This window comes from Streptomyces laurentii, from assembly GCF_040635425.1.
Taxonomy (GTDB): Bacteria; Actinomycetota; Actinomycetes; order Streptomycetales; family Streptomycetaceae; genus Streptomyces; species Streptomyces laurentii.
This window is the reverse complement of the sequence record NZ_JBEYHT010000005.1, coordinates 56694-111951: the sequence shown is the minus strand read 5'-3', so window position 1 is coordinate 111951 and position 55258 is coordinate 56694. Positions and strand designations below refer to the sequence as shown.

Annotated in this window: 55 protein-coding genes (2 of these 55 only partly in view); 26 read left to right on the top strand and 29 right to left on the bottom strand. The window is 72.7% G+C overall.

Going from position 1 to position 55258, the window contains the following annotated elements; all coding sequences use genetic code 11:
* Nucleotides 1-396 carry the 3' portion of a TetR/AcrR family transcriptional regulator gene (locus tag ABZ693_RS05070; protein WP_359873475.1) on the top strand. The gene continues 195 nt to the left of window position 1, outside the view, so only the last 396 of its 591 coding nucleotides appear in the window; its start codon lies beyond the left edge, outside the window; its stop codon occupies nucleotides 394-396.
* Between the two features lie 54 nt (nucleotides 397-450).
* Nucleotides 451-951, top strand: coding sequence for an SRPBCC family protein (locus ABZ693_RS05065; RefSeq protein WP_359873473.1), 501 nt, complete (start codon nucleotides 451-453; stop codon nucleotides 949-951).
* Nucleotides 952-980: 29 nt separating this feature from the next.
* On the opposite strand, the gene ABZ693_RS05060 is transcribed toward ABZ693_RS05065, so the two are convergent.
* Nucleotides 981-2654, bottom strand: coding sequence for an extracellular catalytic domain type 2 short-chain-length polyhydroxyalkanoate depolymerase (locus tag ABZ693_RS05060; RefSeq protein ID WP_359873470.1), 1674 nt, complete (start codon nucleotides 2652-2654; stop codon nucleotides 981-983).
* 183 nt (nucleotides 2655-2837) lie between these two features.
* Between ABZ693_RS05060 and ABZ693_RS05055 the strand changes: the two genes are divergently transcribed.
* A complete protein-coding gene (locus ABZ693_RS05055; RefSeq protein WP_359873468.1) occupies nucleotides 2838-3344 on the top strand; it encodes a tetratricopeptide repeat protein in 507 nt (168 codons plus the stop codon).
* Between the two features lie 62 nt (nucleotides 3345-3406).
* Here the strand turns inward: ABZ693_RS05055 and ABZ693_RS05050 are convergent, their stop codons facing one another.
* From ABZ693_RS05050 to ABZ693_RS05010, 9 genes are all read right to left on the bottom strand, one after another.
* Nucleotides 3407-3739 carry a cupin domain-containing protein gene (locus tag ABZ693_RS05050; RefSeq protein ID WP_359873466.1) on the bottom strand — a complete coding sequence of 111 codons (333 nt, stop codon included), beginning with the start codon at nucleotides 3737-3739 and terminating at the stop codon, nucleotides 3407-3409.
* 125 nt (nucleotides 3740-3864) lie between these two features.
* Entirely contained in the window at nucleotides 3865-5028 is a 1164-nt protein-coding gene (locus ABZ693_RS05045) for an oxygenase MpaB family protein (protein ID WP_359873464.1), read from the bottom strand.
* 108 nt (nucleotides 5029-5136) lie between these two features.
* Nucleotides 5137-6201 (bottom strand): polyprenyl synthetase family protein, encoded by a 1065-nt coding sequence (locus tag ABZ693_RS05040; protein ID WP_359873462.1) that lies wholly within the window; start codon nucleotides 6199-6201, stop codon nucleotides 5137-5139.
* Nucleotides 6194-6508, bottom strand: a complete 315-nt coding sequence (locus tag ABZ693_RS05035) for a polyprenyl synthetase (RefSeq protein ID WP_435842344.1) — start codon at nucleotides 6506-6508, stop codon at nucleotides 6194-6196. Before ABZ693_RS05035 ends, ABZ693_RS05040 begins: the two co-directional genes overlap by 8 nt.
* A 104-nt stretch (nucleotides 6509-6612) precedes the next feature.
* A complete protein-coding gene (locus ABZ693_RS05030) occupies nucleotides 6613-7914 on the bottom strand; it encodes an amidohydrolase (protein WP_359873460.1) in 1302 nt (433 codons plus the stop codon).
* Between the two features lie 264 nt (nucleotides 7915-8178).
* Entirely contained in the window at nucleotides 8179-9831 is a 1653-nt protein-coding gene (locus ABZ693_RS05025; protein ID WP_359873458.1) for an acyl-CoA dehydrogenase family protein, read from the bottom strand.
* Nucleotides 9815-10432 (bottom strand): TetR/AcrR family transcriptional regulator, encoded by a 618-nt coding sequence (locus ABZ693_RS05020; protein ID WP_359873456.1) that lies wholly within the window; start codon nucleotides 10430-10432, stop codon nucleotides 9815-9817. Before ABZ693_RS05020 ends, ABZ693_RS05025 begins: the two co-directional genes overlap by 17 nt.
* Nucleotides 10433-10452: 20 nt before the next feature.
* Nucleotides 10453-10884: a hypothetical protein gene (locus ABZ693_RS05015; protein ID WP_359873454.1), complete on the bottom strand. Its 432-nt coding sequence runs from the start codon at nucleotides 10882-10884 to the stop codon at nucleotides 10453-10455.
* A gap of 161 nt (nucleotides 10885-11045) precedes the next feature.
* On the bottom strand, nucleotides 11046-12053 hold the full coding sequence (locus ABZ693_RS05010; RefSeq protein ID WP_359873452.1) for a GlxA family transcriptional regulator: 1008 nt from the start codon (nucleotides 12051-12053) through the stop codon (nucleotides 11046-11048).
* Between the two features lie 236 nt (nucleotides 12054-12289).
* Between ABZ693_RS05010 and ABZ693_RS05005 the strand changes: the two genes are divergently transcribed.
* Nucleotides 12290-12874, top strand: coding sequence for a cysteine hydrolase family protein (locus ABZ693_RS05005; RefSeq protein WP_359873450.1), 585 nt, complete (start codon nucleotides 12290-12292; stop codon nucleotides 12872-12874).
* 103 nt (nucleotides 12875-12977) lie between these two features.
* On the opposite strand, the gene ABZ693_RS05000 is transcribed toward ABZ693_RS05005, so the two are convergent.
* Nucleotides 12978-13565: a TMEM165/GDT1 family protein gene (locus ABZ693_RS05000; protein ID WP_359873448.1), complete on the bottom strand. Its 588-nt coding sequence runs from the start codon at nucleotides 13563-13565 to the stop codon at nucleotides 12978-12980.
* A gap of 438 nt (nucleotides 13566-14003) precedes the next feature.
* Between ABZ693_RS05000 and ABZ693_RS04995 the strand changes: the two genes are divergently transcribed.
* The 3 genes from ABZ693_RS04995 to ABZ693_RS04985 are packed head-to-tail and all read left to right on the top strand — an operon-like array spanning nucleotide 14004 to nucleotide 17234.
* Nucleotides 14004-14555, top strand: coding sequence for a TetR/AcrR family transcriptional regulator (locus tag ABZ693_RS04995; protein WP_359873603.1), 552 nt, complete (start codon nucleotides 14004-14006; stop codon nucleotides 14553-14555).
* A gap of 37 nt (nucleotides 14556-14592) precedes the next feature.
* Nucleotides 14593-16044, top strand: coding sequence for an MFS transporter (locus tag ABZ693_RS04990; RefSeq protein WP_359873601.1), 1452 nt, complete (start codon nucleotides 14593-14595; stop codon nucleotides 16042-16044).
* A 38-nt stretch (nucleotides 16045-16082) separates the two neighbouring features.
* Nucleotides 16083-17234, top strand: coding sequence for a PP2C family protein-serine/threonine phosphatase (locus ABZ693_RS04985; protein WP_359873446.1), 1152 nt, complete (start codon nucleotides 16083-16085; stop codon nucleotides 17232-17234).
* An 82-nt stretch (nucleotides 17235-17316) separates the two neighbouring features.
* Here ABZ693_RS04985 and ABZ693_RS04980 read toward each other — a convergent pair whose 3' ends face one another.
* Nucleotides 17317-17562, bottom strand: coding sequence for a heavy-metal-associated domain-containing protein (locus ABZ693_RS04980; protein WP_359873599.1), 246 nt, complete (start codon nucleotides 17560-17562; stop codon nucleotides 17317-17319).
* A 153-nt stretch (nucleotides 17563-17715) separates the two neighbouring features.
* Here ABZ693_RS04980 and ABZ693_RS04975 point away from each other — a divergent pair, with 153 nt between their 5' ends.
* Nucleotides 17716-18126: a RidA family protein gene (locus ABZ693_RS04975; RefSeq protein ID WP_359873444.1), complete on the top strand. Its 411-nt coding sequence runs from the start codon at nucleotides 17716-17718 to the stop codon at nucleotides 18124-18126.
* Nucleotides 18127-18223: 97 nt separating this feature from the next.
* On the opposite strand, the gene ABZ693_RS04970 is transcribed toward ABZ693_RS04975, so the two are convergent.
* Nucleotides 18224-18808 (bottom strand): nucleosidase, encoded by a 585-nt coding sequence (locus ABZ693_RS04970; RefSeq protein ID WP_359873442.1) that lies wholly within the window; start codon nucleotides 18806-18808, stop codon nucleotides 18224-18226.
* Nucleotides 18809-19047: 239 nt separating this feature from the next.
* Between ABZ693_RS04970 and ABZ693_RS04965 the strand changes: the two genes are divergently transcribed.
* From ABZ693_RS04965 to ABZ693_RS04945, 5 genes are all read left to right on the top strand, one after another.
* Nucleotides 19048-19431, top strand: coding sequence for a luciferase domain-containing protein (locus tag ABZ693_RS04965; RefSeq protein ID WP_359873440.1), 384 nt, complete (start codon nucleotides 19048-19050; stop codon nucleotides 19429-19431).
* Between the two features lie 305 nt (nucleotides 19432-19736).
* Entirely contained in the window at nucleotides 19737-20537 is an 801-nt protein-coding gene (locus tag ABZ693_RS04960; RefSeq protein ID WP_359873597.1) for a YhjD/YihY/BrkB family envelope integrity protein, read from the top strand.
* A gap of 146 nt (nucleotides 20538-20683) precedes the next feature.
* The gene (locus ABZ693_RS04955; protein WP_359873438.1) at nucleotides 20684-21184 is read left to right on the top strand and encodes an NUDIX domain-containing protein; all 501 of its coding nucleotides are present in this window, start codon (nucleotides 20684-20686) and stop codon (nucleotides 21182-21184) included.
* Between the two features lie 71 nt (nucleotides 21185-21255).
* Nucleotides 21256-21477 carry a hypothetical protein gene (locus ABZ693_RS04950; RefSeq protein WP_359873436.1) on the top strand — a complete coding sequence of 74 codons (222 nt, stop codon included), beginning with the start codon at nucleotides 21256-21258 and terminating at the stop codon, nucleotides 21475-21477.
* Nucleotides 21478-21677: 200 nt separating this feature from the next.
* On the top strand, nucleotides 21678-22175 hold the full coding sequence (locus ABZ693_RS04945; RefSeq protein WP_359873434.1) for a peptidylprolyl isomerase: 498 nt from the start codon (nucleotides 21678-21680) through the stop codon (nucleotides 22173-22175).
* Nucleotides 22176-22303: 128 nt separating this feature from the next.
* On the opposite strand, the gene ABZ693_RS04940 is transcribed toward ABZ693_RS04945, so the two are convergent.
* Nucleotides 22304-22555 (bottom strand): type B 50S ribosomal protein L31, encoded by a 252-nt coding sequence (locus ABZ693_RS04940; protein ID WP_359873432.1) that lies wholly within the window; start codon nucleotides 22553-22555, stop codon nucleotides 22304-22306.
* Between the two features lie 219 nt (nucleotides 22556-22774).
* Between ABZ693_RS04940 and ABZ693_RS04935 the strand changes: the two genes are divergently transcribed.
* From ABZ693_RS04935 to ABZ693_RS04925, 3 genes are all read left to right on the top strand, one after another.
* On the top strand, nucleotides 22775-22996 hold the full coding sequence (locus ABZ693_RS04935) for a hypothetical protein (RefSeq protein WP_359873430.1): 222 nt from the start codon (nucleotides 22775-22777) through the stop codon (nucleotides 22994-22996).
* A gap of 172 nt (nucleotides 22997-23168) precedes the next feature.
* Nucleotides 23169-23933, top strand: a complete 765-nt coding sequence (locus ABZ693_RS04930; protein ID WP_359873595.1) for an alpha/beta fold hydrolase — start codon at nucleotides 23169-23171, stop codon at nucleotides 23931-23933.
* Nucleotides 23934-24329: 396 nt separating this feature from the next.
* Complete coding sequence (locus tag ABZ693_RS04925) at nucleotides 24330-26003, top strand: GMC oxidoreductase (protein ID WP_359873428.1); 1674 nt, start codon at nucleotides 24330-24332, stop codon at nucleotides 26001-26003.
* An 81-nt stretch (nucleotides 26004-26084) separates the two neighbouring features.
* Here ABZ693_RS04925 and ABZ693_RS04920 read toward each other — a convergent pair whose 3' ends face one another.
* Entirely contained in the window at nucleotides 26085-27836 is a 1752-nt protein-coding gene (locus ABZ693_RS04920; RefSeq protein WP_359873426.1) for an amino acid adenylation domain-containing protein, read from the bottom strand.
* A gap of 131 nt (nucleotides 27837-27967) precedes the next feature.
* Complete coding sequence (locus ABZ693_RS04915) at nucleotides 27968-28477, bottom strand: GNAT family N-acetyltransferase (RefSeq protein ID WP_359873424.1); 510 nt, start codon at nucleotides 28475-28477, stop codon at nucleotides 27968-27970.
* A 149-nt stretch (nucleotides 28478-28626) separates the two neighbouring features.
* Here ABZ693_RS04915 and ABZ693_RS04910 point away from each other — a divergent pair, with 149 nt between their 5' ends.
* Nucleotides 28627-29421 carry a L,D-transpeptidase family protein gene (locus ABZ693_RS04910; RefSeq protein ID WP_359873422.1) on the top strand — a complete coding sequence of 265 codons (795 nt, stop codon included), beginning with the start codon at nucleotides 28627-28629 and terminating at the stop codon, nucleotides 29419-29421.
* A gap of 22 nt (nucleotides 29422-29443) precedes the next feature.
* On the opposite strand, the gene ABZ693_RS04905 is transcribed toward ABZ693_RS04910, so the two are convergent.
* Together ABZ693_RS04905 and ABZ693_RS04900 are read right to left on the bottom strand one after the other, a co-directional pair.
* Nucleotides 29444-29899, bottom strand: coding sequence for a 2-thiouracil desulfurase family protein (locus tag ABZ693_RS04905; RefSeq protein ID WP_359873420.1), 456 nt, complete (start codon nucleotides 29897-29899; stop codon nucleotides 29444-29446).
* 9 nt (nucleotides 29900-29908) lie between these two features.
* Nucleotides 29909-30550 carry a CGNR zinc finger domain-containing protein gene (locus tag ABZ693_RS04900; protein WP_359873418.1) on the bottom strand — a complete coding sequence of 214 codons (642 nt, stop codon included), beginning with the start codon at nucleotides 30548-30550 and terminating at the stop codon, nucleotides 29909-29911.
* Between the two features lie 56 nt (nucleotides 30551-30606).
* Between ABZ693_RS04900 and ABZ693_RS04895 the strand changes: the two genes are divergently transcribed.
* Nucleotides 30607-31935, top strand: a complete 1329-nt coding sequence (locus tag ABZ693_RS04895) for an MFS transporter (protein ID WP_359873416.1) — start codon at nucleotides 30607-30609, stop codon at nucleotides 31933-31935.
* Here the strand turns inward: ABZ693_RS04895 and ABZ693_RS04890 are convergent.
* On the bottom strand, nucleotides 31877-33247 hold the full coding sequence (locus ABZ693_RS04890) for an NAD(P)/FAD-dependent oxidoreductase (RefSeq protein ID WP_359873414.1): 1371 nt from the start codon (nucleotides 33245-33247) through the stop codon (nucleotides 31877-31879). The genes ABZ693_RS04895 and ABZ693_RS04890 overlap by 59 nt on opposite strands.
* A 634-nt stretch (nucleotides 33248-33881) precedes the next feature.
* Between ABZ693_RS04890 and ABZ693_RS04885 the strand changes: the two genes are divergently transcribed.
* The 5 genes from ABZ693_RS04885 to ABZ693_RS04865 all read left to right on the top strand — a co-directional run bounded on the left by ABZ693_RS04885 (nucleotide 33882) and on the right by ABZ693_RS04865 (nucleotide 41384).
* Nucleotides 33882-35984, top strand: a complete 2103-nt coding sequence (locus ABZ693_RS04885) for a prolyl oligopeptidase family serine peptidase (RefSeq protein WP_359873412.1) — start codon at nucleotides 33882-33884, stop codon at nucleotides 35982-35984.
* A gap of 836 nt (nucleotides 35985-36820) precedes the next feature.
* Complete coding sequence (locus ABZ693_RS04880; RefSeq protein ID WP_359873411.1) at nucleotides 36821-38047, top strand: RNA ligase; 1227 nt, start codon at nucleotides 36821-36823, stop codon at nucleotides 38045-38047.
* A 2-nt stretch (nucleotides 38048-38049) separates the two neighbouring features.
* Nucleotides 38050-38964, top strand: coding sequence for a phosphatase domain-containing protein (locus tag ABZ693_RS04875; protein WP_359873409.1), 915 nt, complete (start codon nucleotides 38050-38052; stop codon nucleotides 38962-38964).
* Nucleotides 38965-39244: 280 nt separating this feature from the next.
* Nucleotides 39245-40573 carry a radical SAM protein gene (locus ABZ693_RS04870; protein WP_435842343.1) on the top strand — a complete coding sequence of 443 codons (1329 nt, stop codon included), beginning with the start codon at nucleotides 39245-39247 and terminating at the stop codon, nucleotides 40571-40573.
* Between the two features lie 76 nt (nucleotides 40574-40649).
* Complete coding sequence (locus ABZ693_RS04865) at nucleotides 40650-41384, top strand: YoaK family protein (protein WP_359873407.1); 735 nt, start codon at nucleotides 40650-40652, stop codon at nucleotides 41382-41384.
* A 33-nt stretch (nucleotides 41385-41417) separates the two neighbouring features.
* On the opposite strand, the gene ABZ693_RS04860 is transcribed toward ABZ693_RS04865, so the two are convergent.
* Nucleotides 41418-41903, bottom strand: a complete 486-nt coding sequence (locus tag ABZ693_RS04860; RefSeq protein WP_359873591.1) for a carboxymuconolactone decarboxylase family protein — start codon at nucleotides 41901-41903, stop codon at nucleotides 41418-41420.
* A 119-nt stretch (nucleotides 41904-42022) separates the two neighbouring features.
* On the opposite strand from ABZ693_RS04860, the gene ABZ693_RS04855 reads away from it, so the two are divergent.
* Nucleotides 42023-42937: a pirin family protein gene (locus ABZ693_RS04855; RefSeq protein WP_359873405.1), complete on the top strand. Its 915-nt coding sequence runs from the start codon at nucleotides 42023-42025 to the stop codon at nucleotides 42935-42937.
* Nucleotides 42938-43139: 202 nt separating this feature from the next.
* On the opposite strand, the gene ABZ693_RS04850 is transcribed toward ABZ693_RS04855, so the two are convergent.
* The 3 genes from ABZ693_RS04850 to ABZ693_RS04840 all read right to left on the bottom strand — a co-directional run bounded on the left by ABZ693_RS04850 (nucleotide 43140) and on the right by ABZ693_RS04840 (nucleotide 44944).
* The gene (locus ABZ693_RS04850; RefSeq protein WP_435842342.1) at nucleotides 43140-43919 is read right to left on the bottom strand and encodes a transposase; all 780 of its coding nucleotides are present in this window, start codon (nucleotides 43917-43919) and stop codon (nucleotides 43140-43142) included.
* 588 nt (nucleotides 43920-44507) lie between these two features.
* The gene (locus ABZ693_RS04845) at nucleotides 44508-44768 is read right to left on the bottom strand and encodes a hypothetical protein (protein WP_359873403.1); all 261 of its coding nucleotides are present in this window, start codon (nucleotides 44766-44768) and stop codon (nucleotides 44508-44510) included.
* Entirely contained in the window at nucleotides 44723-44944 is a 222-nt protein-coding gene (locus ABZ693_RS04840; protein WP_359873401.1) for a DUF6302 family protein, read from the bottom strand. The genes ABZ693_RS04845 and ABZ693_RS04840 overlap by 46 nt, the downstream gene beginning before the upstream one ends.
* Before the next feature lie 126 nt (nucleotides 44945-45070).
* On the opposite strand from ABZ693_RS04840, the gene ABZ693_RS04835 reads away from it, so the two are divergent.
* Nucleotides 45071-47383, top strand: coding sequence for a molybdopterin-dependent oxidoreductase (locus ABZ693_RS04835; protein WP_359873399.1), 2313 nt, complete (start codon nucleotides 45071-45073; stop codon nucleotides 47381-47383).
* Between the two features lie 134 nt (nucleotides 47384-47517).
* Nucleotides 47518-48069, top strand: a complete 552-nt coding sequence (locus ABZ693_RS04830; RefSeq protein ID WP_359873397.1) for an EF-hand domain-containing protein — start codon at nucleotides 47518-47520, stop codon at nucleotides 48067-48069.
* 670 nt (nucleotides 48070-48739) lie between these two features.
* On the opposite strand, the gene ABZ693_RS04820 is transcribed toward ABZ693_RS04830, so the two are convergent.
* From ABZ693_RS04820 to ABZ693_RS04795, 6 genes are all read right to left on the bottom strand, one after another.
* Nucleotides 48740-49123, bottom strand: coding sequence for a hypothetical protein (locus tag ABZ693_RS04820; RefSeq protein WP_359873395.1), 384 nt, complete (start codon nucleotides 49121-49123; stop codon nucleotides 48740-48742).
* Between the two features lie 38 nt (nucleotides 49124-49161).
* Nucleotides 49162-49548 (bottom strand): hypothetical protein, encoded by a 387-nt coding sequence (locus tag ABZ693_RS04815; protein ID WP_359873393.1) that lies wholly within the window; start codon nucleotides 49546-49548, stop codon nucleotides 49162-49164.
* A 123-nt stretch (nucleotides 49549-49671) separates the two neighbouring features.
* A complete protein-coding gene (locus ABZ693_RS04810; protein WP_359873391.1) occupies nucleotides 49672-50652 on the bottom strand; it encodes an ArsR/SmtB family transcription factor in 981 nt (326 codons plus the stop codon).
* 236 nt (nucleotides 50653-50888) lie between these two features.
* The gene (locus tag ABZ693_RS04805) at nucleotides 50889-51779 is read right to left on the bottom strand and encodes an endonuclease/exonuclease/phosphatase family protein (protein ID WP_359873389.1); all 891 of its coding nucleotides are present in this window, start codon (nucleotides 51777-51779) and stop codon (nucleotides 50889-50891) included.
* A 153-nt stretch (nucleotides 51780-51932) separates the two neighbouring features.
* Nucleotides 51933-53552, bottom strand: coding sequence for a M4 family metallopeptidase (locus tag ABZ693_RS04800; RefSeq protein WP_359873387.1), 1620 nt, complete (start codon nucleotides 53550-53552; stop codon nucleotides 51933-51935).
* A 162-nt stretch (nucleotides 53553-53714) separates the two neighbouring features.
* A protein-coding gene (locus tag ABZ693_RS04795; protein WP_359873385.1) for a type I polyketide synthase crosses the window boundary here: on the bottom strand, nucleotides 53715-55258 show its 3' portion. It continues 6757 nt past the right edge of the window; the window shows 1544 of its 8301 coding nt (coding positions 6758-8301); its start codon lies beyond the right edge, outside the window; it ends in the stop codon at nucleotides 53715-53717.

Sequence of the window (55258 nt, the reverse complement as noted above, 5' to 3'; positions counted from 1 at the left end):
CGCGACCAGGACGAGCTGCGCACCGCCGCCGCGCACACGCCTCCGCCCCGCACCCCGGCCGATCTCGTCCAGGGGCTGACCCTCCTGGTCGCCGCCCGGACCGGCGGCGAGGGGCGGCGCCGCTCACTCGCCCGCTACGCCTGTGTCCTGGAGAGCGTGCGAGACCCCGAACTGAGGGACATCCTGGTGCCGAGGGAGAACCGGGGCCGCGAGGTCGTCCGGGACTTCCTGGCCGCCCGCGGCGTCGAGGACCCCGACGCCCGCACGCTGACGCTGCTCGCGTGCGTGGACGGACTGGTCCTGGACCGGGTGGTCGCCGCGCCGGACGCGGCGAGCGGCCGCGCCGAGGTGAGGAAGGAGATCGAGGGGCTGGTGGCCGCGGCCCTCCGAACCTGAGCGGCGCGGACGCCCGTGCCCGCGCCGACGACGTCAGCAATGGAGCAGGCTCCGATGGACACCGACACCCTGGACAGCAGCGCGTACGTGTACAGCGCGTACATCCGCACCACGCCCGAGGAGCTGTGGCGGGCCCTCACCGACCCGGACCTCACCCGGCGCTACTGGGGCGTGACCTTCGTGACGGACTGGATCACCGGCTCGCCCATGGTCTGGGAGGAGGGCGGACGGACCACCTCCGACCCCGCGCAGGTCGTCCTCGTCGCCGAACCCGGCCGGCGTCTGTCGTACACCTGGCACACCTTCACCCCCGAATGGGCGCACGCGGTCGGCATCGACGACGACCTGTACATCCGCCTCGTCGAGGAGGGGCGGTCCAAGGTGACGTACGAGATCGAGCCGGCCGGGGACATGGTGAAGCTCACCGTCGTCCACGACGACCTCAAGGCCTCGGGCACCATCCGCGGCCTCGTCGGCGAGGGCTGGCCGGCCCTGGTCTCCAGCCTCAAGAGCCTGCTGGAGACGGGCGAGGAACTCCCCGAAGTCCCTCGCTGAACGCATGTGTCTCCCTGCGTCGTGTCCGGTCAGCGGTACTCGACGGTCAGCGTCACCGGCGCGCTCTGATTGACGAACAGGTACGCGATCGAGGGCGGCGCCGCGGCGAAGCCGAGCCGCATCTGCGTCGTCCCGCCCCGGTTCAGCGCGGCCAGGGCCGCCGCGGACAGATCGCCCGACACCGCACGGCCCGAGAAGAACGGGCCGAACTCCGCCGCGCCCGCCGCCGTCGCGGGCGCCGCCCAGTCGGCGGGCTCCACCGCACACCCGCCGAAGCAGCCCGAACGGACGTCCACCAGCAGCCGGTTGCCCGCAGGCGACGCCCAGGGATCGCCCGCCCCGCTCGACCGGTCCACCGTCAGATAGGCCCGGGTGATCTCCTTGCCCGCCGGGATCCGGGAGGTGTCGAAGGACAGCAGGGTCCGGTTCACCTTGCCGTCCGTGCCCCGGCCGAGCGCGAGGCCGTACAGGTCCTCCAGCGTGCCGACCGCCGCGCCCGAGCCGTCGGCCGCCGCCTTCACGTAGCCGTCCTGCGCGTCGACGCTCGGCAGGGTCACCGAGGTGCCGCCGGTGGGAGGGGGAGTGCTGCCGCGCAGCGCCCCGATCATCCGCATCACGGTCTCGATCTGCTTGCCGCCGTGCCGTGCGTAGGCGCTGTCGCCGAGGTAACCCCACCAGTTCCAGCAGCCGTTGGGGTTCTCCAGGGTCGCGGTCGGCGCCGCCTGCGGATACAGCACGATCATGCCGTTGGTGTCCGCGTACTCGTTGAGATGGGCGCCCTCCACGAACCGGGTCCCGAAGCCCTGGTACGCGTACCCCTGCTTGCAGCCGTGCAGGGCCACCATCAGCCTGCACTTCGCGCCACCCGCGCAGGATGCCGGGACGTACGCGAAGCCGTCGTCGCCCATCGACAGCGCGGCGGCCGAGCCGCCCGGCGCGTACGCGTTCTGGTCGAACCGGATCAGCGAGCCCGAGGGCTGCGCGGCGGGCGCGGACACCGGGCCCATCAGATGGCCGAGCATCTCGGCCTCGGCGTCGAAGCCGCAGTCGTTGAGGAACGGACTCTGCGTCACCGCACAGGAGTTGGGGCCCAGCGGGCTGATCCAGGCGTGCCCGGCGGCCGTCGTCCGGTTGTAGCGCACCCGCGCGCCGAAGTGCGTGTAGTAGTCGGCGAGCGCCGTCGCGACGGGCTGGCGCACCGTCGTGTCCCGCGTCCCGCTGAACACGTACACCGGATCGTCCGCGAGGTTCGCCACCGGGTCCACCAGCCCCTGCGCCGCCCGGTCGCGGGTCGCCTGCTCCAGCTGGGCGAGCCGGAGGTCCTGGAGGGTGTCCATACAGGCGTTGAGCGCGGTGGCCAGCATGCCCTGCGCGCAGTCGTACGGGCCGGAGGCGAAGGCCGCCGAACCGGAGACGGTCCCGGAGTAGGCCACGTGCAGCTGCGTCGCCATATAGCCGCCGGAGGACACTCCGGCCGTGTACACCGTGCTGATGTCGTACGGGGTGAGCGCGCCCGCCACCGGCGTGAGCGCCCCCGGGGCCGGGGCCGGGGCGGCTGCCGCCGAGACGGGGGACGCGGGCAGGGCGAGCGAGAACAGGGCGCCGGCGGCCGCGAGGAGCAGGGCCGCGGGCCGGCGGCGCGGCCGCCGTGGTCGTACGGAACGGAGGGAACGGGTGGGACGGGTGGCGCGAAGGGGACGCATGAGGACTCCCGTGCGGCTCGGACAGTGGGGGTTGCGCCGGAGAGTAGAGCGGCGTTCGACCGCCCCCTATGGGCCCGGACGCCACAAACGACGCCCTCACGCTGTGGGCCGGCCGGTGCCGCGAAGAGCTCTCCCCGACCCCTCCCCGCCACCGCGCCCCCGGCGGCCTGCGACGATGGCCGCATGAACGCCGACTCCCGGGACATCCGACTGACCGAGGCCGTCGCCCTGCGCACGGCGGGCCGCCGCGAGGAGGCCCGCGATCTTCTGGTCGCGCTCGCCGACCGCCACCCCGACGATGCCGAGATCGCCTACCAGACCGCGTGGGCGCACGACGTCCTCGGTCTGGAGGCCGATGCCGTCCCGTACTACGAACGCGCCCTCGCCGCCGGACCGGACGCCCTCGGCGCCGAGGACCGAGGCGGCGCGTTCCTCGGCCTCGGCAGCACCTACCGGGTGCTCGGACGGTACGAGGACGCCGTCGCCACCCTACGGCGGGGCGCCGAGGAGTTTCCCGAGGACGGTGCCCTGCGCGCCTTCCTCGCCATGGCCCTCTTCAACGCCGGAAAGGCCCACGACTCGGTCCGGACGCTGCTGCGGCTGCTCGTGGAGAGCAGCGAGGACCCGTCCGTACAGCGGTACCGCTCGGCGATCGTGTACTACGCGGAGGACCTGCACCGGGTGGAGTGAGCCGCTCCGGTCCGCGCCCGTACGGCACCCGGCGCCCCCGGACACGGCCGGTCACCGGACCGTCAGTCGTTGACGGCGGTCAGCAGGACCACGGCGTCGTCGAGAGCGGCGAGCCCGTGCCGTTCCTTCGGGATCATCTGGAGCTGGCCGGCCCTCAGCTCCTCGGACCGGCCCGCAGCCGTGAGCCGCACCCGGCCCCGCAGTACCTGGAGGCTCGCCGCCGGCGGCGCGTTGTGCTCGTCGAGGGCCGTGCCCGAGACCAGGGCGATGACACTCTGCCGGAGCACCCCGTCGTGCATCACCAGATGGGCGCTGCGTCCGTGCGAAGCGGCACGCGCCTTCCTCAGGTGCTCGTCGGCGAGGGCGTCGAGGTCGTGGGGTGCGGGCTCCTGCATCGTGTCTCCCAGCGGGCTGCGCGGACCGGTACCCATAGCCTTGCGCCTGGCGCGCGTCCCGCAACTCGGGGCCGCCCCGCCCCCGACGCGACGCCGACTCGGCCCCCGGCGCCGGGCCGTGGCGGCTAAGGCCTCAGGACGGCGGGCGGCGGGGTCCACCGGTGCTTCGGGGACACCGCGGAGCAGACCCCGTAGTCCTTCTTCAGATGCTCCGGGACCGCGTAGTGCATGACACGGCCACGGGTCAGCGACGACAGCTCGAAGACCGTGGTCAGATGCCCGAGCCGGTCCAGCAGCCACGCCCCCATCGGGGAGCGGTCCTCGACCGTCTCCAGGACCCCGAGCAGATGCGGCACCGCCTTGACCACCGTGTCCCAGGTGGTACGGGGCACCTGGAGCCAGTCGGCGCACGTGTCGCCCACGAGGTGGCGGATCAGCGAGGAGACGATCGGGTCGAAGAAGGTGCCCGGCACCACCTCCTCGTACAGGTCGATGAGCTGCCGCGTGAGCAGCGCCCCGTCGTCCGAGGGCCCCATGTGCCGGATCATGTACAGATCGAGGAAGGCGCGCGCCTCCTCCAGGGTCCGCGGGACCGCCTCCTGGTCGACGCCGAGCATGGCCCCCACCACCCGCCAGGCGTAGTAGTAGGCCTCGGCGCCTTCGTTGGACATGTGGACGCCGAGCCGGTGCAGACTGTCCAGGACCAGCATCGAGAAGAACATCTGCCCGCCGATCATGTCCTCCTGGCAGATCGGCACGCCCAGCGCCGCCGTGTCCCAGCGGTCCTCGCGCAGCAGATGATGCCGGATCGCGGCGTGCAGCAGCCGCACCTTCTGCGCCGCCGGGACGAACCGGCTGCCGGCCTCGAAGGCGTCCGGCCGCATCAGATAGAGCGTGAACTGGCCGGTCTCCGCCATCCGCTTCGAGGGGTACTTCAGACCGTGCGTCGTCGTGAGCAGCTGCGCCACGTGCGGCACGAGATAGCAGGCGGGCATGGAGGCGAAGGACAGCGCGGTGGTGATGTGCACGTCGTTGTCGGTGAAGAAGAGCCGGGCCTTCTCCATCTCGCCCCAGTCCACCCAGTCCGGCGCGGAGCTCGTGGCGTGCAGGTATTCGCGGGCCACGTCCGGCAGCCCGTCCGGCAGCGGAGCGCCCACCGTGGACACGTACCGCATCAGGGTGTTGAACCGGCCGACCTCCCCGCGCTCGAAGAGCGTGGCGACGGTGGCGTCGGCGAGTTCGTCGCCGGTCTGGCGCAGGGCGTCCATCGACGCCTCGGTGGGGATCATGCGGGCTCCTTCGACGAGCATCCGTGAGGGGGAGGAGAGTGCGGGGGGTACGGCGAAGCGGTGCGCGCCCGGGACGGCGCGGGTGCGGTACGGCGGGGGTCGGGGCGGTCAGGACGCCCGGGCCGACGCGGCGTGAGCGAGCGAGGTGAGGGCGGCGACGGTGGCCGGGGGCGCGTCGAGCTCGTCGAGGACGCGCAGCGCCTCCGCCACCCGCGCGGCGATCATGGCCTCCACCCGTTCCGGAGCCCGTACGCGACGCATCAGCTCCCGCACCTCGTCCAGATCGCCGCCCTCGGATCCGTCCCCGTCCCCGCTCCCGTCCAGGAGGGCGCGCAGCCGCGCGCGTCCGGCCGCGTCCGTGAGCCGCCAGGCCTCCGCGAGCAGCGCGGTCGGCCGCCGCCCGCGCAGGTCGTCGGCGCCGGCCTTGCCGGTGTCCGCCGGGTCGCCGAACAGCCCGAGCAGGTCGTCCCGCAGCTGGAACGCCTCGCCGAGCGGCAGCCCGTACGCCGAGTAGCCCTCGCCCAGCCGCGCCGCGGCCCCGGCCAGGGCCCCGCCGATCAACAGCGGCTGTTCGACGGTGTACTTGGCCGTCTTGTAGCGGATCACCTTCAGCGAGACCGCCGTGTCCGGCACCCCGCCCGTGTGCAGGACCTCCAGGCACTCGCCCGCGATCAGCTCCCGCGCGAGCGCCGCCCACAACGGCCGGGCCCGCCCCAGATACGCGGCGGGCAGCCCGCTCTCCACGAACAACTGCCCGGCCAGCGCCATCAGCAGATCACCCACCAGCATGGCCAGCGAGCGGGCGGCCCCGGCGGGCCGCGGATGCCCCGGGACGGCGGAGCGCAGCGCCCGGTGCGCGGTGGGCCGCCCGTGCCGCAGCGGACTGCCGTCGATCAGGTCGTCGTGCACGACCGCGGCCGCGTGCACCAACTCGACGGCGGCCGCCGCCCGGACCAGCGCGTCGCTGTCCGGCTGCCCGCCGCCCCGCCAGCCCCAATAACAGAACGCGGCCCGCAGCCGCTTGCCGTGCGCGACCGCCGCCTCCAGCTCCCCGGCCACCGGCCCGAGGGCCGGGTCGACGGCGGCCAGCGCGTCGGCCTCGCGGGCGACGAACCGGCCCAGCACCTCGTCGACCCGGGCCTTGAACGCCGCCGGGTCCCAGACGTCAGCCATCGGCCCGCGACCGCCGCTCCAGCACGTGCTGCGCCAGCACCTCCAGATGAGCCGGCGGCACCGCCGCGTACCGGTCGAGCGCGAGCCGCCCGCGCGCCCGCAGATCCTGCTCGGCGTTCTCGACGAGCCGGCCCGTGTCCGAGCGCCGCAACAGCCCCCGGACCGTTCCCATGGCCGTCCCCAGGGTACTCACCGCCAGGTCGGCGAGCCCCGCGACCAGCAGCACCGCCCCGTCGTCCGTGCCCTCCCGCGCCGCGCCGCCCGCCCGGCCTTCCCCTGCCGCCGTGCCGCCGCTCTGCGATGTCAACGCCGTTCCCCGTTCCCGCGCCCGTGCGCGCTCGTCCTCGGGTGGTCGGGCCCAGCGTGGCGGGCGGCGCGTACGGCGTGCGCGGAAAACTCACGAACGGGTGATCATCGGGCTTCCGCCCGGTCCGGGGCGAGCGCGCCCGTGAGATGGTCGTACGCGACGTGTGCGTGCAGCCGTACCCCCGTCACCAGGGTGTCGTCGTCGGCGTAGAACCCAGGATGGTGGTTGGTGACCAGACCGCGTCCGCCCGCGAGCGGGACCGGCAGACCCCGTTCGTCCAGGGCCGCGTCCTGGACGCCGAGCGTCACGTACAGCCCGCCGAACCGGTCGATGAACTCGGACACGTCGTCGTAGCCGAGCGACGGGACGGTCTCCACCACGCGCTCGGCGCCCACCACCCGGCGGAAGGTCGGCAGACCGGCGGCCACCCACGCCGCGCCGTTGCGCACCGGCGGCACCGGCTGGAGGTAGTCCACTCGGGCCGTGGCCTGGTACGCGGCGGCCGTGTGCCCGGCCAGCGTCGCCAGCCGCCGGCGTACCTCCGCCATGCCGGACTCGTCCGCGCAGCGGACCGTGCCCCACAGCGTGACGGTCTCGCCGATGATGTTGAAGCGCCCGACGTCCTCGATGTGGCCGATGGTCACGGTGACCGGATCGAACGCGGACACCTGACGGTAGAGCTGCCCGATCCCGGTGAGGATCGCGCCCGCCGCGGGCATCGGGTCGATCCCCTGCCACGGCGTGGAGCCGTGCACCTGACGGCCGGTGACGGTGATCCGGACCAGCAGGGAGGCGGCGTACTGGTTGCCGGAGAGGTAGCCCACGTGGCCCTTGGGGTACGGGGTGACGTGCATCCCGAATACCATGGTCGGCACCGGCTCGGCGAACGCGCCCTCCGCCACCATCGCCCGCGCCCCGCCCTCCTCCGTGACCGGTGGCCCCTCCTCGGCCGGCTGGAAGACGAACAGGACCGTGCCGGGCAGTTCCGCGCGGGCCTCGGCGAGCACGGCTGCCGCGCCCATCAGCATCGCCGTGTGACAGTCGTGCCCGCAGGCGTGCGAGACCGGGAACGGGCCGCCCGGGTACGTGGTGTCGACGGCCTCCGAGGCGAAGTCCGCCCCGCACCGGTCCGGCACCGGCAGCGCGTCGATGTCCGCCCGCAGCGCGATCGTGCGCGACCCCGGCCGCCCGCCCCGCAGCACCCCGACCACGCCGTGCCCCGCGATCCCCGTGCGCACCTCGTCCAGCCCGAGCGCGCGCAGGTGCTCCGCCACGAACGCGGCCGTCTTCTCCTCCCGGTTGGACAGTTCGGGATTCCGGTGCAGATGGCGGCGCCAGGCGATCACCCGGTCCGCGAGGCGCCGCGCGCCGTCGTCCAGTACGTCGTGGATGGATCGCCCGCTCACGGACACCTCCGTCTCGCCGGTGGCACCGGTCGCCCGCACGGCACCGGTGGCCCTGGGAACATGGCGGCATCGGGAGGAACCGCCGCCGGCCGCCACCCTGCCACGCCGGGCGGGTCGGAGCCACGGTGCGCCCACGGGTTCGCCGGCGCCCCCTAGAAACGGCCAGGGGAGCGGGGTGCTCGGGTACGGCGGCACGGGACGGGCCCGCGGACGTGTACCGGCCCGGCGCGTACGCCGGGCGCGAGGGGTGTGCGGGGGTGTGCGTCAGGCGGCCGGATAGCCGGGCGCGCCCCGTTCGACGATCGCCGCCGTGTCCAGGCCCGTCGGCAGGGTGCCGAAGGCGAGGCCCCCGTCGGCGTCGAGCCGGGAGGCGCAGAACGCGTCGGCGACCGCCGGATGGCCGTACCGGACGAGCAAGGAGCCCTGGAAGACCAGGGCCAGACGCTCCACCAGCCGGCGGGCCCGGAACTGGAGCGCCTCCGGATCGCCGAGTTCGGCCAGCTCCTTGCGCAGCCGCGCGACGGCGGCGTCCAGCCGCCGGTCGGCGCCGGCCGCCAGATCCACCTCGGCGAAGAACGCCTCCACAGCGACGGGCTGCCGGGCCATGGCACGCAGCACGTCGAGCGCGGCGACGTTGCCGGAGCCCTCCCAGATCGACGGCAGCGGCGCCTCGCGGTACAGCCGGGGCAGGCCCGAGTCCTCGACGAAACCGTTGCCGCCCAGGCACTCCAGGGCCTCGGCCGCGTGCGCGGGCGCCCGCTTGCACACCCAGTACTTGGTGACCGCGAGCGCCAGACGGCGCAGCTGGTCCTCCCCGTCGTCGCCCGCCGCCGCCCGGTCCACCGCGCCCGCGAGCCGCATCGCGGCGATCGTCGCGGCCTCCGCCTCGACCGCCAGGTCCGCCAGCACGTTCGTCATCAGCGGCTGGTCGATCAGCCGGGCGCCGAACGCGCGGCGGTGGGTGGCGTGGTGCACGGCGTGGACGAGACCGAGCCGCATCCCGGACGCGGAGGACAGCGCGCAGTCGAGCCGGGTCATGTTCACCATGCGGATGATGGTGGCGACGCCCCGGCCCTCCTCGCCGACCAGCCGGCCGAGGGCACCCGCGTACTCGATCTCGCCGGAGGCGTTGGAACGGTTGCCGAGTTTGTCCTTGAGCCGCTGGAGACGGATCGCGTTGCGCGAGCCGTCCGGCAGCACCCGCGGCAGCAGGAAGCAGGACAGCCCGCCGGGCGCCTGGGCCAGCGTCAGGAACACGTCCGACATCGGCGCCGAGGTGAACCACTTGTGCCCGGTCAGCGCGTACTCGCCCGCCTCGCCCGTCGGCACCGCGCGGGTGGTGTTGGCCCGCACGTCCGAACCGCCCTGCTTCTCGGTCATCGACATGCCGGCGATGAGGCCGCGCTTCCCGGTGGGGACGCGCAGGCCGAAGTCGTACGACGGGGAGGTCAGCAGCGGCTCGTACACCGCGGCCAGCTCCGGCTCGGCGCGCAGCGCGGGCACCGCCGCGTACGTCATCGAGACCGGGCACAGGTGCCCCGCGTCCACCTGTGCCCACACGAAGGTCTTCGCGGCGCGCGCCACATGGGCGCCGGGCCGGCCATCGGCCCACGGCGCGCCGTGCAGCCCGTGCTCGACGGCCACGGTCATCAGCTCGTGCCAGTACGGGTGGAACTCGACCTCGTCGATCCGGTGGCCGTACCGGTCGTGGGTGTGCAGCACGGGGGAGTGCCGCTCGGCCAGCCGGCCCCATTCCTGCGCCTCGTGGCCACCGGCCTTGACGCCCAGTTCCCGGACCTCGGACTCGGCCCAGCCCGCGCCCTCGCGGCGCAGCGCCTCCAGGAGCGCGGGGTCGGCGGAGACGTCGTGACCGGTGAGCGGCGGAACTTGGTTCGTGACCTCATGCGTGTTCTGCATCGGGAACTCCCAAGGCTCGCAGGGTGAAGGTGACGAGGGCGGGCACGGTGCCGGGTCCGGGGGACCCGGCGGTCAAGGGGCCGGTCAGCGCCTCCGCGCCCGCGCCGACCAGCGCGGAGGCGGTGAGCACCGCGTCCTGGGGCGGCAGTTCGCCGCTCCGGACACCGGCGGCGATCCGCTCGGCGAAGACGTCGCGGAAGGCGCGCCGGAACACCAGGCGTTCGGCGTCGACGGCCGGGTCGACCGGCTCGGCGAGCAGCGCGTAGGCGAGCCGGGGCGCCTTCAGGGCGCGGCTCGCGAAGGTCTCGATGACCGCCACCACCCGCTCGGCGGCGGTCCGGTGCGACGGCCGCGCGGCGGCCTCGGACACGGCGGCCACCTCACGGCCGACGACGGTGCGGAACAGCTCGACCGACAGCTCGGCCTTGCCGGCGAAGTGGCGGTACACACTGCCGGTCGCGACGCCCGCCCGCCCGGCGACGGCGGCCATGGTGCACCCGGCGTGACCGTGCTCGGCGAGCAGCCGGAGACCGGCCTCGACGATCGCGGCGCGCTGGGCGTCGAGCCGGGCCTGGACGGCGGGCGTGCGGCGGTAGGGCATGCAAGAAGTGAAGCAGCGATTCACTGCTTCGCACAGGGGGCGGGTCGGCAGCAGGGGCCGGTCGGCGGAGCCGCGATCAGGGCGAGAGCGGCACGGCGCAGCCGGGCCTCCCACGTCCGCTGGTCGGTGTCCAGCGTGTGGGCGAGGCAGCAGGTGCACGGGGGGAGCAGCGCCGTGAAGGCCCGCTCCTCGGCGGTCTCGGTCTCCGTGTCCTCCCAGTCGTCCGCCGCCGGATCGAGGGCCGCGATCTCGCCGTCGACCAGCCTCGCCGCGATCCGCCGCATCGCGTGACGTCGTGCCAGGACCCGCCCGGGGAAACCGATTCCCGCCTCGCGCACCGCCTGCTCGAACGTGTCACGGATGTCCCGGACGTCCGCGCGGCGCGACAGGCCCGCGAGTTCGCACAGCGTCGGGGTGTCCACCCCTTCCGCAAGCAACTCGGCTGCGAGCATGGGCAGTTCCTCGGGCGGAATTTCGTCCGCCTGATAGCGGCATGCCATGTTCCTCAACGCCGTGAGGCCGTCCCGTCGAGGGCCCTTCGCTGCCGGTACCGGTGTTGTGTCCGTCGCGTTCATGACCCTACGGTGCCAGTACGGCACCCCGTGAAGGCGCGTCAGGGCGTCAGGGGTGCGGCCGGCACCCTGAACCGGCGCCGGTACTCCGTCGGTGTCGTGTCCAGACGGCGGCGGAACGCCCGGACCAGGGTGTCCGTCGTGCCGAAGCCGCAGACGGACGCGATGCGCTCCAGGGTGGCGTCCGACGACTCCAGTTCGTGGCGGGCCTTCTCCACCCGGACCGACTCGATGTAGGCGTGCGGGGTCATGCCCAGCTCGGTCTTGAAGAGCCGGGTCAGGTGCCGGTCGCTGACGTGCGCGTACGCGGCGAGGTCGACGACCGTCAGCGGTTCGGCGAGGTGCCGCAGGATGTGATGGCGCAGGTCCTCGATGCGGCGGGTGGCGGCGATCCGCTCCAGCGGGACGCTGAACTGGCTCTGGCCGCTGGGACGTTTGAGGTACATGACCATCTGCCGGGCCACCCGCAGGGCGACCGCCTCGCCGAGGTCGTCGGCGATCAGGGCGAGGGACAGGTCGAGGCAGGCGCTGATCCCGGCCCCGGTCCACATGTTGTCCTCGCGGATGAAGATCGGGTCGGGGTCCACGGTCACCGCCGGATGGTCGACGGCCAGTCGCTGCGCGGTCGACCAGTGGGTGGTGGCGCGCTTGCCGTCGAGCAGCCCCGCGGCGGCGAGCAGGTGCGCGCCCACGCACACGGAGGCGATCCGGTGCGCGCGAGCGGCGAGGGTCCGGACCCAGGCGACCAGGCCGGGATCGACGACGGGATGGACGCGGCGCTCCTCGTCGACCTCCACCGCGCCCGGGACCACGAGTGTGTCGATGCCGCCCGCCGCGGCCTCCTCGAAGGTGAGGTCGGGCAGGACACGGACCCCGGCGGCGGTGGTGACGGGGGTCAGGGCCGCGGCGGCCAGCAGGACCCGGTAGCCCGCGGCCTCCTCGGTCTCGCGCAGGGCGAGCGAGAACACCTCCGGCGGCCCGGTGACGTCGAGCAGGTCGACGCCGTCGAAGAGCACGATGACGATACGGCGTCGGACGGTGTCCGGCACGGGTCCTCCCCTGGGGCACCGGTGGCGGCGGGCCACCGGCAGGCCGGTCGGTACGCGGCGGTCGGTACGGCGGTACAGCGGTTGGCGCGGCGGTCGTTCGGTGCGAGCGAGCGATGTCGGTTTCTGCGGATCAGACGTCATTGCCGACACCCGAACGGGCTCATAGTTTGGCGGACATGGCCCGGCGGACCGCTCGGGCCGCACTCCTCACCCCGTATGCCGAAGGCGGTACACCCATGTCCAGGACCACGCTGCGCGAGCTCAACGGCTTCGACCAGACCCCCGCGACACTGGCCGGTTCGACGCTGATCCTGATCGACTTCCAGAACACGTACACCCAGGGCGTCATGGAACTCGACGGCTGGGAGCAGTCCCTCGACGCCGCCGAGCGGCTGCTGGCGCGGGCCCGCCGGCAGGGCACGAAGGTGGTGCACGTCGTCAACGACGGCGGCGAGGGCACCCCGTACGACGTCCGCGCGGAGATCGGCCGGTTCCACCCGCGGCTCACGCCGGCCGACGGCGAGCCGGTCGTCGTCAAGCGGTTCCCGGACTCCTTCGTCGGTACGGATCTGGCCTCGCACCTCGACGAGGGCCAGGACCTCGTCCTCGCCGGCTGGATGACCCACATGTGCGTGACGTTCACCGCGCAGGGCGCGTTCCTGGCCGGTCACCGGCCCACCGTCGTGGCCGAGGCCACCGCGACCCGCTCGCTCCCGGTCCTGGGCGCCGACGTCCCGGCCGCGCAGGTGCACCGCGGCGCCCTGGCCACCATCGCCGACCTGTACGGAGTCGTCGTCGAGTCCGAGAAGGAGATCGTCTGACGCGGCGTCCCGGCCGTTCGTCCCACCCGCGCGACGACGATGCCCGTGTGCCGGGGGCACACGGGCATCGAGGGGGAGGCGAACGGCGGGGCGCCGGCCGGGGTCAGGCGGTGAAGGCCTCCACGAGCGACCAGACGGCCAGACCGGCCATGCAGACACCGCCGACGCGCTGGACCGTCTTGAGCGGGACGCGCTTGGCGATGAACCGGCCCGCGATGAGCGCGAGCGCGGAGACGCTCATGAGGGCGGCGGCAGAGCCGATCGCCGTCGACCAGGTGCCGTTGGTGGCGGCCAGGTTGGCCGTGGTGATCTGGGTCAGGTCGCCCCACTCGCTGATGAACACGGCCATGAAGGCGGTGGAGAAGACGGGCCAGAAGCCCTTCACCGTCTTGCCGGCGCCGTCCTCGTCGTCCTCGTCGTCGCCTCCGGCGCGCAGCAGCATGAAGGCGCCGAAGCCGAACAGCGCGGCCGAGACGAGCTTCACGATCCAGCCGGGGAGGAGTCCGAGCAGGCTGCCCGCGCCGACGGCGATGGCCACGTGGACGATGAACGCGGTCGAGGTGCCGAACCAGACGTACAGCGGACGCATCCGCGTGCCCATGGCGAGGGACGCGAACATCGTCTTGTCGGGGAGTTCGGCGAGGAAGATCAGCCCGAAGGCGGTGATGATCGCCAAGGGGTCGAGGTGCATACCGGGGCTCTCTGCTCGGACCGGGCCCGGGCCCGGCACGGCGCCTCGTGAGGCGACGGGAGGACCACTCGGCCCGGCATGACGGACCACGCCCGCATGGACGCGGACGTGACGTATTGCCTGGCCGAAGGTCTCGCCCGTCCGCACCTCGGTGCGGACCCGGCCACCGGGAACCCGGGGGTTCCAGTGTGTCGACGACCGGTTCGCAGGGCTACTCCCCTTCGCTCGGGCCAGTGTACCGGACGGATCGGCGCAGACCGTAGACACTGTCTACTGAAGTGGTAGACAGTGTCTACGGGGTTCCGGTAGACAGGTTCCGTGACCGACGAACCCACTCCGGGCAAGCCTCCGGAGACCGCGCCCGACACTCCGGACGCACCCGTCCCGCCCGCCGAACCCGAACCCGCCGAACCCGAACCCGGCGGGCTCCGCGACCGGCTGGTGCGGACCGGCGTCGAACTGGTCGACGCCGAGGGCGCCGGGGCCCTCTCGCTCCGCGAGATCGCCCGCCGCGCCGGGGTCTCGCACGGCGCCCCGCGCCGCTACTTCCCGACCCACCTCGACCTGCTCTCGGCCATCGCCCACGAGGGCTTCCGCGCACTCGGCATCCGCGTCGCCGCCATCGACACGGCCGACCCCCGGGACCGGATCGAGGCGCTGGCCCGCCTCTACCTCGACTTCGCCCGCACCCGCGGCGGCATGTACGAGCTGATGTTCCGCCACGACCTCCTGGAGAGCGGGCGGCTGGGGCTGCGCGACACCAGCCTCCCGCTCTTCGCGCACGTCGCCGAACTCGTCGCCCGGGTCCGCCCGGACGCCGCCGACCCCGCCACCGCCACCGGCGCGCTGTGGGCCAACCTCCACGGCATCGCCCAGCTCCGGCGCTGGGGCAGCCTCCGTCTCGCCACCGGCGCCGACGACGTCGAACCACTGCTCACGGCCGCCCTCGACGCCCACCTCGGCCCCCGACGACCGGACACCGGCCGATGACCCGCCCCAGCCCACGCCGCGACCGTCTCCGGCCCCCCTGACCCTCGCGTGCAGCGTCGTCGGCGCCGCCGTCGTCGCCCTCGACGGCACCGTCCTGACCATTGCCCAGCCCGCGCTCCAGCACGACCTCGGCGCGGACACCGCCCAGGTGCAGTGGACCAGCACCGGCTATCTCGTCGCCGTCGCGAGCCTGCTCGTCTTCGCGGGCCGGCTCGGCGACCGGTACGGGCACCAGCGGCTCTTCGTCCTCGGCTGTCTCGGCTTCGCGGCCACCTCCGCCCGGATCGCCGTCGCCCCCGGCATCGGCTGGGTCGTCGCCCTCCGCGTCACCCAGGGCGTCTTCGGCGCCCTCCTCCAGCCCGCGACGCTCGGCATGCTGCGCGCCGCCTATCCGCCCGACCGCCTCGGCATGCCGATCGCCCTGCGCACCAGCGCCATCGGCCTCGCCGCCGCGGTCGGCCCGCTCGTCGGCGGCGTGCTCGTCACCGCGTACGGCTGGCGCGCGGTCTTCCTCCTCGGTGTCGCGCCGACCCTGGCGATCGCGCTGATCGGCCTCGCCGTACCCACGTCGCGCCAGACCACGCGAGAGGAGGGCCGCGGTGCGGGCGCGCTGGATCTGCCCGGGGCCTGCCTGCTCGGGCTCGCCCTCGCCTGCCTCGTCCAAGCCCTCGCCCACGGGTTCGCGCCTCCGGCCCTCGGCGGCGCCCTGCTCGCGCTCGGTGTGGCCGGAGCGGCCGGCTACGCGTTCGTACGGCACGAGCGACGAGCCCCGTATCCGCTGGTCCCCGCCGGGATGCTCCTCAAGGCCCGCCCGGGGACGAAGCGCGGGAGCCTCGGGCGTGCCGGGCCGGAGGCCTCCGGCCGCGGGCCGGGTCCGGTCGCCGCCGGGCTCGGGGCGCTGCTCGCCGCGTCGGCCGCGCTCTCCGGGACACTGTTCACCGCCACGTACCTGCTCCAGGATACCCTGGCCCTCGGACCGCTCCCCACCGCCGCGCGGATGCTGCCCCTGGCCCTGCTGATCGTGGCCGGGGCGCCGGTGAGCGCCCTGCTCAAGGGGCGCTTCGGCGCGCGGCGGGTCGCCACCGGCGGAGCCGGGCTGCTCGTCGCCGGAGTGGCGCTGCTGGGGCGTACGGAGGTCACCGGCTCCGCGCTCGCGACCGGCGGGTGCGCGGCACTCATCGGCGCCGGGTTCGGCGCGGTGATGGTGACGGCCACCTCGGTCGTGGTGCACCGGGCTCCCCGGGAGCACGCCGGCGTCGCGGGCGGACTCCAGCAGACCGCCATGAACACCGGACCCGTGCTCGGGGTGGCCCTGGCCGCGCCGCTCCTCGCGTCCGGAACGGCCCTGCCCGTGCTCGCGGCCGTCGCCGCGCTCGCCGTCCTCGCCTGCCTCGGTCTGCCGGGCGGCCGAGCTGCGGGGGCGGGGGACGACGCGGATCCGGAACCGGGCGCGGAGCGCCGGATGGCGGACACGCCAACGCGGACGTAAGGTGCCGGACCATCCGATCCCGAACGTATGATCATGAAATGCCCTCAGGTGGTCACCGGCCCCCCTCCGCGTCCGGGACGCGCGTCGAGCTCAACCTCGGTCTCGCGCTGCCCGTCCTCGCGCTCGCCGCCGTCGTGGTGGTCGACCTCATCACGTCGCAGGGGGAGCACTTCGACCGGCTCCTCGTCATCGGCCCCGCCCTCGCCGCCGTCACCTGGAGCGTGCGCGGCACCCTGACCATCGGCCTGCTGGCGATCGTCCTGCGGCTCGCCCTCGGCGTGGCACAGGGCGACACCGCCGGCGACATCGTCTCCGCCGAACTTGTCCTCGTGGCCGTCACCGCCGCCGCCGTCTGGATCAGCCGGGTCCGTACCCGCTACGAGCAGGATCTGAGCGAGGTGACGGCCGTCGCCGAGGTGGTCCAGCGGGTGGTGCTGCGCCCGCTCGCGCCCCGGCTCGGCGAGGTCGAACTGCATCTGCTGTACGTCGCCGCCGCGGCCAAGGCCCGGATCGGGGGCGACTTCTACGAGGCGGTCCGGGTCCCCGGCGCCGTCCGCGTGATGCTCGGCGACGTCCAGGGCAAGGGCCTCGGCGCCGTGGAGACCGCCTCCGTCCTGCTCGGTTCGTACCGCGCCGCCGTCACCGACGCCTCCGGCCTCGCCGAACTCGCCGACCGGCTGGAGGAGGGGCTGGCCCGCTACGGCGCCTGGGCCCCCGAATCCGACGCCGCCGAGCGCTTCGCCACCGTCCTGCTCCTCGAATTCCCCGACGGCCAGGACGTGGTGCGCGTCCTCAGCTGCGGCCATCCCGCCCCGCTGCTCCAGCATCAGGGACGGATCCGGGCCGTCCCGCTCCACGACCCGTCGCTGCCGCTCAACCTCGCGGGCCTGTGCACCTCCCGGCACCGCGTCGAGGAGGTCCCGTTCCGGCCCGGCGACCGGATGCTGCTCTTCACCGACGGCGTGAGCGAGACCCGCGACCGGGCCGGGGACTTCTACCCGCTGGAGCAGCGGATGGGCCGATGGGCCGACGAACCGGGCGACCAGGTGCTCCCGCTGCTCCACCACGACCTCACGACGTACGGCGCGGGCCGGCTCGACGACGATGTCGCCGCCCTGCTCGTCGTACGCCTCCCGCAGCCGGCCGCCGTGGCCGCGGCGGCGGGTGCCGCCGGAGCGCCGTCGGCCTGACCGACGCGGAACGCCCCGAGGGGCCGGGCCTGCTGCCCGGCCCCTCGGGGCGTTCGAACGGGGTCGGTGCCCCTGGCCGCCGTCAGGCGCGACCGTGGAAGTCGTACCCGGCGTCGTCGATCGTCGTGGAGATCAGCGCGTCGTCGGGCTCGGTGCGGGTGTTGACGGTGACGAGACCGGTGGAGATCTCCACGTGCACGGTGTCGACGCTCTCGAGCCCGCGCAGGGCCTCGGTCACGATCGCCTTGCAGTGACCGCTGTTGACGCCGGAGACCTTGTAGGTGGTGGAGAACGCGGAACGCGGACATGGGAACCTCCTGGATCGGATGCGGGTTATACCCCGTGGGGGTATTCCGTCACTCCTTTATACCCCCGGGGGGTATGCCTCGCAAGGAAAGGATCACGCCAGAGAAGGTCGGGAAGTGCGCACCGGCGGGGACGGGCGTCGCCGCGGCCCGCCGGGCAGGGCCAGACTCGCGGCATGACAGCGAAGATCAGCCGGATCAACCCGGAGCGGCTCCACCAGACTCCCGGCTATCACCACATCACCGTGGTGGAGGCCGGCCGGACGGCCTATCTGGCCGGGCAGTGCCCCCTGGACCAGGAAGGCGGCCTTGTCGGCCCGGACTCCGTCGACGCGCAGCTCGACCAGATCGTCGCGAACGCGCTCACCGCCCTCGCGGCGGTCGGTGCCCGGCCGGAGCACGTGGTGCGCTCGGTGATCTATGTACGCAGTGACGACCGGGACGTGCTGGGCGCCGCGTGGGCCCGGCTCACCGCCTCGGCCCTCGGGCCGGCGTTCACCTCGGCGAGCACCCTGCTGGGGGTCGCGCAGCTGGGCTTCAGCGGACAGCTGGCCGAGGTGGACCTCACCGTCGCGCTGCCCGACTGAGCCGGGAGCCGGCCCGGTGGGGGAGCGGGGCACGACGGGGCGTGAAAAAGGGGCGTACGGGCAGGTGTGCCGTACGCCCCTCGCGTTCCGCGCGCCGTCAGCCGACGTACGGCGTGTTCGCCTCCGCCCAGGCCGCCAGGTGACGGGCGCATTCGGCGACCGACTCGCGCCAGGTACGGTCCGCGCCCTCACCGGCCTCGTCGCTGACGTGCTTGACCACGCGCAGCGGCACACCGGCCTGGGCGGCCACCGACGCGAGGGCGTACCCCTCCATGTCGACGAGCGCGGCACGGGCGGCGAGCCGCTCACGCGCCTCGTCGTCCGAGATGAACATGTCACCGGTGGCGAGGACCACGTCGCTGCCGCCCGGCAGGGTCAGGGGCGCCCCGTACTGCTCGCCCGTGAGCCTCGCGAGCAGCCTGCTGTCCAGGTCGTGCTGGATGACCGTGCCGACCACATGGGTGCCCGTCCAACCGGGGCGCAGCGCCCCCGCCGTCCCGAGGTTCACGACCTCCGACGGGTGCGGGCCGCGGGCGAGAACGGTGGCGAGTGCCGTCGCCGCGTTGACCTTGCCCATGCCGGTCAGCAGCATGGGCAGATCGGTGCGGAGGTGCTGGGCCTCCTCCTTCACCGCCAGGACGAGCAGAGGGCGACCGGGCTTTATCTCGCCTGTGAGTTCCATGACGGCCACGCTACCTGGTGCGCTTCGGTGCGCTTGACCGCCTTTCGGCCGCCCTTCCCTCCGCGTCGGGGACCGGACGGCTCCGCCCCGCGCCCGGCGCGTCCCCGCGTGCCCCGGACACCCCACGGCCCCGCCGTCTTTACCCGCGGAGGCCCGCCAAACCAGCGGAATCGAGTCCGGGTGGGATTCTTTCGGCCAGACGCTTGTGCGGGCCCCCGCGGCGCGGCACGCTCCTCGGTATGAACACAGCCAGGCACGCCAGTGAACGCCTGATGAGCTGGCCCTCGCTGATCGCCGGCCGCGCGCCCTGCGGCGCCGAGCTCGGACTGCGCACCACGACCCAGGAGATCGTGCACTTCCACGGCGAGCACGAGGCCGACGTCCATCTGACCCGCGCCATGATCGCCCGGCTCCGGCCGGCCCTCCTCGGCTCCAGCGCGGTCCGGTTGCGCCCCGGATCCGGCTGGGTGACGGTCCGTCTGGACGCGGGCTCGGACATCGACCTGCTCGCCACGCTCGTGAGCGCCGCCCTCCAGGCCACCGGAGCCCCGTACCCCGGAGACGACCGACGCCCCGACCACTGCACCCGCACCGGCCACCCCTGGGTCTACGCCGTGACATAGGCCGTGTCCGGTCACGGCACCCCGTCCAGCCCACCCGTTCGGCGGCATACCGGACGGGTGCGACCCGTGAGCGGGGTACTCGACGAGACATGCCCCCCACTTCCCGCGCGCCGCACGACGGAGCCCCGGACGACGACGGAGCCGCCGGACACGGACCACCGGACGAGGGCGCCGCCGGTGCGGGAGTCCCGGCGGACGGGACTCCGGGCGGTCATGTCCCGCCCGAGCACCCCCCGCGCTTCCACGAGGTCCACGAACGGGTCATCACCTCGCCCCTCGGCCTCGCCTGGAGCCGCGGGCGCGAGATGGAACTCATGCACCGCGCCATGGGGTTCGCCGCGCTCTGCCTGCTCACCCTCGTCCCCCTCCTGATCGTCATCGCGGCCGCCGACCTCGCCAGCGGCCAGGGCTTCGCCCGCTGGCTCGTCCAGGGGCTCGGCGTCTCCGAGGTCTCCCAGGAGGAGATCGAGCGGCTCTTCGGCCAGCCCGGGCAGGCCCTCCAGCGCACCACCGCCTTCGGTCTCGCCGCCCTCGCCGCCTTCGGCGTGACCTTCGGCTCGGCCGTCCAGACCGGCTACGAACGCGTCTGGGACCTGCCCACCTCCCGCTGGCACACCATGTGGCGCCACGTCGTCTGGGTCGCCGTCCTCATCGGCGCGCTGCTCCTCTTCGTGGCCAACTCCTCCCCCCAGAACGCCCCCGCCTGGATCACCGCCCTCACCGCGCTCGGCGACGTCACCGGGGCCTTCCTCTTCTTCTGGTGGTCGCAGCGCTTCCTGCTGTGCGGGCGCATCCGCTGGCGCGCCCTGCTCCCCGGCGCCGTCCTCACCGCCGTCGGCCTGCTCGGCCTGCGGATCTTCTCCCAGTTCGTGTTCTCCCCGCTCATCGCCTCCAACGCCGTGACCTACGGTCAGTTCGGCACCGTCCTCGTCCTCCAGTCGTGGCTCGTCGGCGTCGGCTTCGTCGTGTACGGGGCGGCCCTCGCCGGCCGTCTCGTCCACGAGGTCCGCCTCCAGCGCCGCATCGACCACACCCCCCCGTCCCCGCCCCCGCCCCCGCATCCCCCCTCGTCCTCGCCCCCGCCGGACGCCCCCGCGCGGCCCTGAGCCCGCCGCCCCTTTCCCTTGGGCGTCCACTCCACACCACCGGGTGATCACACGATCCGGTGATCGACCCGTAGCGGGCCCGACGGGACCGCGCCGCCCGCTTGGATGAGGAGTGAACCATCCGCCCCGTCGAGAGCGAGCCGCCCATGGCGACCACCTGGCTGCCCCCCGCCGAGTTCATCGAGACGCTCCCCCGAGCGACCGCGTACGCCTGTCTCTACTTCACCGACACCCACGGCCGGCCCCTCCAGCTGCGCGCCACCTGGCAGCCGGAACTGTGGCAGTGGCCCGGTGGGAACATGGACCCGGGGGAGACCCCGTGGGAGACGGCCGTGCGGGAATGCCGGGAGGAGACCGGACTCGTCTTCGAGGGCCGCCCGCGTCTCCTCGCCACCCACTTCACCTCGCACCGCGCCGAGCAGTGGCCGGCCAACCACATCGGCTTCATCTTCGACGGCGGGGAACTGACCGACGCCCAGATCGCCGCCGTGGTCCTCGACCCCGAGGAACACACCGAATACCGGCTGCACGCCCTCGCCGAATGGGAGCGGGAGATGAACCCGGCCTCCTTCCGCCGGCTCGTCGAGGTCGACCAGGCCCGGCGGACCGGCGCGACGCTCTACCTCGAATCGGACGACGGGCACTGAGCGCGCCGGCCGCCGGCGATCGGCGCGCCCGGGCGCGTAACCTCGACGGCCCTCCGGCAGTTGACCCGACCATGAAGAAGCGCAGCATGCTCGCCATCGCGTCCCTCGCCGCCGGGGTCGTCACCGCCCTCGTCTCGCCGACGCCGCACGCCTCCGCCGCCGAGCAGAGCGGTGCCGCCGGCGGCGTCACCGGACTCCTCCAGGAGGACCAGGGCCTCGGCACCCTCGTGGACCAGACCGTCGACGGCGCAGGACAGGCCCTCCAGACCCCTCAGACCGGCGGTCTCGTCTGACCTCGGCCGGCCCGGCCCCAGACCGGTCCGACGGCCGGGGAGCCCTGGTCCGCGGCCCGTCGCCCGGGTCCGGCCGGCCGAGTCCGTGCCCCGTACCGCTTCCCTCCTCCCCGAGGCGGTACGGGGCACGCTGCCGTGTGGTCACGCGGATGGAGACGGCCCGTGCGCGCGCATGACCAGGGAGATGACAGGATGTCCCCATGAGCGACAACGTGTATTTCGAGATCACCATCGACAAGAAGCCGGCCGGCCGGATCGAGTTCAAGCTCTTCGACGACGTCGTCCCGAAGACCGCCCGCAACTTCCGTGAGCTGGCCACCGGCGAGCACGGCTTCGGCTACGCCGGCTCCCCGTTCCACCGCGTCATCCCCGCCTTCATGCTCCAGGGTGGTGACTTCACCAACGAGAACGGCACCGGCGGCAAGAGCATCTACGGCGAGAAGTTCGCCGACGAGAACTTCACCCTCAAGCACGACCGCCCGTTCCTGCTCTCGATGGCGAACGCGGGCCGCAACACCAACGGCTCCCAGTTCTTCATCACGACCATCGTGACCGACTGGCTCGACGGCAAGCACGTCGTCTTCGGTGAGGTCGTCAAGGGCCAGGAGCTCGTCAAGCAGATCGAGGCCCTCGGCTCCCGCAACGGCGCCACGTCGGTCGAGATCCGCGTCTCCGAGTCCGGCGTCGTCAAGGCCTGACCCGACTGCCCGGCCTCAGCGCCGCGCGTCGACCACCCGCCCCCGTGCGCCACACCGTGGCACCGGGGGCGGTCGCACGTCCGGGCGCCGCGCGCCCGGACACCCGGCCGGAACGCACCCGGCCGCGCTCAGCCGCTCCCCTCGCCGTACCGGCGCTCGAACCGCGCGATCCGGCCCTCGCTGTCCACGGTCCGCGCCTTCCCCGTGTAGAACGGGTGGCTCTCGGACGAGATCTCGACGTCGATCACCGGATACGTGTTGCCGTCGTCCCACTCGATGGTCCGGTCGCTCGTCGCCGTCGACCGGGTGAGAAACGCGAACCCGGCGGTCCGGTCCCGGAACACCACCGGCTGGTACTCCGGCTGTTTGTCCTGCTGCACATGTCCTCCTCGGACGGCCGTACGTCCCCCGGTCCTGCCAGCCTCCCCGCGCACCGCCGCCGTGACCACGCCGCGCGCCCCGACCGGGTGACGGACCGGGTGACGGATGACCCGGACGCGGGGGTGCTCGCCGTGATTCCCCGGGGACCACCGCGGGGATAGGGTCCGACAGGGGGAGCGGCAGCCGATCACCGGCCGTTCCCGTAAAGGGGGAAGTCCATGACCGCGTTACTGATCCTGCTCGGCATCCTGACGGCCTGTGCCGTCCTGCTCATCGTCGTCCTGCTGCGCCGGACCACCAGCTCCACCGAGAACGTCGACGGCCTTCGCACGGAACAGACCGCCCGGGAACAGGCCCACATGGACCGCTCGAACTTCTCGACGATGGCCGTGCACTCCAGCCTGCCGACGATGACCGACCACCATCACCGCAGGCCCTGACCGCCTGTCGGCGAACCACCCGGGCGGGGCATTGACCCGGACGGCGATGATCGCGAGACTCGGGCGTCGGCCGCCGTCGCGGCGGGCACCCGGCGCCACGACCCCGGTGCCGGGACCGCGCCGGCGGACCGTCACGTATCCGATGACATGTGTGTCGCGACCAGGGGGCAAGATGACCGGCCGGGTTCTTCCGTACGACGTGGTGGGCGGCGGTCCGCGCCGCGCCCTGGTCCTGCACAACTGGTTCGGCGACCGCACGAGCTTCGCCCCGCTGCGGGACCATCTCGACCAGGCCGCCGGCAGCTGGGCCTTCCTGGACTGCCGGGGCTACGGCGAGGCGATCGACGCCGACGGCGAGTACACCATGGAGGAGGTCGCGGCGGACGCGCTCGCCGTCGCCGACGACCTCGGCTGGGACACCTTCTCCGTCGTCGGCCACTCGATGGGCGGCAAGGCCGCCCAGCTCATGCTGCTCGACGCGCCGGAGCGGGTGCGGTCGCTGGTGGGGATCTCGCCGGTGCCGGCCTCCGGTTTCCCGCTGGACGAGGAGAGCTGGGCCCTGTTCGCCGGGGCCGCCGACGAACCCGGGCACCGCCGGATCATCATCGACCGGACGACCGGGGCGCGGTACGACGACGCGTGGCTGTCCGCGCTCGTCGACCGCTCGGTACAGCGTTCTTCCGCGACCGCGTTCCGCGCCTATCTCGACTCCTGGGCCCGCGACGACTTCCACGAGCGGGTCCGCGACCACCCGGCCCGCGTCCTGCTGGTGGTCGGCGCGCACGACCCGGCGCTCGGCCGCGAGACGATGGAGGCCACCTGGCTGCGCTGGTACCCCAACGCCCGGCTCACCGTGCTCCCGGACGCGGGCCACTACGCCCCGGAGGAGAGCCCGAAGGCGCTCGCCGAGGCCCTGGAGACCTTCCTGGCCGACTGACCGGCCCGGGCTTCGCCCCGCCCTCGCCGCCCCCGCTGGAGTACCGAAGGCGGGGGCGGTCTCATGTCCGGGTCAGAGCCTTTGCCGTCCGCCGAGTGACGGCCGTGTCCCCGGTGTCCAGCGGAAGCCGCACGTGCGTGTCGGCGACCTCGGGAACACCGGCGAAGGGCGCGAGCGCGCACCCGGCCCGGGCCCGCCGCGCCCACGAAGGCGACTCCGCCTCGGCCGGGGCTGTCTCCCAGCCATGTGTCATGTCCGGCATGCCCTGAGAATCTCATGGCCGGTTGGGAAGGGAGGGGCGAATTCCGGCCGCAAGTTACCAGTCGGTTTCTCGTGACTTCGGTAGGTCCCACAGCTACAACGTGTTCCCATTCACTCCACGGTGAGGAACACCCCATGAGTGAGAGATCTTTTTCAGCCGAGGCCTCCCGAGGTCTGACCCGCCGCCGGTTCGTGACGGGAACGGGCTCCGTCCTCGGCGGTCTCGCGCTTCTCGGCCCTACCGCGCCCACCGCGTACGCCGCCGGAACGGGCGAGGCCACCGCGGCGCGTACCGACTCCCTCCTCCCCCCGATCGAGTCCGGCGCCCGGATCCCCGTCCTCGTCGTCGGCACCGGCTACGGCGGCGCTGTCGCCGCTCTCCGGCTGGCCCAGGCCGGGGTCGACGTCCACATGGCCGAGATGGGCATGGCCTGGGACACCCCGGGCTCCGACGGGAAGATCTTCGCCAACACCACCCGGCCCGACCAGCGCTCCTTCTGGCTGCGCACCCGCACCAAGCAGCCGCTGTGCCAGTTCCTCGGCTACCCCATCGACAAGGACATCCCCCGCTACACCGGCGCCCTCGACGCGGAGGACTTCGCCGGCATCACCGTCTACCAGGGCCGGGGCGTCGGCGGCGGCTCGCTCGTCAATGGCGGCATGGCCGTCACCCCGCGCCGGGAGATCTTCCCGGCCCTCCTGCCGACCGTCGACCCCGGCGCGATGTACGACGTCTACTACCCGCGCGCCAACCAGGCTCTCGGCGTCGGCTCGGTGGACCGCGCCTGGTGGGAGGGGGCCGACTGCTACCAGTACGCGCGCGTGGGCCGTAAGCACGCCGAACGCTCCGGCTTCCCCTTCGTCTTCGTGCCCGGCGTCTACGACTGGGACTACATGAAACAGGAGGCCGCTGGCGCGGTGCCCCGGTCCGCCCTGGACGGCGAGGTCATCTACGGCAACAACCACGGCAAGAAGTCCCTGCCGAAGACCTATCTGGCGCAGGCCGCCGCGACCGGCCGGGTCACCGTCTCCCCGCTCCACGAGGTCACCACCGTGACGCCCGCGGCCGGGGGCGGCTACACCGTCACCCTGAACCGGCTCGACACCACCGGCGCGACCGTCGAGACGAAGACCGTCACGGCCGGCCGGGTGTTCTTCGCCGGCGGCAGCGTCGGTACGGGCAAACTCCTCACCCGGCTCCGGGACACCGGTGCCCTGCCCGCCCTCAACGACCAGGTCGGCAAGGGCTGGGGCGACAACGGCAACGTCATGTGCGGCCGGGCCAACCACCTGTGGGACCCCACCGGCGCGCTCCAGTCCTCCATGCCCACCGCCGGCATCGACAACTGGGACGCCGGCGGGGCCTTCGCCGAAGTCGCGCCGCTGCCCACCGGCATCGAGACCTTCGCCTCTTTCTACCTCGCCATCACCCGCACCCCGCGCCGCGCCGAGTTCCGCTGGAACCCGGCGGCCGGACGCGTCGACCTCACCTGGGACCGGGCCTGGAAGCAGACCTCCATCGACGCCGCGAAGACCATCTTCGACAAGATCAACGCCAAGGAGGGCACGGTCTACCGCAGCGATCTGTTCGGCGCGTACAAGATCTGGGGCGACCACCTCACCTACCACCCGCTCGGCGGAGCCGTCCTCGACCGGGCCACCGACAACTACGGCCGCCTGCACGGCTACACCGGTCTGTACGTGATCGACGGCGCGCTGATCCCCGGCAGTACCGGCGTCAACCCGTTCGTCACCATCACCGCCCTCGCCGAACGCAACATCGAGAAGATCATCGCCACGGATCTGTGACGGCCCGTCCCACCGGGCGGAACGCGGCGGGGAGGGGCCGGCGGACCGGCCCACCCCTTGCCGTGACCGTCGGTGCCGGCGTCACGCGTCCCCTCTCGGGTCCTCCTCCGCGAGCCGGTACAGCGCGTCGGCGACCCGAGCGGTCGGGGGTCTGCCGTCGTCCGCCAGTTTCCAGGTGAACCATCGCCCGGTGCCGTCCGCCGACCGCTGGACGAACGTGACGACCGTGGTGTCCGGGTTCCGGTAGTCGGTGTACGCGGAGGAGAAGGCCAGACCCCAGCGGGCCGACAACTCGGGCCGGTCCCGCAGGGCCGCGCCGAGCAGCCGCGCCATGGTCCAGCCCGGCCACTCCCCGCCGCGGTCACCGGTCGCGCGGGCCAGCTCCGCGGTGTAGGCGGCGGCCTCGAACCGGTATGCGGGCGGTTCGGGCGCACGGGTGCGGGAAGGCGGGATCCCCGGGCGCCGCCAGTCGCGCCACACCACCGTGTCACCCTCGCGGACCACCGACACCCACAGTGCCCCGCAGCATCCCTCGGTGCACCAGGCCTCCGCGAGTTTCACCTCGCGCGGCTCGGCCGTGGCCGTGAGGGCGCCGCGGTCCAGCAGATGATCGGGGTGGCCGCCGGGGCCGTGCCCGAAGGACTCGGGCAGCAGCGGCCGGCCGTCGAGCAGGAACCGGGTCTCGACCGATCCCGGGTCGTCAGGATCGGGGTGGGCCACCTCGATCCGCAGCCGCCCGGGCGGGTCGGTCGCCCGGAACACCCGCTCCGTCGTGTGCCGCAGCCAGATCGCCCGGCGCCGTAGGGCGGGCGGGGCGTCGGCGGCCGGTTCGGCGAGGACCACGCCGGCCCACTCGGGGGAGAGGACCAGGGCGCCGAGCTCGTCCAGCAGCTGTTCGCGCTGTCCGTCGCGCCAGGGCAGCACGTGCGCCTGCCCGCTGTGCAGGTCGAGCGCGAGCGCGAGGAGGACGACGGCGTGCTCGGTGGTGGGCGGCAGCGCGCCGGCCCGTCGGACCAGCGCGTCGAAGGCCGCCGTGGCCTCGCGGTAGGCCAGGAGTTCGGGCTGGGTGCCCCGCGAGCTCGCCATCCGCGCCAGCAGCCGTCCCACCTGCGCGAGGAGCCGCGGATCGGCTGGGCCCTGGCCCGGCAACCCGGCCAGTCCGACGGCCTCGGCGATCCATCGGGCCGGCTCGGGGGCGATCGTACGGGCGCCCAGCGGTTGCCGGATCAGCCGCGACCGGATCTCCCGCCGGTCGCCGGAGAGCAGCGCGTCCACCAGCGGACGCGTCTCGGGCGAGCTGATCCGGGCATCCAGCTGCCGCAGCGCCGCGGTCTGCGGGTCCAGGGGTTCCAAGGCCGCCACCGCCAGGCTGAACAGGCCGCGCAGCCCGCAGAGGGCCTTGAGGTACGGCACGTCCTCGGCCTCGCCGAGCCGCCGCAGCAGCGCGAGGCCCACGCTCACCGGGCGGCGGGTGGTGCCCGTACGCGTCAGGTGGCGGCCGATCGCGCGGGCGGCGGCCTCGTCGTCGAGCGTCATGGCGAGCACGGCGCCGACCAAAGGGCCGTCATGGACGGGGAGTTCGGTCAGGAGGCGCTGAAGCTCCGCCATCGCGGCCGGGGAGTCGGGTCCGGCGAGGAGCGGACCGAGCGCCGCCTCGACGGCGGCGAAGGCACGTTTGCCCCGCGGCCCGTCTCGCTCGGGTTCGGGCGGCTCGTCGGGCAGGGGGTGACCGCCGCCGAACGGGCGGTCGGGACGGTCCTGCGCGAGGCGCAGGGCGTAGGTGTACAGGGAGGGCCGAGAGGTGAGCGCCGTGCGCTCCTGCGGCGCGCTCACCGGGCGGGGGAGAACTCGATTCCGTTGATCATGCGCCGATGGTGTCCGATCGCGCGCCGGTCGTCCAGTGGTTTGTGCGGCAGACCGGCAGACGGCCGGTCATCCGGGCGTGCGGTCACCCGGGCGTGCGGTCAGCCGGATACGGCCGTGGCGCCGGTCTCCGGCTCGGCGAGGCGCAGCGCCACGAACGGCACGGTGTCGCCGGGCAGTACATAGCGCTCGATCTCGACGAAGCCGCGCGCCCGCGCGAACCGCAGTCCCTCCGTATTGGTCGCGAGCACCGCGGTCTCCACACCCGCGTCGCTCAGCGTCCGGGCGTGCGCCAGGCCCCGCTCGTACAGCGCCGTTCCGAAGCCCCGGCCCCGGTACTCCGGCAGGATCCGGGAGATGACGGTGGCCGCGGGCGTCTCCTCGTCGGGCGGGCGGACGGTGGAGCAGCCGACCGGCACCCCGTCCGCGTAGGCGACGTCCAGCAGATTGCGGCCCGCGCGCTCGCGCACCTGCTCCTCGGAGAGCGGCGCGGTGGGGATGATGGAGTTGTGGATCAGGCGCCAGTCCGCGAGGGGGGCGGGGGCGTCGGTGAGATCGGAGGTCCGGCCGTCGGAGGAAGCGGCGACACGGACGATGCGCAGGTCGGTCATGAGGGCAGACAAGCGGCGCACCCGTCTCCCCGTCAACTGCTTTGCCCATGTCGCCCGAACGAGGGAGTGGGTCTGTGTGGGGTGACACTCGGCGACGCGGACCGGGTACCCATGTCCGCATTGCCCTCAGCCCCGGAGGTGGCCGGCCCATGCCCGTCCGCAAGAGCACCGAGACGGTGCTCACGTGCGTCCTCGTCGCCGCCCTGGCGCTGACCGGCTGCGCCGTGCAGGTGCCGCCCGCCGCCGCGCCGGCCCCGGGCCCGCCGAGACCGTCGGGCCCGCCACACGCCCGGGAACAGGACGGCCGCCCCGCACCCGCCCGCATCCCCGCCCCGCCGTCGCCCGCTCCGGCGCGCCTGCCGGGCATCGGCCCGCTCACCCAGGCCCGCGTCCCCGACGGCACCACCCAGGCCCTCGTGGTCAGCGGCGACAACCCCGACGGCAACGTGATCACGGCCGTCCTCTACGAACGCGACCGGGTGACCGGCCGCTGGCGGCCCACCGCCGGACCCTGGACCGGCCACAACGCCCTGCGCGGCTGGACCGACGAGCACACGGCGGGCGATCTGCGCTCCCCGACCGGCGTCTACCGCATCGGCGACGCCGGCGGACGGCTCCCCGATCCCGGCGCACGGATCCCGTACGACGAGAACCCGCTGTACGCGGTCTCGGGCACCGGCTTCCTCGGCGAACCCCTCGAAGGCTCCTTCGACTACGTCGTCGCCATCGACTACAACCGGGTCCCCGGCACGGCCCCGCTCGACAAGGAGCGCCCGCTCGGCGACGACAAGGGCGGCGGGGTGTGGATCCACGTCGACCACGGCGGCCCCACCCAGGCCTGCGTCTCCCTGCCGTTCGAGAACATGTCGGAGCTGCTGCGCGCCCTCGATCCGACCCGCGGTCCGGTGATCGTCATGGGCCCCGCCGAGGTGCTCGTGGAGTGAGCGTCCGCGAAACGGGAGGGGCTTACACGCCGGGCGCGGGCGTGACCGTGATCCCGTGCCGCGCGAACAGGGCCGCCGTGACCCCGTCCCCCGGCACCAGACCGCCGCCGAACGACCCGTCGTACACCTGCCCCCGCCCGCACGAGGGGCTGCGCGGCATCAGCACCGCCTCGGCGCAGCCGGCCTCCCGGGCCGCGGCGAGCGCCCGCCGGGCGCCGTCGACGAACGGCTCCGTCACATCCGTGCCGGTGTCGTCCACCACCCGCGCCGTGCCGTCGAGGACCGCGTGCCCGTCGCCGCCGACCAGCTCGGCGGGCCGGCGCGGGGTGGCCAGACCGCCCGCCTGTTCCGGGCAGAACGGCACCGGCGTGCGCCCGGCGAGCAGCGTGTCCAGCGCGGCGGAGGGCTTGGCGCCGCCGTCCCAACGGCACGGGATCCCGCGCAGACAGGCACTGACCAGAACGGGTACGGATTCCATGCGGCCAGACTACCGGGGGCCGTTCGGCGTGCCGGGCGCGGTGCTGTCCGGTTCTCCTCGGAGGGCGTCCTTCGCCCGGCGGTGGGCCGCGACCCGCTCGCGCGTCGCGCAGCGGCGCGAGCAGTAGCGGCGCCGCTCCCGGCCGCTGCCCAGCGGTACGAAGACGTCCTCGCAGGCGGCGGAGGCGCACACCCCGCCCGGGGCGCGGCCCCGTTCCCAGAGCAGCACCGCGAGCGTGAGGCACGAGGAGGCGAGGAACCACCGTGCCCACGGCGCGTCGTCGTCCGCGTCGACATGCGGGTGCCACGGGCTCGCGCCGCCGTGCGAGGTGAGCCGGAGCGGCCCGGTCCGCTCGGCGAGGAGCGCGTTGAGCCGCTCGGCCGCCGCGTCGACACCGTCCGCGGCGAAGACCGGCCGCAGCGCCGCGGCCGCCTCCCGCAGCTCCGGCAGATCCGCGCCGGTCAGGCCGAGCGGCTCGGTCTCGCCGTACGCGCGCAGCACCCCGGCGACCCGGTCGAGGGTGCCGTCAGCCGGTTCGCGGCTCAGTACGTTCACCAGGTCGGCGGCGCGCCGGGAGTTGGCGAGGGCGGAGTGCCGGGCGGCGTCCTCGGCCGGGAGCGGGGCCGGAGGCGGCAGGGGGAGCGGAGGCATCGGGCGAATGTAACGCATGTTGTGGAGTTCTGAGTTACCCGCGTAGCGTCCGATCCGTGCCCCCTGCCCTTTCCGTCTCTCGGCGGCCCTCGTCGCGGCGCCTCCTCGCGGGCGCGACCGCCGCCCGTACGGGTGACGAGATGTCCGGCCCGGCGCTGCTGCTCCTCGGCCACGCCTGGACCGGCTCGGTGGCCACGGCCTCCGCCCTGCTCGCCGCCGTGACCGCGGCTTCCGCGCTCGGCGGGCCGCTGTTCGGGGTGTTCCTCGACCGCGCGGCCCGCCCCGGACGGCTTCTCGCCGGCGCGCTCACCCTGTACGCGACGGGCCTGACGGCCGTCCTCGCGGGACTGGCCGGCGCCCCGTTCCCGCTCACCCTGCTCGTCGCCCTCGCCACCGGCCTCCTCGCGCCCGCCCTCGCCGGCGGCTGGACCGCGCACCTGGGCATGGTGGTCCCGGCCGAACGGCTGCCCCGGGCGCACGCGCTCGACGCGGCGACCTACAGCGCCGCGAGCCTGCTCGGCCCGGCGCTCGCCGGACTGCTCGCCCGGCTGCTCGGCGCCCCCGTCGCCGTGGTGGCCGCGGCGGCGCTGATCCTGCTGGCCGTGCCCGCGACCCGGGGGCTGTCGCACCGCGCCGTCGCCGAGGGAGCCGACCGTACGACATCCGGTGGCACGGACGGGGCTACCCGGGTGACGGCGCGCGGCGTGGGCCGGGACCTGGCGCGCGGCTGCGGCTGCGTGCTGCGCTCCGTACCGCTGGCCCGCGCGACCCTGAACAGCACCCTCTCCAGCCTCGGCCAGGGCGTGTTCGTCGCCTGCGTTCCCCTCCTCGGGGCGCGGCTCCTGGGCGCGCCCGCCGATGGCGCGCTGCTGCTCGGCGGCTCCGCGCTCGCCGCCCTTGGCGCGAACGCCACGCTCGCCCGGCGCCGCCGTCCGCTCGTGCCCGACACCGTGCTGGGCGTGGGGCCGCTCCTGATCGCCGTGGCCTTCGTGACGGCGGGCATCGCGGCGGCTGTGGGCGTGGCCGGGGGCGTGGCGGCCGGGCTCCTCGGGACCGCGGCGCTGCTCGCCGGGATCGCCGAAGGTCCGCAGCTCACCGCCCTGTTCGCGGTGCGCCACCGGGAGGCGCCCGAACGGCTGCGCGCCCAGGTGTTCACCACCGGCGCGGGCGTCAAGATCTCCGCGTTCGCGCTGGGCGCCGCCGTTGGCGGGCCGCTCGCCGTCCGCTCCCTGCCGGGAGCCCTGCTCGCGGCCGCGGCGGCGCAGGTGCTCGCGACGGCCGCGCACCTGGCGGCGACGTACGCGCCGGGGGCGTACGCGGGTGTGGTCAGGAGGAGGCGACGGCGCGCAGCGAGGCGGTGTGGGCGCGGACCTGCTCGGGGGTGAGATACGCGTCCGTGTACTCGAAGTCCTTCAGCGTGCCCGACTTCGAGGCCAGGAACCCGGTGCGGACGAAGTCGTCCCCGGCCACCGCGTTGATCAGCCAGTTCGTCATCACCCGGGCCTTCGCCACGTTCGTGCGCAGCGCGGACCAGTGGTAGCCGCGGGCCACCACCTGCGCCGGCAGACCGTGGAGTTCGACACCCAGCGGCTTGGACACGGCGTCGATCCCGCCGAGGTCCACCACCAGCCCCAGATCCTTGTGCGCGTACGGATAGGTCTGCTCGCCGCGCAGCGCCGCCACCAGGTTGTCCGCGGCCACCTTGCCCTGCCGCATCGCGTGCTGGGCGGTCGGCGGACAGATCGCGCCCGCCTCGTCCTTGGCCAGGTCGGGAACGGCCGCCGCGTCCCCCATCGCGTACACCCCCGGAAGCCCGGGCACCGTCAGGTCCGGCTCGACCATCAGCCGTCCGCGTACCGTCTCCGCGCCGAGGGTGCCGATCAGCGGGCTCGCCGCGACTCCGGCGGTCCAGATCAGCGTCCGGCAGGGCAGCACCCGGCCGTCGGTGAGCGTCACGTTGTCGTCGTCGACGGAGGACACGGACACCCCGAGCGAGACCTCGATCCCGCGCCGCTTGAGGATCGCGAGCGCGGCCTCGCCCAGCTTGGGTCCGAGTTCGGGCATCAGGGCGGGGGCGATGTCCACCAGATGCCACTTGATCAGCTCCGGGTCGAGCCGGTGGTACCGCTTGACCGCGTTGTGGGTGAGCATCTGCAGGCACGCGGCCGTCTCCGTACCCGCGTACCCGCCGCCCACCACCACGAACTGGAGTCGCGCCGCCCGCTCCGCCTCGTCCTCGCTCGCGTCGGCGAGGTCGAGCTGCGCGATCACGTGGTCGCGGATGTACGCGGCCTCGGCGAGCGTCTTCAGGCCCCGGGCGTGCTCGGCGAGCCCCGGGATGTCGAAGGTGCGGGTGACGCTGCCGGGCGTCAGGACCAGATGGTCGTACGGCTCGGTGCGGATGTCACCGGTGATGGTGCGCACCACGCAGACCTTGGCGTCGGTGTCGATGCCGATCGCGCCGCCCGGGAGGATCCGGGTCCGGTGCTTCTGGCTGCGCCGCAGGGACAGCGCCACCGACTGTGGGGTGAGCACCCCGGAGGCGACCTGCGGCAGGAGGGGGAGATAGAGCTGATACGAGAAGGGGGACAGGAGCGAGATGACCGCTTCCCGTCCGGTCAGCCGCCGTTCGAGGCGCCGTACGCACGCGACCCCGGCGAAACCGGCGCCCACCACGAGGATTCTCGGTCGAGACACGGGATAAGACCGCCTTTCCACGCCTTGTCCTGCCCTGCGGGCCGTCAGCGGCCCTCCCCGCCCGGCTTCCGCACCCATCATCCGGAACTCTCTGATATCCGGCAAAAGGAAGAAACTGGTTCATCGGTGCGCCATGCGTGCTGCCCGGCCCTGTTGTCAGTGGGGTGCCGGACCCTGGTGCGCAGGAGGACATCCATGGAAAAGAGCGGGACCGGACGGGTCGTCCTGGGCTCGGTGGGGCGGTCGCGGTCACCGTCCCGCTCGGAGACCTGCCCGTGGCCCGCTGAGGTACGGCGGTCGGCGACGCGGTCGCTCTCGACTCCTGGGCCGGATTCGGCGCGCCGCCCGAGGGCGGCCTCGTCACCGGCCACCATCGCTTCACGAGCGCCGGGCGACGGCATCCGCTGAAGGCCGGGGTGATCGAGGTGGCAGGGTGTCCCGTGCTCGGCTTCGGGTGGGATTCTGGGGACCACTCGATGCGGCATCGGGGGGAGCGGGCCGCCGGGCAGGTGTATCCGGTCGGGCTGGGCCGAGCCGTGGACGGCGGGACCGCCCTGCGCTGGACGATCCCGCCCGGATACGAGGACACACGCGCGTCACGGTGACGCGGACGAGCAGGGGTGGAGGGCCGGGCATGAAGGACACGGGCGACAGCGATCCGTACCAGTGGCTGGAAGAGGTCGAGGGCGAGCGGGCGCTCGCGTGGGTGCGGGAGCGGAACGCCGAGACACGGGCCGAACTCGCCGACGGGGACGGCTTCGACGCCCTGGTCGCCGAACTGCGCGAGGTGCTGGACGCGCCCGACCGGATCCCGTACACCCGCCGGCGGGGCGCGTACCTCTACAACTTCTGGCGGGACGCCGGACATCCGCGCGGCGTGTGGCGGCGCACCACCCTGGAGCAGTACCGCACCGACGCACCCGAGTGGGACGTGCTGCTCGACCTCGACACGCTGGCCGCGGACGAGGGCGAGGACTGGACCTGGGGCGGCGCCCAGGTGCTGCGGCCGGGCTTCCGGCGGACGCTGGTGAGCCTCGCGCGCGGCGGGGGAGACGCGGTCGTCGTCCGCGAGTACGACCTGGAGCGGCGGGATTTCGTCGCGGACGGCTTCCGGCTGCCCGAGGCGAAGACCCGCATCGGCTGGATCGACGAGGACCACGTCTACGTCGGCACGGACACCGGCCCCGGCTCGCTCACCGCCTCCGGCTACCCCCGCACCGTCCGCCGCTGGCGCCGCGGCACCCCGCTCGACGCCGCGGAACTCGTCCACGAGGGCGCCGTGTCGGACCTCTCCGTGGCCGCCTGGCACGACCCCACCGAAGGCTTCGCGCGCGACTTCGTGAGCCGGTGGCGGGACTTCTTCCACCACGAGACCCATCTGGTCACGGGGGACGGCACGCTGCGCCGTATCGACGTACCCGACGACGCCGACCGCACTGTGTACCGCGAATGGCTCCTGGTCACCCCCAAGGCCCCCTGGCTCGGACAGCCTGCCGGGTCGCTGCTCGCCTTCCCCTTCGAGGCGTTCCTCGCCGGAGACCGCGAGCCGGAGGTCCTGTTCACCCCCGACGAGCGGACGGCCCTCGCCGGCCACACCTGGACCCGCAACCACCTCGTCGTGGAAACCCTCCAGGACGTCGCCAGCCGTCTGCACGTCCTCACTCCCGGATCCGGATCCGAAGTCGTAACCGGAGCCGTAACCGGGCAAGGAACCGGCTCTGGCCTCGGGCCCGGCTCCGGTACGCGGTCCGGCGGCTGGGCGCGCCGCGAGCTGGCCGACATCCCGCCGCTCGCCTCCGCCTCGCTCACCGACACCGACCCGGACACCGGCGACGAGTACTTCCTGTCCCTGACCGGCCATCTCCTCCCGCCCACGCTGCACCGCGGCGAGATCGGCCGGCCCGGCGAGCGCGTCAAGCAGGCCCCCGAGCGCTTCGACGCGACGGGCCTGAGCGCCCGCCAGTACTTCGCGGCCTCCGCCGACGGCACCCACGTCCCGTACACCGTCGTCGGCCGCGCCGGCGAACTTCCCGGCCCCGCCCTGCTCACCGGCTACGGCGGCTTCGAGGTGTCCCTGACCCCGTCGTACAACACCGTGCGCGGCCGCGCGTGGCTCGCCCGCGGCGGTACGTACGTGGTGGCCGGCATCCGCGGCGGCGGCGAGTACGGGCCGCGCTGGCACCGCGGCGCCCTCAAGGCCGAGCGGCCGCGTGCCTACGAGGACTTCGAGGCCGTCGCCCGCGACCTGGTCGAGCGGGGCGTCACCACGCCGGACCGGCTCGGCATCACCGGCGCCAGCAACGGCGGTCTGCTGATGGGCGCGATGCTGGTGCGCAGCCCGGAACTGTTCGGCGCGATCGTCGCCCATGTGCCGCTGCTCGACATGCTGCGCTTCCACATGCTGCTGGCCGGGGCCAGTTGGACGGCGGAGTACGGCGACCCCGACGACCCGGCCGACCGGCCGCATCTGGCCGCGCTCTCCCCGTACCACCGGCTCGCCGCAGGACGGCCCTACCCGCCCGTCCTGCTCACCACCTCGACCCGCGACGACCGGGTGCACCCCGGTCACGCCCGCAAGGCCGCCGCCCGGCTGCGGGAGCTCGGCCACCGGGTCCTGCTCCACGAGACGCTGTCCGGCGGCCACGCCGGGGCGGCCGACAACGAACAGACCGCGTACAACAGCGCCTTGGAACACACCTTCCTGTGGCGCACCCTCGCCGGTCCCGCGACGGACTGAGCTGCCAGGGTCGTGCGTCCGGGGGTACGAGGGCCCGGACGCGCCGCCCCGGAACAGCCGTACGCCCGCGTGGCGCACCACGCGGGCGTACGGCTGAGGGAACGCGGCGGGGACCACCCGCCTCGCGGACCGGGCGCCCGGACCGGTCGCGCGCATGACACCCCGTGAGATCACGGATGCCGCGACGGGTCACTGCATCGGCGGCCGGGGCGGCATCGGCTGCAGGGGCTGCACCGGAGCCCCGGCCGGACCGCCGGGATGGGGGCCGACCTGCGCGGGGCCGCCCTGCCCGGAAACACCGGGGCCCGGCACGCCGGGGCCGGGGCCGAGCCGACCGGGCCCGAGCTGCCCCGGACCGGCCTGACCGGGAACGCCCTGTCCGTGAACGCCCTGTCCGTGAACGCCCTGTCCGTGAACACCCGGACCCGGCATGCCCGGACCGGGTACACCCGGTCCCGGACCGCCAGGGCCCGGGCCGACTGGGCCGGGATTGGCCGGCGGCATCTGGATCACACGGCTCAGGTCGCGCAGCACCTCCTCGGCGGCCCGGCGGACCTCGCCGGGAACGTCCCCCTGCTCGCGTATGAGCTCGGCGTAGATGGGGGCGGTGGTGTCCGCGTAGTTCATGGGCTCGCTTCCTCGGGCTTCTGCGACATGCTTCGGGCGGCGAGTCTACGGGGCGCGGTGTCCTCCCACCGGCGCGGGCCCGGATCCCGTCCCGCGCCGCGGGCACGCGCCTCGGCCGGTCCCGCCCGGGCTCCCCGGCCCGCTCGTGAATTCGCTGGTGGGACCCACAGTTCGACGGAACAATGACCTCCTCGAACAGGGGAGGGAACATGAGCCAGGCGTACCCGACGCCGCTCACGCTCGACGCGCTGCTGCCCCCGCAGGAGCTCGCCGCCGCCGTCACGGCCGGACACGTGATCCGCAAGACGCATCCGACGCTGCCGCTGTCGCTCTACACGTACTCGCGGACATGCCAGTACGAGGGCGTCTGGAACAGGGTCACCACCCGATGCCGCGGCCTCGTCGCCGACGACCGCACCGGCCGGATCGTCGCCCTGCCCCTGCCCAAGTTCTTCAACGTCTCCGAACACGCCCTCGGCCGCCCCTACGCGCCCGCGCTGCCTGACGAGCCATTCGAGGTGTACGAGAAGGTCGACGGCAGCCTCGGTGTGGTCTTCCACTACGAGGGCCGCTGGCTGGCCGCCACCCGCGGATCCTTCGTCAGCACCCAGGCCGCCTGGGCGCAGCACCGCCTCGACGCCGCCGACACCACCGCGCTCGTGCCCGGGGTGACGTACCTCGCCGAGATCCTCCACCCCGCGAACCGCATCGTCGTCGACTACGGCGAGCGCCGGGACCTCGTGCTGCTCGCCGCGTTCGGCGCCGACGGCGCGGAGGTCCCGCTCGCCGAGGCCGCGCGCGGCTGGCAGCCGGTCGGCTCGGTCGTCACCGTCCACCCGCCGCTGCCGCTCGACGAGCTGCTGAAGCTGACGGAGTCGAGCACCCTGCCCGACGGCCGGCCCGCCACCGGCACCGACGCCGAGGGCTTCGTGCTGCGCTTCGGCTCCGGCCTGCGTGCCAAGGCCAAGATCGCCGAGTACGTGCGGCTGCACCGGATCCTCACCGGTGTCACCGCCCGCGACATCTGGCGCGGCCACGGCATCCAGCGCTTCGCCGGCACCGAGGCGAAGACACTGGCGCAGGGCCTCGGGCTGGCACCTGCCGAACTCGACGGCATACGTGCCCGGGGCGGCCGCCCGCTGGACGATCTCCTGGAGCAGGTGCCCGACGAGTTCGACGCCTGGGTGCGGTCCGTGATCGACGGACTGGAGACGGAGTCCGCCGCCCGCGAACACGCCATCGACGAGGCCTACGTCGCGGTGGCCCACCTCGCCGGCGACCGGGCCGCCTTCGCCCGCGCCGCCGCGGCCCTGCCCGACCGGAGGCTGCGCGCCGCCCTCTTCCTGCGCCTCGACGGGCGCCGCACCGACCTGGCGATCTGGCGCGAGCTCCGCCCCGAGGCCGCCGACGCCTTCACCACCGACGAGGAGAACTGATCGTGCCCGTGGTCCATGTCATGACCGGACTGCCCGCCTCCGGCAAGACCACCGCCGCCCGCGCCCTGCAGCGGGAGGCCGAGGGCCGGATGCGCCGCGTCAACCTCGACGACCTGCGCACCATGCTCGACCTGCCCGGCGACGGCCGCCGCTCGCACGTCCACGAGCAGACCGTACTCGGCATCCAGGACACGGCGATCCGGGCGGCCGTCGACGACGACTTCGACGTGGTCGTCGACAACACCCACCTGACCCCGCACATCCCGCGCCGCCTGAAGGCCGCCGTCGCCGGCCGCGACGCCGTCTTCGTGGTGCACGACTTCACCGACGTCCCTCTTGAGGAGTGCCTGCGCCGCGACGCGGAGCGGGACCGGCCGGTCGGCGAGGAGATCATCCGCATCCTCGCCGACAAGCACGCCAAGGCCGTCCGCGGCGGCTGGCGGCTCACCGGCGACTGGCTCAACGACCGCCCCGCCGTCACCCCGTACGTCGCCGACCCCGCCCTGCCGTCCGCCGTCCTGTGCGACATCGACGGCACCCTCGCGCTGCGCGGCGACCGCGGACCGTACGACTTCACCCGCTGCGACCTCGACCTGATCAACCTGCCGGTGCGCGACGCGCTGCGTGCCTTCCGGAACTCCCACCAGGACCGCGTCGTGCTGCTCTCGGGCCGCAGTGAGGACCACCGGGAGATCACGGAGGCATGGCTGGCGCGGTACGAGGTGCCGTACGACGAGCTGTGGATGCGGGCGTCCGGCGACGGGCGCCCGGACGACCTGGTGAAGGCCGAGCTGTTCGACGCGCACGTCCGCCACCGTCACGCGGTGCGGGTCTCGCTCGACGACCGGGACCGGGTGGTCGATGTCTGGCGCCGGATGGGACTGCCGACCTGGCAGGTCAACTACGGCAACTTCTGAGGGCCGGGCCGGGCCGACCGCCTTGCCGGGTGATGCTCGGGCGCACGGTCCACCGGCGCCGTACGGTCCGTCGGTCCGCGTCGCTCGCCCGTCGGTCCGCGTCGCCCGGCCGGTTGACGCGTCCCTCGTCCGGGTGGGTGGCGCGTCCCTCGTCCGGGCGGCGGAGGGGACCGGGAGGGACCTTCGACCGGGGCCGGATGCCGCTTCCGTCCGGACCGTCCTAGGGTAGGTCGGTGGACCACCCCGCACGGCCCGCGCCCGGAACCGCACGATCGAGGAGATGTTCCCCCGCATGATCCGCCGCACCGACGAGGTCGAAGACCTCATGCACCGCTTTCCGCACATCCCTAAGGAGGCGGTGATCAAGGAGGACCTCCTGCGCGGCGGCATCGCCTTCGACGACTCGGCGCTCACCGACTCCGGCGACGAGGCGTCGGGCGAGGTCAAGCCCAAGTCGTACTTCATCTTCTCCTTCGACCACCGCACCCTGCCGGAGCTGGGCGAGGCCGCGCTGCGCCGCCCGCCGGAGGAGATCGTCCTCACCGGCGGCCCGTACGAGCTGCGCCGCACCGTCGTCTCCGTACGCGTCAACCCGGCCTCCCCGTACCGGGTCGCCGCGGGCGACGACGGCATGCTCGGGCTCTACCTCGACGGCCGCCGGATCTCCGACGTCGGCCTGCCGCCGATGCCCGAGTACTACCGGCACACGCTCTCCAACGGGAAGTCGGTGATGGAGGTCGCGCCCACCATCCAGTGGGGCTACCTCGTCTACCTGACGGTCTTCCGGGTCTGCCAGTACTTCGGCGCCAAGGAGGAGTGCCAGTACTGCGACATCAACCACAACTGGCGCCAGCACAAGGCCGCCGGCCGCCCCTACACCGGAGTGAAGCCGGTCGAGGAGGTGCTGGAGGCGCTGGAGATCATCGACAAGTACGACACCACCGGCTCGTCCACCGCGTACACCCTCACCGGCGGAGCCGTCACCTCGCACATCGGCGGCAAGGACGAGGCCGACTTCTACGGCCAGTACGCCCAGGCCATCGAGGAGCGCTTCCCCGGCCGCTGGATCGGCAAGGTCGTCGCCCAGGCGCTGCCCAAGGCCGACGTCCAGCGCTTCAAGGACTACGGCATCCAGATCTACCACCCCAACTACGAGGTGTGGGACAAGCGGCTGTTCGAGCTGTACTGCCCGGGCAAGGAGCGCTACGTGGGCCGCGACGAGTGGCACCGCCGCATTCTCGACTCCGCCGAGGTCTTCGGTCCGCGCAACGTCATCCCCAACTTCGTGGCGGGCGTGGAGATGGCCGAGCCGTTCGGCTTCAAGACGGTCGACGAGGCCATCGCGTCCACCACCGAGGGACTCGAGTACTTCATGTCGCGCGGCATCACGCCCCGCTTCACCACCTGGTGCCCGGAGCCCACCACTCCGCTGGGCAAGGCCAACCCCGGGGGCGCGCCGCTGGAGTACCACATCCGGCTTCTCGAGGCGTACCGCGCGACCATGGAGTCCAACGGTCTCAGCTCGCCTCCCGGCTACGGTCCGGCGGGCCCCGGCCGCGCGGTCTTCTCGGTGAGCTCCTTCATGGACAGCCTCCCCGCGGAGTCCTGACCGGCGGCCGGCCGTGCCGGGCGCGGGGCCGGGTGAGTCACCGGTCCCCGTCCCGGCGCGGAAGGAGCATCCGAGGATGCGCGAGCTGCTGGCCGACGCGATCCGCACGCTGGTCCCGCCGAAAGGGGACCGGCACGGGCCGCTGCCGCCCCTGATGCTCGGGCTCACCGTGGTCACCGGCCTGGTGGACGCGGTGAGCTATCTGGCGCTCGGGCACGTCTTCGTCGCCAACATGACCGGCAACGTGGTCTTCCTCGGCTTCGCGCTGGCGGGTGCCCAGGGTCTGTCCGCGCCCGCCTCCGTCACCGCGCTCGCCGCGTTCCTGACCGGCGCGGCGGTCGGCGGGCGCTTCGGTGCCGGCCGTACGGCGCACCGGGGCCGGCTGCTCGCGGCCACGACGGCCGTCCAGGCGCTGCTGGTCGCGGGCGCGCTCGGGGTCGGGCTCGCGGGGCACGACCGGGTGGGCGCCGCCGTCCAGTACCCCCTGATCGTGCTGCTCGGCCTCGCCATGGGACTGCAGAACGCGGTGGTCCGGCGGCTCGCGGTGCCGGACCTGACCACCACGGTGCTGACCATGACCCTGACCGGTCTCGCCGCGGACGCGGGCCCGGCGGGCGGGGCGGCCCCGCGGCCGGGCCGGCGGATCCTCTCCGTCCTGGCGATGTTCCTCGGCGCGCTCGGCGGCGCCGCGCTGCTGCGGACCGGGATCCCGCTCGCGCTGGGGGTGACCCTGGCTCTGCTCGTCCTGGCCGCGGTGGGCCTGTGGCGGCTGTCGGCGTCCGACCCGGCCGCGCCCTGGGCCGCGCCATAGAATTCCTCGAAGGCGGGCGGCCGAGGGACCGGATCAGCGGGCCGGGGTGTCCCGTACGGGGTGCTTGCTGAGGATCGAGACCCGGTTGAAGGCGTTGATGGTGATGGCCGCCCAGAGCACGGCGGAGAGCTGGTCGTCGTCGAGCACGGCGCGGGCGTCGGCGTACGCGCGTTCCTGCGCGAGCGCGTCGGAGGGATGGGTGGTGGCCTCGGCCAGGGCGAGGGCCGCGCGCTCGCGCGGGGTGAAGAGCTGGGTGTCCCGCCAGGCGGCGAGCACCCCGAGCCGCCGGTTCGTCTCTCCGGCCCGCAGTGCGGCCCGGGTGTGCACGTCGAGGCAGGAGGCGCAGCCGTTGAGCTGCGAGACGCGAAGGTTGACCAGCTCGACGAGCACCCGGTCCAGGCCCGCCTCGGCGGCCGTCGCGCGGACGGCGTCGGCGGTCCGCAGCAGCTCCCGGTACGCGGCCGGGCTCTGCTTGTCGAGGTAGATCCGCCCGGTCGTCTGCACCGCGGTCTCCGTCATGTCGCTCACGTCGTACTTCCTTCGCTGCTGGGCCCGTCCGCCGGGAGTTGCCGTCGGACCCCATCATCGTCCATGATTGTTGAAAATGAAACTACAAGTTGGGGGAGAGGATCGGAAGCATGCGTGACACGGAGGTCGAGATCCTCACGGCACGGGACGTCCCGCTGGGCGGACCGCGCGCCATGACCGTACGCCGTACGCTGCCGCAGCGGGCGCGGACCACCATCGGAGCCTGGTGTTTCGCCGACCATTACGGCCCCGACCGGGTCGCCGAGTCCGGCGGCATGGACGTCGCCCCGCACCCGCACATCGGGCTGCAGACGGCGAGCTGGCTCTTCACGGGGGAGATCGAGCACCGCGACAGCCTCGGCGTCCACGCCTTCGTGCGCCCCGGCGAACTCAACCTGATGACCGGCGGCCACGGCATCAGCCACTCCGAGGTCTCTACCCCCGACACCACCGTCCTGCACGGTGTCCAGCTGTGGGTGGCCCTGCCGGACGCGCACCGCCACGCCCCGCGTGACTTCCAGCACCACGCCCCGCGGTCGTTTCGCGTCGACGGCGCGGAACTCCGGGTCTTCCTCGGCACGCTCGCCGGCGAGACCTCCCCGGTGAACACCTTCACCCCGCTGCTCGGTGCCGAACTCCTCCTCGATCCCGGCGCCACCGTCACCTTCGACGTCGACCCGGCCTTCGAGCACGGCCTCCTCGTCGACGAGGGCGACGTCCGCTTCGACGGCGCCCTGCTGCGCCCCGCCCAGCTCGGCTACGCCGCCACGGGCCGGACGACCCTGACCCTCGTCAACGAGTCCGCCGACCGCGCCCGCGCGGTCCTCCTCGGCGGCACCCCGTTCGAAGAGGACCTCGTCATCTGGTGGAACTTCATCGCCCGATCCGGTGATGAGATCGTACAAGCCCGAAAGGACTGGGAGGAAGGCACGCGGTTCGGGGAGGTGCACGGCTACGACGGCGCCCGACTGCCCGCTCCGGCGTTGCCCACCACGCCTCTGAAGCCGCGTCATCGGGTGCGTTGACCTGCGGAAACGTGTGACTGGGTGGCGGCGCCCCGGCTGGCGGCCGTCAAGCCTGGAACATCGATCCGCTGTCTGTTGCGTGCTCGGCAAGTGGAAGTCGGCTGGGCTCGGCAGTGGGGTCTGCCGAGCCCCGTGTTCGGGAGCGTGTGACAAGGTTTAGTCGGATCGATGCTGACCTTGTGCTGACTTTTTTGACGGGCCGTCAGCCTGGGGGTTCGGCCGCTGGGCGGCGTATGAAGCCGCGGATCGTCTCGGTGAGGGGGCGTGTATCGGCTAGCCCGTGAGCGGCGGGCGGTATGAGGCGACTCTTGCCGACGACAGCCTGTCCGGCGCCCAGGGCTGGCGAAAGTATGACCGGTCGGTCGTCCTCCTTGGGCTGCCGTGCCTTCCGCTTCGACGAGTGTTTCGCTGAAGACGGCGACGCATCGCTTTTCCGTACTGGAGGCGTAATCCGAGGATCGGTGTTGGCGGCATCGTCCGGTATCTGAACCACCGTGGTGACACCTGGGGCGATTCCCTCGGCGTGGTCGCATAGAGTGCAAAGGGGGCGACGGATGAGGCCGGTGTCCTGGTCGGCGGGCTGCGGGATCACCGTCCGGGTCCCGTGCCGCCACAGATAGGCACGGATCGCGCGCGACGAGTACGCCTTGTCACGAGAACCGCATCCGGCCTCGTGCGCGGTCTGCCGCGGCTGGCCGGGGTGGATCCGGGCCATCACTTCGGTGGAGGCGGGCGCGTCGCCGGCCTGGCCGGGCGTGAGCACGAAGGTGAGCGGGCGGCAGCGGCCGTCCACGGCGAGGTGGATCTTCGTGGTCAGCCCGCTTCGGGACCGCCCGAGGGCATGATGCTGCGGCTCGCCGGTCGGGCCCCTTTTGCCGGGCCCGGCGGCGTGCTGCTGCGCGCGTACGATCGTCGAGTCGACCGCGACGGCCCAGACCAGGTCGCTCTCGGCGTCGACCTGCGCGAGCAGCGCGGTGAACACGCGCGGCGGACAACATCCACATCCGGCGAGCAGGACAGGAAGAGTTCACCGCTTCAGCTCGTCGCCCTTGGCCTCACCGAACTGCACGGGGAGCCTCAGACATCAAGGCCGGACGTGGGTGTTGCATCCCGGGCCGTGACGCCGGACCGGTCAGCGATCCGGGAAGCGGGGGCCGGAATCCACGAGATGCCGTTCTAGCTTCCTCACGGCTGCGACTTCGGCGCGGCCCGCGATGCCGACTGGACATTGTGGTCCTGGCCTTCGCAATACATGCCCCACGCTTCCTGGTCGGCTCAAGCGCGCGCCGCGAGCCTGATCGGCACCACGATCGAGTGGTACGACAACTCATTCGATCAGGGCTAGGACCTGTGCTTTCCCGGATCTCGGAGGGCGAGAACCAGCACCGAACCAGCACGGGTAAGCGAGGTGCTGATTCGGGACCCGAGGGAGGCCGCTCCGGACGTAATCCGGGGTGCCTTTCGGCTGAGCCTTCCCGTCACTCTGCGTCGCTGCCTCAACCCCGATCCCGGCCTGGGGCACGCTGGAGGCGTGAGCGGTGCACCGGTCGTCGGCGCGCACATGGCGGTCTCAGGCCCGCACCGTGGCTGCCAACCGCTCGGCGAGTTCGGGGCCCTGTTCGCCGAAGGCGTGGATCACCCACTCCCACCGCCTGTCCCGCGGGCGCCCGCCGTTCTTGGTCTGGACATGGATCAGGTAGGCGAGGGAGGCGTCGTGGACGATCGCGGGTGCGTCGTGGTCCTTCGCGATGGCGGTCGCGGCTTCGCGCGGGTTCTGCTGGGCGGTCAGGCGGCAGAAGCCGGACAGCCATCGGGAGGTCGCACTCCCCACGCCACCCCGTGGCAGTTGTCCAGGCAGGGAGACCAGCGGAGCCGGACGCCGGGGAAGGGTCGACCGCGGAGCGGCGACCGCAGGGCCCACCTAGTGGCGAGCTCCGTTATCGACAGGTACCCGCCCTGAGCCGACGTGGCTGGGGCTTCCGTGCGGCCATTGGGGGCCGCGTGCACCGACGGGGTTGGGCAACAGGCCGCAGGGGAAGTCTCTGTCCCGCGGACCGTCGACTGAAGGGGAGCCCTGGGGCGTAAGCAGCCGCTGTCCAAGAGCAGGGGAAGCTTCGGGGACGGAGTTGACGCATGGTGGAACGCCGCATGTCGGTTGCGACGCACTGGGGCAGCTTCGTCGCGGTGGTCGATTCTGGTCGGTTGGTGCGAATCGAGCCGAGGGGCGATGACCCCGCGCCGTCGGCTATCGGCCCCGGAATGGTGGCAGCCGCCGACGACAGCGCTCGCGTGTTGCGCCCCGCGGTGCGCAGGGGCTGGCTGAACGGCCTGCCGCGCGCCCACGACACGACCAGAGGCGCGGACGCCTTCGTGGAGGTGAGCTGGGACGACGCGATCACGCTGGTGAGCGATGAACTCCATCGAGTGCGTTCACAGTACGGAGACAGCGCGGTGTTCGGAGGATCCTACGGCTGGGCGAGTGCGGGCGGGTTCCACAATGCGCAGGGTCAACTCCACCGGTTCCTGGCGTTGGGCGGGGGGTACACCGACTCGCGCAACACGTACAGCACGGCGGCTTTGGAGGTCATCCTCCCGCATGTGATCGGTGGGCAACCCTGGAGCTACCTGTCCCGGATGCCGATGTGGGACGAGATCGCCGAGGGCTGTGAGCTTGTGGTGGCGTTCGGAGGGCTGGCCCTGAAGAACAGCCAAATCAACCCCGGCGGGCTGGCCAGGCACCAGACGCAGAACCTGCAGCGCCGGTGCCGTGAGGCCGGAGTGCGGTTCGTGAACATCAGCCCCATCCGCAGCGATGTCGCCGGCTTCCTCGACGCCGAGTGGCTGCCCGTCACCCCCAACACCGACACCGCCGCGATGCTCGGCATCGCACACACGATGCTGGTCAACGGGTGGCACGATGAGGACTTCCTGCGCCGGTGCTGCGTCGGGTTCGACCGCTTCGCCTCCTATTTGGCCGGCGAGCTCGACGGTGTCCCCAAGGACGCTGCCTGGGCAGCGAGGATCACGGGCATCAGTCGCGACGCGATCACCGACCTGGCTCGCCGTCTCACCACGCGACGTTCTCTCATCATGGTCAACTACGCGGTGCAACGGGCAGACCACGGTGAACAGCCGATCTGGATGTCTGTCGTGCTGGCCGCCATGGCGGGCTCGATGGGGCGGTCCGGCTGCGGCTGGGGCGCGGGCTACGCGACGATGGACGCGACCGGCGTTGCCCGAGGCCGCCCCTTCGTGGCGTCGATTCCCGGGGTTTCCAACCCCGTTCCGGACTTCATCCCTGTGGCAAGGATCGCCGACACCCTGCTGCATCCGGGTCGGACCATCGACTACGACGGCCGGCGCCTCACGTTGCCTGAGCTTCGCCTGGTCTACTGGTGCGGAGGGAACCCGTTCCACCACCACCAAGACCTGCATCGGCTGACCAGGGCCTGGCAGACCCCTGACACGGTGGTGGTTCACGAAGCCTGGTGGAACACCACGGCCAAGTTCGCGGACATCGTCCTTCCCGTCGCCACCAGCTTGGAGCGCGACGACTTCGCCGCCGGACTCTCGGACCCCCACCTCGTCGCGATGCCGAAGGTCCGCGAGCCGGCGGGCGAGTCACGCACCGACCACCAGATCTTCGCCGCCTTGGCCTCCCGGCTCGGATACGAGCAGGAGTTCACGGAGTCGCGCTCCGAGATCGAATGGGTCCGGCATCTGTACGAGCGGACCAAGGCCGAACTCGGCGACGATGCCGTCTTGCCGAGCTTCGACGACTTCTGGCGAAGTTCCACCGCTGAGCTGCCGACGTCGAGCGGACCGTTTCCCGGCAGCTTCGAGGCGCTCCGCTCGGATCCGCAGCGTTTCCCCCTGCCGACACCATCGGGCCGGATCGAGATCTTCTCCGAGGAGATCGACTCCTTCGGCTACGACGACTGCGCCGGACATCCGACGTGGTTGGAACCGGTGGAGTGGCTTCGTGCCGATCTGGCGGACCGATTCCCACTGCATCTGATCTCGAATCAGCCGGCCTCACGCCTGCACAGTCAATACGACAACGGTGGCCGCAGCCTCAGCTCGAAGCTCCGTGGCCGTGAGCCCGTGACGATCAACCCGCAGGACGCCGCGTCGCGCGGCATCGAGAACGGCATGGTCGTACGCGTCTACAACGACCGGGGCAGTTGTCTCGCGGGCGCAGTCCTGTCGGACGACGTCATGCCAGGCGTCGTACAACTGTCCACGGGAGCGTGGTGGGATCCAGTCCAGCCGGGCCTGAGCGGAACATTGGACCGCCACGGCAATCCGAACGCACTCACGGCGGATCGGCCGTGCTCGCGCTTGTCCCAGGGACCGAGTGCTCTCAGTGCGCTGGTCGACGTCGAGTTGTACGACGATCCCCTTCCTGAGGTGCTCGCCTTTACGCCACCAAACCTCGAACATTAATACGAAGAATTCCTGTCCCCTCAGCAATCTTCCACGTATGCCGTCGTCAAGCGCATAGCAGGCTGGCCCTGGCCATCGGGAGGTTGCCGCTCGCCGTTTGCGTCCACGTAATGGCATGAATACCGTGCGGGGTTGTGACTGCACTTCAAAACCTCAAGTACGGCCAGTGGTTCAGGGGAGCCGATGTCGATGGCGACGGGTTCATCACCCAGCGGGACATCCGCATGATGAGTGAGCGTTACATCGCCGCCCGCGGCACCGCGCCGGACTCCACGACCGCCCGCCTGCTCACCGAGAGGATGGACGAGTTCTGGACGAACGTGATCGCCCCGATGGATCAGGACGGTGACGGCAAGGTCGATCTGCGGGAGATGACCGAGGGATTCGCACGGGCCCTGACCGATCCCACCCTGTACCCGAAACAGATCGAGCCGGTGACCAACTGCTTCTTCGACCTCGTCGATCTCAACGGAAACGGCGAGATCGATCAAGCGGAGTTCCAGCAGATGTTCGACTCGATCGCCGGCGTCCCCGGCGAGGACTGCGCCGCGGTCTTCGCCGCTCTGGACCAGGACGGCTCCGGTGTGCTGGACCGCTCCGAATTTCACCAAGCAATTTCCGAGTTCTTCTACGGCGATGACCCGGACGCTCCCGCCAACCACCTGTTCGGCAGGATCGCCGTCTGACGGCCCCGGATGCGGACCGGGCCCCGCGCGCCCACACCGCTGCCGATGTGAGCACGCGGGAGGCGATGCGCGGGTGCGATGTCCTGCGCGAGGGCGCACAGACGCGGTCCACGGACTTGGTGGCACCGCGGTCGTGTCCGCATTCGGGATGAGCAACTGCTGCAGCCCGGCCCGAACAACTGGTCGCGCGCACGGTCGCGGTCGCCAGCCGCCGGCGCCATCGACCCGGACGGAGCCCCCTCTCCCTCTCAGCTCCGCGATATACGCCTCGCTGGCGACAAAGTGTTCTGCCTGGCCACCCAGTCCAACGCCTTCGACAAACTCAAGTCGATTCTGCTGGACCTCCCTGCGGCACCTCGACTCACTGCTCGTGCACCACCTCTACCCCGCCCCTGACCTGGGTTAAAACGGCAAAGCTGTGCTATCTGGTGGAACTTCATCGCCCGCTCGGACGCCGAGATCCGCCAGGCCCGCGAGGACTGGATGACGGGCGACCGCTTCGGCGAGGTCCACGGCTACCCCGGCGACCGCCTCCCGGCCCCGGAACTCCCGACGGTCCCGCTGAAGGCCCGGCGGAATCCGCGCTGACCTGGGTGAAACGGCACCGGCACCCCGGCCGGGTCCGAGACGAACGGTCCGGAGGGGGTGTCGGTGCTGTGGTGTGTCGGGACTAGCACTTGGGCACGGGTACGTTCCAGGAGTCGGGGTCGAGGTAGACCTTGTTCACCCAGACGTGTTTGTTGCCGCTGTCGTCATCGATCAGGAACCAGGTAGAGCTGGTTTTACCCATGTACGTGACACTTGGGCCCATCGTGTAGCAGTAGACGTAGCGCCGACCCGGGTACACCATGCCCATGCTGGGACTCTGCGGGTTCGGGGACTGGTAGGACCGTGAGGCGTACTGGAAGTTCAGCTCGGTGAGCGCCTGGGTGGCCGAGGTCGACCCGGCCGGGTTCTGGGCGGCGTTGGCCGGTACGGCGGTGGCCGCCAGGCCGGCCGCGCCGAGGGCGGCGGTGCTGAGTACCGCGACCACGGAACGCTTGAGCTGCCTCATGTGAGTTCCTCCCGGTGGGGCGCCGTCGCTGTGGTGCGTCACTGGCACTTGGGTACGTCAATGTTCACTTGGTCTCGGGCGAGGAAGACCTTGCTCACCCAGACGTTCTTGTTGCCGCTGTCGTCGTCGGTCAGGAACCAGGTGGCGCTGGTCCTGCCCACGTCCGTGACCGTCCCGCCCATCGAGTAGCAGTAGACGTAGTTCCACCCCGCGTTCAGGGTGCCCGCGTGAGATGCGTCGGATGCGTCCTTGGTCCAGTGGGACCACGAGGTGTAGTCGAAGCGCAGGGTGACGGTCTGGGCCGTCGAGGCCGACCCGGCCGTGTCCTGGGCGGCGTTGGCCGGTGTGGCGGTGGCCGCCAGTCCGGCGGCGCCGAGGAGGGCGGCGCTGAGGACCGCGACTGCGGAACGCTTGAACTGCTTCATGTGGGTTCCTTCTGGTCTGCTGCGGTTTCGTCGTGCTTCCGCGGCAACGATGCGATGGTCCGAGGGCGGAGCGCTCCTGCTTTTGGCTCCGGCCAAAACGTCGGCCACTTCCCGGACTTGAACTCAGGGCCGGCCAAGGAGGCGGCACCCCAGAGGAGTCGTGGCGTGGATGACGCGTTTGCCGTCCCGCCGGGAGGTGACGAGCCCGCTCTCGCGCAACACGGCCAGCTGCTGGCTGACGCTCGGCAGGGACACCCCCGTCGCGTCGGCGAGTTCGGACGTGGTGGCGCAGGCGAGCGAGGCGGCTTCGTGCAGGAGTGCCGCCCGGGTGGAGCCGAGCAGGCGGGGCAGCGAGGGCAGCGAAGCGTCCGACGCCCGGGTTCTGTCGACCGGATAGATGAGCACCGGCTGCAAGTCGTCGTCGGCCAGGGTGATGGGGCGCCGCCAGCAGAAGTACGACGGGACCAGCAGTAGACCTCGGCCTTGCAGGTGGAGATCGCGTTCGACCGGATAATCGGCGGTCAGGACGGGTGACTCCCATGTCATCGTCGGCCGCAGGCTGTTCAACAGCGCCTGGGTGCCGCCGTCCACGACCGCGCGGGTGCGCAGGGCCAGGTCCGCGGCCGTGGCCGCGCTGATGCGGCCCCACAACGGCGCGATGAACTCCGCGTAGTAGGTACGGAGGTTCGTGCCCAGCGCGGTCAGCGTGGGCACGTCCCCCCGTGCGAGCTCCGCACCCGCCCAAGGTTGCCCGCCGCCCTCCGACAGCAGGGCCAGCTCCTGGCGCAGACGCCGTCGAGGTGTCGCGAGCACCCGGTCGATGCCCGTCTGGAGGTCGGTGGGACCACCTTCGACGGGCGGGGTGAGGAAGTCCGGAAAGTAGGCGGCGCGTGGCACGAGGCTGTGCAACGCCGACGCCGCCCCCCGGGCCGTCGCGCTCCGGCGGACCAGCTCGCCGACCGTACGCCGCCATGGGTCGAAGGCGAGGGCGCCCTCGCGTGCCTGCAGCCGGAACAGACTGCACACGATCTCCCACAACGGGTCCGGGCTGCGGGCGATACGCACGGTTGCCAGGTCGTCGCTGGTGAAATGGATGCGCAGCATGGCTTCCCCCCGTCGGCCATCGGTGCCCCACGGAGATCCTTGCCACGCGCAACTTTTCGGGCAAGGGCAATCTCGGCCAGCGTGGGCCCGCGGCACCGGCCATGGCCGAGCGGCAGCGCTGTGATATCGGCCAGGTCGACGAGAATGGCTCGCTCGGCGTGCCGCGCGCCCGCGTTCCTTCACCCCGAAGTGCGTGTGCCGGAACTCGGCAGCCGTCCGGTCGGAAGCCGCCGGAATCAGCTCACCGCGACGCTCTCGATCATGACGTGGTGGTCGGAGTACGCCGAAGCGCCCAGGGCGCACCAGCGGCGGGTCTCGCCGCTGAAGAGGTAGTCGAGCTTCCAGCCGCCGTCATGCGTGGGCCGGCCGGTCCGCTCGGCGCCCGTCTGGTCGCATTCGAGGTAGCCGGGGGTGTCCGGGCCGGTGGAGTAGAAGCCGTCGGGCCAGATCCAGGCGCTGGGCTTGCCGCCGGCCGAGTCCGGGGGCTGGGCGTTGAAGTCGCCGCCGATCACCATGTGGGGGAAGCCGGCGACGATGGCCTGGATCTCGGCCAGTTGGTCGTCCCGGTAGTCCCAGTCGGGGTGGTCGGGGTTGGAGCCCTTGAGGGTGAGGTGGGCATTGCAGACGGTGGTGTCCCACCACACGGCGGTGGCGCACTGGAAGGGCTGGTTCGGGCCGGTCCAGGGGACGGTGATCGGGTACTGCCGGGCGTCCGCCATCGGGCCCTTGACGACGATGGCGGTGCCGATCCGGTCGGCCCGGTCCGCCGGGCCGTCGTTACCGCAGCGGCTGTTCCATGTGACGCCGTTCTGCGACCACTTGTACGGGAAGAAGCTCTTGTTCCAGGTGGAACCCAGCTTCCCCATCAGGAGGGTGAGATCGTCCTCGCAGATCTCCTGCAGCAGCGCCGCCTGTACGTAGTTGGTGTCGACGTGATACTTGACCACGTCCGTCTTCTGGTCCGGGGTGCCGGTGCCCGCACAGTTCCAGGTGTCCCGCTGGCTGCCGCACATGTTCCAGGTCATCACCTGGAGATTCTTCGGTTCCTCCGCCTGTGCGACAGGCGCGGTGCCACCGAGCAGGAGCAGAGTGCCCAGCCAACTCGCAAGTATTCTGAGTCTCTTCACGGCTGATCATTATCCCGATGCAGTGCGGGCGACACAGAGTTCGGGCGGCGGTGATACGAGGTTGCGCGGAGCCGGTGGACCCGGTGCGATCGGGGGAGGAGAGCCCGATCGCACCAGGTGGTGGAGCGCGTCGTGCGCTCTTCTCGCCTTCTGTCAGCCGACGTTGACGCCTCTCCAGGCGTTCGCGACCGCGGCGTATTCGGGGCTGTCCGGGCCGTACAGATCGGCGGCCGCGGCGAGGGTGCCCGTGCGGGCGGCCGCGTAGTTGGTGGAGGAGGTGAACTTCGTGGCGAGCGCCCTGTACCAGATCTTGTAGGCCTTGACCCGGCCGATGCCGGACACGGTCACGTTGTTCGCGGTGGGCGAGTCGTAGGGCACACCGTTGACGACCTTGGGGCCGCTGCCCTCGGCGAGCAGGTAGAAGAAGTGGTTGGCCGGGCCCGACGAGTAGTGGACGTCGACGTTGCCGATGCCGGAGTACCAGAAGTCCTTGGACACGCCGTCCTTGCTCGGCTTGTCCATGTAACGCAGCGGATTTCCCGTGCCGTTGGCGTCGATGTTCTCGCCGATGAGGTAGTCGCCGACATCGGTGGCGTTGCCGGCGTGGAACTCGGCCGAGGTGCCGAGGATGTCCGAGGTCGCCTCGTTGAGGCCGCCGGACTCACCGCTGTAGATCAGGCCCGCGGTGGCGGCGGTGACGCCGTGGGACATCTCGTGGGCGGCGATGTCGGTGGCGGTGAGCGGGTGGGCGTTGTCGTAGCCGTCGCCGTACGTCATGCAGTAACACGAGCCGTCGAAGAAGGCGTTGGCGTAGTTGATGCCGTAGTGGACACGGGAGTTGGCGGCTTTGCCGTCGCCGCGGACGCCATTGCGGCCGAGCTCGTTCTTGTAGAAGTCCCACGTGGTCGCCTCGGCGTAGTGGGCGTCGGCGGCGGCGCTCTCGCGGTGGGTGACGAGGCCGTTGCCCCACACATCTGTGCTGTTGGTGAAGAGCGTGCCGGTGCCGGACGTGCCGCCGTTGAGGTCGTAGGTCTTGGACCCGCCGCGCGCGGCGTCGGTGAGGGTGTACGTGCCGTTCGAGCCGGAGGTGCCGAGGCTGATCTGGCCGCTGTACAAGGAGTTGCCGATGCCGGTCCGGATGCTCTCGTAGGAGAAGAGTTCCTTGCCGCTGTCTGCGTCGGTGATGACGTGGCGGCGGCTCGGGGTGCCGTCGGTCTGGGTGCCGGTGACGACGGTCTCCCAGGCGAGGACGGGCTTGCCGGTGGCGGCCCAGATCACCTTGCGGGTGGTGTCGGCCTTGGCGTCCTTCGCGCGGGAGGACGTGGCGGCGGCCTGGCCCGCGGTGGTGGCGGCGACGGCCGGAGTGGTGCTCGCGACGGATATACGGGCGTCGGTCGCCTTGGTGGTGGAGCGCGCGCCGTCCCTTTTCTCGTGTACGACGAGGTCGCCGCCGAGGACCGGGAGACCGGCGTACGTACGCTCGTACCGGGTGTGGACAGTGCCGTCCGCGTCCTTGACGACATCGCGGGCGATCAGGGCTTCCCGGTCGCCGAGTGTGATCGCCCGAGCGGTGTCGGCCGCCTTGGTCTGGCCCTCCTGGAGGGCGGCGGCGCGCTGTGGGGCGCTGAGCGCGACCGCGGTCGCGCCGGCTTCGCGCGGCGTGTCGGCGTCGGCGGTTCCGGTTTGGACGCCGACCGCGACCACGGCGGCCGAGGCGATGAGGGCGGCGGCGCGGGCGGTGGTACGACGGTGCGCGGGCTGCAGGCGGGTCACGCGGGCTCCTTCGCTGGGAAGCGGGGGCGCGGGGGGCGGCCCTGGGCGTTGTCGTGGCTGAGAGCGTGCCAGCGCACCGTCGTGATGGGCAGGTCTACAACAAGACATTGCTCCGGCGGCCCGAGAGACGGGCCGCCGGAGCGGACGAGCGCCGGGGGAACCTCAGGCCGGGCCGTCGAGCCACCGGTGGACGGCGAGCGCGGTGGTGCGGGCGTGTTCCTCCAGCAGGGTGAAGTGGTCCCCTGGCGCGGTGATCTCGGTGTGCGGCAGGCTCCAGTCCGGGGCGGGGGCGGCGCCGGGCAGCGGGGCCCGGGCTCGTACGAACAGGGTGGGGCAGGAGAGCGGCGCGGGGGTCCAGCCGTCGAAGAGCTCGAAGTACCCGGCCATGGCGGTGAGCCGGCCGGTCTCGGTGGAGGCGAACTCCGCCGCCCGCCGCAGCATGTCCGAGGTCATCGCGGAGAGCGCCCGGCCCCGCTCGCCCCGGTCGGGGGGATAGGTGTCCATCAGGACGACGGCCGCCGGGGCCATGCCCTCGGATTCCAGCCGCTCGGCCACGGCATGTGCCACCCAGCCGCCGGCCGACCGCCCCAGCAGGACGGCGGCGCCCTCGGGCGCGGCCGCCCGGACGGCGGCGGCGTGCGCGGTGACGAGGGCGTCCCGGGTGGCGGGCAGGGCCTCCTCGGGTTCGAACCCCGGGTGCCGTAGCGCGGAAACCGGCCGCAGCCCCCGCAGTCCGGCGCCGAGGCGCGCGTACTCCTGCGGCCCGGAGAGCGCGCTGAGTGCGGGGAAACAGACCAGCCGGGGCCCGGTGTCACCCGCTTCGAGCGTGACCGGTGCTCGTGCTGCCTCGGCCGCTCCGGCGCGGTCGAAGACGGGGCGCAGCCGTGCGGCGAGGGTGAGGAGCGCCATGCCGTCCCAGGTCCGTCCTCGGACGCATGCCGTACGGAAGAGGGCGCCCAGGGAGTCGGGCGCCTCCCCGGCGGACCGCGCCCCGGTGTGCGACGCGGTGCCTCGTGTCGGAGCGTCGTCCGTGACGTCTCCCCTGCCCTCGTCCGCCGGTCGTCCGGGCTGCCTCGGCGGGTCCCCGGCCGGCGCCTCGGTGTCGTACCGCCGCCCCAGCTCGGTGGCGAGCGCGCGCGGCGTCGGGAAGTCGAACAGCAAGGTGGACGGCAGGGACAGCCCGGTCCACGCCGCGAGTTCGTTGCGCAGTTCGACCGCGGCCAGGGAGTCCAGCCCCAGATCCGCCAGCAGGGTGTCCGCGCCGATCTCGCCGGCCTCCTCTCCGTGGCCGAGAACCCGGGCCGCCAGGGTCCGGACCGTGGCGAGCGTCGGCCTGACCCGCTCGCCACGCCTGCCACGGTCGTTCTCGCGATCCCCGTCCTTCTCGGTCCCCGCCTCGACGCCCGTGTGGGCAGCAGCAGCGGACGGGGCGAGGCGGGCCGCGACCACCACGGGCTCGTCACCGGCCACGGCCGCGTCGAAAAGGGCCAGCCCTTCCTCCGCCCCGAGCGGGACGAAGCCGGAACGGGCCATCCGCCGCCGGTCCGTCTCGCCGAGGTGTGCGGTCATGCCGTCGTCCTGCCGCCACGGACCCCAGGCGATCGACGTGGCGGGCCGTCCGAGCCGCGCCCGGTGGTGCGCGAGGGCGTCCAGTGAGCAGTTGGCCGCCGCGTAGGTGGCCTGGCCGGCGGAGCCGAAGGTGCCCG

Excerpts from the sequence above, each read along its gene's own strand:
- ABZ693_RS05065 (WP_359873473.1), top strand. The coding sequence starts at position 451 with ATGGACACCGACACCCTGGACAGCAGCGCGTACGTGTACAGCGCGTAC.
- ABZ693_RS05060 (WP_359873470.1), bottom strand. The coding sequence starts at position 2,654 with ATGCGTCCCCTTCGCGCCACCCGTCCCACCCGTTCCCTCCGTTCCGTA.
- ABZ693_RS05055 (WP_359873468.1), top strand. The coding sequence starts at position 2,838 with ATGAACGCCGACTCCCGGGACATCCGACTGACCGAGGCCGTCGCCCTG.
- ABZ693_RS05050 (WP_359873466.1), bottom strand. The coding sequence starts at position 3,739 with ATGCAGGAGCCCGCACCCCACGACCTCGACGCCCTCGCCGACGAGCAC.
- ABZ693_RS05045 (WP_359873464.1), bottom strand. The coding sequence starts at position 5,028 with ATGATCCCCACCGAGGCGTCGATGGACGCCCTGCGCCAGACCGGCGAC.
- ABZ693_RS05040 (WP_359873462.1), bottom strand. The coding sequence starts at position 6,201 with ATGGCTGACGTCTGGGACCCGGCGGCGTTCAAGGCCCGGGTCGACGAG.
- ABZ693_RS05025 (WP_359873458.1), bottom strand. The coding sequence starts at position 9,831 with ATGCAGAACACGCATGAGGTCACGAACCAAGTTCCGCCGCTCACCGGT.
- ABZ693_RS05020 (WP_359873456.1), bottom strand. The coding sequence starts at position 10,432 with ATGCCCTACCGCCGCACGCCCGCCGTCCAGGCCCGGCTCGACGCCCAG.
- ABZ693_RS05015 (WP_359873454.1), bottom strand. The coding sequence starts at position 10,884 with ATGCTCGCAGCCGAGTTGCTTGCGGAAGGGGTGGACACCCCGACGCTG.
- ABZ693_RS05005 (WP_359873450.1), top strand. The coding sequence starts at position 12,290 with ATGTCCAGGACCACGCTGCGCGAGCTCAACGGCTTCGACCAGACCCCC.
- ABZ693_RS05000 (WP_359873448.1), bottom strand. The coding sequence starts at position 13,565 with ATGCACCTCGACCCCTTGGCGATCATCACCGCCTTCGGGCTGATCTTC.
- ABZ693_RS04985 (WP_359873446.1), top strand. The coding sequence starts at position 16,083 with ATGCCCTCAGGTGGTCACCGGCCCCCCTCCGCGTCCGGGACGCGCGTC.
- ABZ693_RS04975 (WP_359873444.1), top strand. The coding sequence starts at position 17,716 with ATGACAGCGAAGATCAGCCGGATCAACCCGGAGCGGCTCCACCAGACT.
- ABZ693_RS04970 (WP_359873442.1), bottom strand. The coding sequence starts at position 18,808 with ATGGAACTCACAGGCGAGATAAAGCCCGGTCGCCCTCTGCTCGTCCTG.
- ABZ693_RS04965 (WP_359873440.1), top strand. The coding sequence starts at position 19,048 with ATGAACACAGCCAGGCACGCCAGTGAACGCCTGATGAGCTGGCCCTCG.
- ABZ693_RS04960 (WP_359873597.1), top strand. The coding sequence starts at position 19,737 with ATGGAACTCATGCACCGCGCCATGGGGTTCGCCGCGCTCTGCCTGCTC.
- ABZ693_RS04955 (WP_359873438.1), top strand. The coding sequence starts at position 20,684 with ATGGCGACCACCTGGCTGCCCCCCGCCGAGTTCATCGAGACGCTCCCC.
- ABZ693_RS04950 (WP_359873436.1), top strand. The coding sequence starts at position 21,256 with ATGAAGAAGCGCAGCATGCTCGCCATCGCGTCCCTCGCCGCCGGGGTC.
- ABZ693_RS04945 (WP_359873434.1), top strand. The coding sequence starts at position 21,678 with ATGAGCGACAACGTGTATTTCGAGATCACCATCGACAAGAAGCCGGCC.
- ABZ693_RS04935 (WP_359873430.1), top strand. The coding sequence starts at position 22,775 with ATGACCGCGTTACTGATCCTGCTCGGCATCCTGACGGCCTGTGCCGTC.
- ABZ693_RS04930 (WP_359873595.1), top strand. The coding sequence starts at position 23,169 with ATGACCGGCCGGGTTCTTCCGTACGACGTGGTGGGCGGCGGTCCGCGC.
- ABZ693_RS04925 (WP_359873428.1), top strand. The coding sequence starts at position 24,330 with ATGAGTGAGAGATCTTTTTCAGCCGAGGCCTCCCGAGGTCTGACCCGC.
- ABZ693_RS04915 (WP_359873424.1), bottom strand. The coding sequence starts at position 28,477 with ATGACCGACCTGCGCATCGTCCGTGTCGCCGCTTCCTCCGACGGCCGG.
- ABZ693_RS04910 (WP_359873422.1), top strand. The coding sequence starts at position 28,627 with ATGCCCGTCCGCAAGAGCACCGAGACGGTGCTCACGTGCGTCCTCGTC.
- ABZ693_RS04905 (WP_359873420.1), bottom strand. The coding sequence starts at position 29,899 with ATGGAATCCGTACCCGTTCTGGTCAGTGCCTGTCTGCGCGGGATCCCG.
- ABZ693_RS04900 (WP_359873418.1), bottom strand. The coding sequence starts at position 30,550 with ATGCCTCCGCTCCCCCTGCCGCCTCCGGCCCCGCTCCCGGCCGAGGAC.
- ABZ693_RS04885 (WP_359873412.1), top strand. The coding sequence starts at position 33,882 with ATGAAGGACACGGGCGACAGCGATCCGTACCAGTGGCTGGAAGAGGTC.
- ABZ693_RS04880 (WP_359873411.1), top strand. The coding sequence starts at position 36,821 with ATGAGCCAGGCGTACCCGACGCCGCTCACGCTCGACGCGCTGCTGCCC.
- ABZ693_RS04870 (WP_435842343.1), top strand. The coding sequence starts at position 39,245 with ATGTTCCCCCGCATGATCCGCCGCACCGACGAGGTCGAAGACCTCATG.
- ABZ693_RS04865 (WP_359873407.1), top strand. The coding sequence starts at position 40,650 with ATGCGCGAGCTGCTGGCCGACGCGATCCGCACGCTGGTCCCGCCGAAA.
- ABZ693_RS04860 (WP_359873591.1), bottom strand. The coding sequence starts at position 41,903 with ATGACGGAGACCGCGGTGCAGACGACCGGGCGGATCTACCTCGACAAG.
- ABZ693_RS04855 (WP_359873405.1), top strand. The coding sequence starts at position 42,023 with ATGCGTGACACGGAGGTCGAGATCCTCACGGCACGGGACGTCCCGCTG.
- ABZ693_RS04835 (WP_359873399.1), top strand. The coding sequence starts at position 45,071 with ATGGTGGAACGCCGCATGTCGGTTGCGACGCACTGGGGCAGCTTCGTC.
- ABZ693_RS04820 (WP_359873395.1), bottom strand. The coding sequence starts at position 49,123 with ATGAGGCAGCTCAAGCGTTCCGTGGTCGCGGTACTCAGCACCGCCGCC.
- ABZ693_RS04815 (WP_359873393.1), bottom strand. The coding sequence starts at position 49,548 with ATGAAGCAGTTCAAGCGTTCCGCAGTCGCGGTCCTCAGCGCCGCCCTC.
- ABZ693_RS04810 (WP_359873391.1), bottom strand. The coding sequence starts at position 50,652 with ATGCTGCGCATCCATTTCACCAGCGACGACCTGGCAACCGTGCGTATC.